This is a genomic window from Alishewanella agri BL06 (assembly GCF_000272005.1).
Lineage (GTDB): Bacteria > Pseudomonadota > Gammaproteobacteria > Enterobacterales > Alteromonadaceae > Alishewanella > Alishewanella agri.
This window is the reverse complement of sequence record NZ_AKKU01000025.1, coordinates 115343-173013: the sequence shown is the minus strand read 5'-3', so window position 1 is coordinate 173013 and position 57671 is coordinate 115343. Positions and strand designations below refer to the sequence as shown.

The window sequence follows — 57671 nt, the reverse complement described above, 5'->3', positions numbered from 1 at the left end:
TGTGGATATTGCGCAAAGAGATCGTGCAGCGCCCAGTTTAACAGCTTGGCTAAATGCTGGCCTTTACCCAGGTTATGCTGGTCAAAGGCAAATAACGCCTGTCGCACAGCTGGCAGCGGCAACGGCGGTGTCGATAAAGCGGGATAATTCGGCGCAATCGAGGCCATCACAGCGGCCGCGCTGGTCAGTTTGGGCCGGCTACTGGCCACGGCAGCCACGCGGGCAATTTGCGCCGCCAGCTGCTGCACACTTTGTAACAGTGCAGCCTGCGATAAGGTGCCGCGACTGAGTAGCATACCGCTGCTGGCTAATAACGGGTCCTGCTCCAGCTCGCTGTCAATTTGCTGTTTGCTGCGATAGGCCACTTCTGCATCGGCGCCGGCGTGACCAAATAAGCGTACCGTCGATAGATGCAGCAGTGCCGGTGCGCGTTTGCTGCGGACATAGTGTGCGGCCGCCTTGGCGACGCGCAGTGTTTCGGCTAAATCACTGCCATCAGCAGCAAAGTAGCGCAGCTCTGGCCGCTCAGCCAGGCTTTGCTCGATCCAGCCTTGCGGTGTCGGGGTGGAAATCCCCAGGCCATTGTCTTCACAGACCAGCAAAATCGGCAGCGGCACATGCTGATAGGCCGCCCAACAGGCTGAGTTAATGGCGCCCTGTGCCGTCGAGTGGTTGGCCGAAGCATCACCAAAGCTACAGACCACTATCGCATCTTCCGGCCAGTTACCGGGCTGGCCAAGCCGCTTACTAAGATCAATGGCAAAGGCCGTGCCGACCGCTTTTGGTAATTGCGAAGCAATGGTACTGGTTTGCGGCGGAATATTCAGTGCCAGGCTACCCAGCACTTTATGCCGGCCGCCTGAGATCGGATCTTCACTGGAAGCGCAGAACGACAACAACATATCGTACAGCGGCGTGCTACCGGATAACTGCTTGCTACGCTCAATAAAAAAGGCGCCGCTGCGGTAATGTAAAAATGCCGGATCGCTCAGGCGCAGCGCAGCGGCCACCGCAGCATTAGCCTCATGGCCAGCACTGCCAATGGTATAAAAACTTTGGCCCTTGGCCTGCAGTAAGCGTGACTGTAAATCCAGTAACCGGCTACAAAGCTGACTGTGCCACAGCCGGTACAGATCGCTATCGCTCAGGCTGTCCGGCCAGTGTGGTGTGGGTAAGGCGCCTTGTTCGATGCGCGCCAAAAACCCCTGCAACCAGGGGTGCAAGGCTTCGGTCATGCTGGCCTCCGGCTTAGCTAAAGGCTTGCAAGCCGGTCTGGGCACGGCCCAGGATCAGCGCATGCACATCATGGGTACCTTCGTAGGTATTCACCGCTTCCAGGTTCATCACATGGCGAATAACATGATATTCATCGGCAATACCATTACCACCGTGCATATCGCGGGCGATACGGGCAATCTCCAGTGCTTTGCCACAGGAATTACGTTTAATCAGCGAAATGGTTTCGGGTGGCAGCAAACCGGCATCCATTAAGCGGCCGGCCTGTAAGCAAGCAAGTAAGCCAATGCTAATTTCGGTTTGCATATCAGCCAGTTTCTTTTGTACCAATTGGGTTTGCGCCAGCGGCCGACCAAACTGGATCCGATCCAGCGTATATTGCCGCGCCGCATGCCAGCAGAACTCGGCCGCACCCAACGCCCCCCAGGCTATGCCGTAACGGGCTTTATTCAGACAGCCAAAGGGGCCCTTCAGGCCACTGACATTAGGTAGTAAGGCGTCTTCCGGCACGGCGACATTATCCATCACAATTTCACCGGTAATGGAGGCGCGCAGTGAGAACTTGCCGTCAATTTTTGGTGCCGACAAACCCGTCATACCTTTTTCCAGCACAAAGCCGCGAATTTCACCGTCCAGCTTAGCCCATACTACAAACACATCGGCGATCGGGCTATTAGTGATCCACATCTTGCTGCCGTTAAGCAGATAACCGCCGTCAATCCGTTTGGCGGTAGTGCGCATACTGGCCGGATCGGAGCCGGCATCCGGTTCGGTTAAACCAAAGCAGCCTACCCACTCACCGGTCGCCAGCCTGGGCAGATATTTCAGGCGCTGTGCTTCGGTACCGTATTCATGGATCGGATGCATCACCAGCGAGGATTGCACACTCATGGCGCTGCGATAACCGCTATCAACCCGCTCCACTTCGCGCGCGACCAGGCCATAGCTGACGTAGTTAACCGCTGAGCAGCCATATTTTTCCGGTAAGGTCGCGCCAAGCAAACCCAGTTCGCCGAGCTCATTCATAATTTCACGGTGAAAATGCTCTTCGCGGTTGGCCATTAACACCCGGGGTTGTAAACGCTCCTGACAATACTGATGGGCGGTATTACGGATCAGCCGCTCTTCTTCGGTTAACAGTTGGGAAAATTGAAACGGATCTTGCCAGTCAAATTGTGGACGCGCCATCTTACACCTCATTATGTCATGGGAAACGCCTGACATTCGCTGTAATAACCGACAGTTAACGCCAAAACGTCTTACTCTGTTGCTCACTCTACTGCGGCCTGATATAAAGTTAAAATATATTAATTCTGTAGATGCTATAGCTTTTAACTATGGATATTCGCCAACTCAAATACTTTGTTGCGGTCTATGAGCAGCGCAGCATCAGCGCCGCGGCGCGCCAATGCTGTGTCGCCCAACCCTCGTTATCGGCGGCCCTGTTGCAGTTAGAGCAGGAGCTGGGAGTGAGTTTATTTCTGCGCCTGCCCAAAGGGGTTACCCCAACAGAGGAAGGCGATAAGCTATATGGCCATGCCGGTAAATTACTGGCTCAGCTGGCCTCGCTAAAAGCCTCGTTTCAGGCCCCGGCTGCCAAGGTACGTTTTCGCCTCGGTTTAATTCGCGCCCTAGGCGTCGAGCGGATGAGTGCACTGCTGCGTGAGTTTAGCCAGCAAGTGCCGGGGCTGGAACTGCACCTGGTCGAGCCGGATGCGCCTTGCGATGCGCGGATTATTACCCCGGCGCAGCAACAAGGGGGGGAAGTATTACAACCGATCTGGCGGGACCGCTATTTATTGGCACTGCCACCGGCCTGGCCGCTCAGCCTGCAATCGCAGTTGACACTGGACGATTTTCAGGACCTGCCACTGATTAAACGCACGCCCTGTGATGCCTGGGATTTACTGTACCCGCAGCTAAGCCGGCGCAATATTCAGCCGGCGATCCGTGCTGATATTCAAACCATAGAATATGCCTTGGGCCTGGTATCGGCCGGGGTGGGTTGTGCGCTGGTACCGGATTTTGACAACTTGCTAGAGCGTAGTGATGTGGCGTTAAAACCCATTGCCGGCCTGCAGCTGGAGCGCACCATTGCCCTGGCCTATCGCAGTGACAACGCCCATCCGGCCTTGCCGGTACTGCAACAGCTCTGTAGCCAGAGTAGTGCGCTTTAACACTACACTTAGAAAGTTATCAGGATTTAGGCTTAGGATCTTGGAGCTCAGGATTTTACTGCCAGCGGCTTTAACCAACGCTCAGCAAACTCATCGGCCGGTACCGGCTTACCAAAATGGTAGCCCTGCGCCCGGGCACAGCCGAGCTGCAACAGATAAGCCGCCTGCTCTGCCGTTTCCACCCCTTCGGCAATGGTCAGCATATCCAGACTTTTTGCCATCGCCAGAATGGTTTTTACCACCATATTATGATGGTGATCACCGGGGATATTATTGATAAAGGCTCGGTCAATCTTTAGCGTGGAGGCACGAAAACGGGTCAGATAAGCCAGCGAAGAATAGCCGGTGCCAAAATCATCAATGGCCCAGCTGAAACCCATGGCTTCTAACTCGGCCATTTGTCGCAGCGAACGCTCCGCATTTTGCATAATCAACGATTCGGTGACTTCCAGTTCTATCTGAGTAGGTGTAATACCACTACTGCAAGTCGCAAAATCACTGACCAGTTGTTCATTATCCAATTGCCGGGCCGAAACGTTAACTGATAGGCGTCCGGGTAAACGATAACCTCTTTGCTGCCATAAATTCAGTTGCCGGCAGGCGGTTTGCATTACCCAGTTTCCCAGCTCCGGCATCAGGCCGCGTTCTTCCGCCAGCGGAATAAAGGTATCCGGCCGCACCCACCCCCATTCCTCATCATACCAGCGACACAGCGCCTCGGCGCCGGAAAGCAGACAACTGGCTAAATCGATCTGCGGCTGATAGTGCAAACTGAGTTTGCCACTGCGTAGCGCCAGCATAAAGCGCTCCAGCACGATTTGCCGCTGACTCAGTGCCTGGCTCATCGACGGCTCGAATACTTTCAGCCCACCACCACTGCTCTTCGCCTCGGCCAGCGCAATGCTGGCAAACCGCAGCAATTCCGGACCATTTAATTCATCGCTGGCAACCAGGGCACAACCCAAATTTACATGCAGCGCAAAATCCTTACCGGCACAATGAAAGGGCCACATAAACAGCTTTTGTACCTGCCGGCATAATTGCTCCAGCTCCCGCACAGAATACACCGGGCTGAGCAGCGCAAATTGATCGGCAGAATAGCGCGCCAGATAACAGCTCTCTGGTAAATCCTGGCGCAAGCGGCCGGCTACGGCCGCTAATAACTCATCGCCGACTTTAAAGCTAAACAGATCATTCAGTTCTTTAAAACGGCTGATATCAATTAACGCCAGACCCAGTGCAGCTTTCGAGACATCAGCTTTCGGCCAGTTTTGCAGTTTTTCCAGCAAATGCGCCCGGTTAGGCAGTTGTGTGACGTTATCGCGATAGGTCAATTTCCGGATAAAGCGTTCGCTCTGCGTGCGCTCGAGCTCTGCACCCACTTGGGCTGCCGCAATCCGCAGCACTTCGCGGCCGATTTCCGGCATTTGTAGTGGTTTGGTCGCCATTATGCTCAGAATACCCAGCTTCTGACCACTGGTGTTTAAAATCGGCATACCAAGATAGCTTTCGACCTTCAGGTCAACCAGCAGCACATCATCCGGAAATACCTGACAAACGCCCTGTGCATAAACACAAGGCTCGCGCTCCGGCACGGTTTCGCAGGGCGTGCCTTTTAGCGGATAGGTGATATTGTCGAGCAGTTGACCCTGGCCCCACAGCGCTATGGTGCGGGCTTCGGTTGAGGTCGCTGTGGCTTCAGCAATCAGGCAGTATTCAACGTTAAGAATTTCGGCTAATCGCTGTACCAAGGTGGGTAAAAAATCCGGATAGCCGCTCTGTGTTAACACATCGGCTAATTGCCGGAAAATTTCCTCAGTACTAAAGCGTGCTTGCATAGTTTGGCTAACTGCTGCCCTTTGGTTACAACATATTAGACAGGCCACTACATCAATGCAAGCACAGTGTTAACTGACAATTTCGATACAATCAATCGGGCAAACTTCAATACAGGTTGGTTTATCGTAAAACCCAACGCACTCGGTGCAGCGTGCCGGATCGACCTGATAGTGCAGTGGCCCCATGCTGATGGCCTCGTTTGGACACTCCGGCACACACATATCGCAATTAATGCAACTTACCTCGATAACGGCCGTCATCTCAGACAATCTCTGTTGCTAAACCGGCTGCTGCCGCACTAGTAACGGGTAGCTGTTTTAGCAACATAGCGTGCTGCAACAGCACCCGTGCCGGTAACTTTACCTTGAGCTGATAACAGGCACCGGGCGCAAGCAGCAGATCCTGATCCTGCTGATTACGCAATGCTTCCAGTCGGAAGTTCTGATTACCCCGTGGCGTCATTAAAATCAGCTGATCACCAACCGCAAACTGGTTTTTTACCTCCAGTAACGCAAAGCCCTCGCTATCCTGCTCGCCAATAAATTCACCAACCAGCAACTGCTCGCCCTCACTGTGACTGGTATCGTAATTTTGCGTCTCCTGCGGCTTATGGCGGCGTAAAAACCCTTCAGTAAAACCGCGGTTAGCCATGCCTTCCAATTCACTTAACAGCTTGCTATCAAAAGCCTTGCCGGCCACCGCATCATCAATCGCCTTGCGATACACCTGCGCAGTACGGGCAACATAATAAGGTGACTTGGTACGGCCTTCGATTTTTAACGAATGTATCCCCATCGCCGTTAATGCCGGCACATGCTCAACCGCCCGTAAGTCTTTAGAATTCAGAATATAGGTACCATGCAGATCTTCGTCGATGGTCATCAGTTCACCCGGCCGCCCCTGCTCTTCCAGCAACGCCGGAGTACTGATCGGTTTAAACTGCCCGACCTCATCTTCCACAGCAGCGTGCACCTGATAGGGCCAGCGGCAGGAATTGGTGCAGGTGCCCTGATTCGGATCCCGTTTATTAATATAACCCGATAATAAACACCGACCGGAATAGGCCATACAGAGCGCGCCATGCACAAAGACTTCCAGTTCCATCTCTGGCACTTCGCGGCGGATTTCAGCAATTTCCTCCACCGCTAACTCGCGTGACAGAATGACCCGCTGCACGCCATGCGTTTGCCAGAACTTTACCGCCGCCCAGTTAACGGTATTGGCCTGTACCGAAAGGTGCAAGACTTGCTGCGGAAAGTGCTGGCGCAATAAAAAGATTACCCCGGGGTCAGAAACAATCAGTGCATCCGGCTTTAACGCCACCACCGGCTGCATATCGCGAATAAAGGTGGTCAACTTACTGTTGTGCGGTGCGATATTGACCACCACATAAAAGCGCTTACCCAAGGCATGGGCTTCGTTGATCCCGGTTTCCAGCGCGGCTAAGTCAAACTCATTATTGCGTACCCGCAAACTATAACGTGGCTGACCGGCATAGACGGCATCGGCACCATAGGCAAAGGCCAGCCGCATTGCTTTTAAACTGCCGGCGGGCGATAAGAGTTCAGGTTTAAACATCAGTAGGGTCTCAGTCAGGATCAGGGCGCCGATTTTAACCAGCTAGCGGCCGCATGCATTGATCCAGCGCAAGCTTCACCAGCTGACTAAGTCACACTCTCTTCATATACTGGTCAGTCCGCTTTAATGCTCAGTTATTAACCGGCTTTGTTCCAGATCAATACCCCTTGAACTGATACTTTTATACTAGCCGCCATCTTACTGCTACATTGAGCATCCTATGTCTGAGCTGTTATTAGGTACTGAAAATACCGACGCCGAGCCGACCATCGCCGAGCTGATTAAAAAGCCCTTGCTAACCTGCCCGCCACAAACCAGCCTGCAACAAGCGGCAAAGCTGATGCGCAGCCATGGTGTCAGCTGTATTTTGGTAGAAGAGCAAGGTCAGATCACTGGCATCTGGTCCGAAGCTGACACCCGGAAACTCGACTTTGCCGGCAGCAAACCGTCAGAGATCAAGGTTGGCTCAGTGATGTCATCACCTGTGATCAGTGCCAGTGGTTTGACCCGGGTTAGCGGTGCAGCCAGTTTAATGCTGAATCATAATATCCGCCGCTTGCTGGTAGTGGACCCACAACAACGGCCGATAGGGTTACTGACGCAAAGCGATATTATCCGCCAGCAAAAAATTGAATTTTATCTGCGCTTTCGGGACGTTGGCAGCTGTGTTGACAAGGCACCGCTGCATTTGGCTGCCGCCTTGCCTTTGGCTGAAGCGGTGGCGGAAATGCGCCATCACCGCGCTGACGCCGCCATTATTTGCTTTGGCGCTGATGATTACGGGCTGGTCACTGAACGCGATTTGGTGCGTTTACTGGCAGAGAACTGTGACGTGTCATCAATAGGCGAGCTGGCCAGCCGACCACTACTCACGGTAGCGCCGGAATTGACGCTGCTGCAAGCGGTAGAGCAGTTAACCGAGCATGGCATTCGTCATCTTGGCGTCACCAAAGATGACAATATTTGTGGTTTACTCTCTTTTAGTGCCATTCTGCGCAACGTTGAATATGCCTATATCGAGCAGCTGAAAACGGCATTACGCGACCGCGATAACGCACTGCGTACCTCAGCCGACTATTTACGGCTGGCACATAAGGTGATTGATGCGTCGATGGACGGCATTATGATCACCGATCAACACGGCTTTATTCAGTCGGTCAATCCCAGCTTTACTAAACTAACCGGCTATAGTCAGGAAGAAGCTGTTGGGCAAACCCCGCGTTTGCTTAGTTCCGGTTTGCATACTGCCGATTTCTACCGCCGCATGTGGCAAATTCTGCTCGAACAAGGCCACTGGCAGGGCGAAATCTGGAATAAGCGTAAAAACGGCGAGCTCTATCCGCAGTGGTTAAGCATTACGGCCATTCGCGCCGAAGATGGCCAGATTACGCAATATGCGTCAATTTTTAGCGATATTACCGAGCGCAAACAGCAGGAAGAGAAAATCCATCAGTTAGCCTATATGGATGAGCTAACCGGCTTGGCGAACCGGCGGATGTTTTTCGACCGGCTGCAACTGGCGCTGGCCAATGCCCATCGTCATCAACATACGCTGGCGGTGATGTTTCTGGATTTAGATTTATTTAAACGGATTAACGATACACTGGGACATCTGGCCGGCGATCAGGCATTAAAAGAGGTGGCGCGGCGCCTTCAGGCCACGGTGCGCGAGGGCGAATCGGTGGCCCGTATTGGTGGCGATGAATTTACTATTTTGATCCCGGAAGTCAGTTGTGTGAAATCGCTGGAGCGGCTGGCGCAGCGACTGATTTCGCAGTTTGAGCGGCCGGTGCAGTTGCTGGAACAAGAATTTTTCTTAACCACCAGTATTGGCATCAGCGTTTATCCGAAAGATGGTCATAATGCCGAGCTGTTAGTCAAACATGCTGATGTTGCCATGTATCAGGCGAAAAGTGCCGGCCGTAATCAGTTTAGTTTTTATCAGGCCAGTAGCGGCTTACAAAATGAAGAAGAGCTCAAGCTGGAGCAAGCCCTGCGCCTGGCACTGCGTCAGCAACTGCTACAGGTCTATTATCAGCCCAAATTTGCGTTACAGAGTGGCGATATTATCGGCCTGGAAGCGCTGGTGCGCTGGCAGGATGCGGAGCTGGGGATGATTTCACCGGCATTGTTTATTCCGCTGGCGGAAAAGCTCGGGCTGATCCACCAATTAGGTGAACAGGTACTACGTCAGGTTTGTCATCAACTCAGACACTGGGGCAAGCGGGCGCTGCCAGTTGCCGTCAATATTTCTGCATTACAACTGGCGGAAACCGATTTTCTGCCACGGCTACGGGCGATTTTACAGCAAACTGATATTGATGCGTCATTGCTGGAGCTGGAACTAACCGAAAGCTGTTTAATCCCGGAGCACGCTGACTATACCCTGGAAGTACTGACGGAGCTAAAGGCACTGGGTTTACGCCTATCAATTGACGACTTTGGTACCGGTTACTCTTCTCTGTCTTATCTGCGCCGCCTGCCATTGGATGCGCTAAAAATTGATCGCAGCTTTATCCGCGATTTACCGCAAAGTGAAAGTGATAGTCAGATCACCCTGGCCATTATCGCCATGGCCAAGGCGCTGGGCTTAGAGGTGATCGCCGAGGGGATTGAGCAAAACACCCAGCGCGATTTTCTGTTGACTGCGGGCTGCGACACTGGCCAGGGTTTTCTGGTGTCACCTGCTGTACCAGCTGCAGACCTAACGCCATTTTTAACGCAGAGCCGCCCGACGATTGACTACTAAGCGACTACCCCCAAGGGGGTAGCCAAACGCTCCTTCATGGCAATAACAAAAGCTGCTTCACTACTTTAAGCTTACTACACAACGCCGAAGCCACCGGCTCTAACCCTGCCTGCAGGTATGAACGGTGTGCCGTGGTAATAATACCACCGGGTGTGGCGGGAAACGGCCTCACCTCCCAACCTGGAAAGGTGTCATTAGTATGCTTATTGATGCGTATCAGCGCCGTTTTACCTATTTACGGCTCTCCGTAACCGAAAGCTGTAACTTTCGCTGCACTTACTGCCTGCCCGATGGCACTGATTGCGACTCCCGGGCCGGCGAGCTGACGCTGCCGGAAATCCGCCGCCTGGTTACTGCCTTTGCCCGCCTCGGCACCCGCAAAGTGCGGATCACCGGTGGTGAACCTTCGCTGCGTAAAGATTTAACGGAAATTATCGCCACCTGTAAGGCAGTACCCGGCATCGAAAAAGTCGCCCTGACGACTAATGGCTATCGCTTACAGCGTGATGCCGCTGCCTGGCAAGCCGCAGGGCTGGATGCGGTTAATGTCAGTGTCGATAGCCTGGACGCGGCGACCTTTCATCTGGTCACAGGGCAGGACAAACTGGCCGACATCCTGGCCGGTGTCGCCACAGCCAAAGCCGTTGGCATTAAGCAAGTCAAAATCAATACGGTGCTGTTAAAGCAGCATAATGCGCTGGCGTTGCCGGATTTTCTTAGCTTTGTAAAACAGCAGGACTTGTCGCTGCGCTTTATTGAGCTGATGCGCACCAACGACAACCTCAGCTTCTATCAGCGTCAGCATTTAAGTGGCGCCAGTATTCAGCAGCAGTTGGAAACCCAAGGCTGGCAGTTACTGCCAAAAGGCATCAGTGATGGCCCGGCGTTGGAATACGCCCATCCGCACTATCAGGGCCGCATCGGCCTGATTATGCCCTACAGCAAAGATTTCTGTGCCGATTGCAATCGCCTGCGGGTTTCCAGCAAAGGGCAGCTGTATCTCTGTCTGTTTACCGACAGCTATCAGGATCTACGCAGCTTGCTACAAAGTGAGCACAGTGCACCCTTGGAGCGCTTTCTGCAGCAAGCGCTAGCCGGTAAAGCCCAGAGCCATCAACTGCAACAGCAGCACAGTGGCAGCACCCGGCATTTAGCGCAAATTGGCGGCTAAGACGCAGTCTTGTCTACAACAGCATGCTGGAGTAACCAATGTCATTTAGCGCACTGATTTTAGCTGGTGGCCAATCCCGTCGGATGGGACAGGATAAAGCCGAACTGCGCCTGGGTAAGCTAAGCTTGCTGCAACATATGCAGCAACTGGCGCAGCAAGCCGGCGCCAGCCAGATTCTGCTTAGTCGCAATCAGCCCGGCACGACTTATATTCAGGATCTCAGGCCTGGTCAGGGGCCACTGGCCGGTATCGCGGCTGCACTGCGCTATTGTACTGAGCCGGTGTTGCTGGTACTGCCGATTGATTTACCGCTGCTGAGCGCCGGCAGCCTGCAACTATTAGTGCCCGGTGACAACGAACAAGCGGTCTGTTTTCGCGATTGGCCACTGCCACTGGCACTGCGACCAGATCCCAAGCTGGCGCACCTGATCGAACAACAATTGGATGCCGGTGAACGCTCAGTTAAGGCCCTGCTGGCAAAACTGCGCTGCACAGTGCGCCCGGCGCCCGACGCTGAACTATTCAATACAAATACCCCGGCAGAATGGCAGCAGTGCCTGAGCACACTACAGCAGGCTGCCATTTTGGAGGAACCACGCCATGACTAAAATTGCGCGACAATTTTATCCGCTCCAACTGGCGGTATTGACCGTCTCCAACAGCCGTACCGCAGCAAATGACAGCAGTGGTGAGCTGCTATGCCAGTTGCTAACCCGGGCCGGTCATCAACTGGCTGAGCGCGCGCTGCTACCGAATAACCGTTATCAGCTCAGGGCGCTGCTAAGCCGCTGGATCGCCAGTACCGAGGTGCAGGTTGTCCTGATCAATGGTGGTACCGGCTATGCCGCCGATAATTGCACCGTTGCTGCTGTCACACCGTTATTGGATCAAACGGTACCGGGCTTTGGTGAGCTGTTTCGGCAATTATCCTGGCAGCAACTCGGCTCGGCGGCGATGCAATCTGGTGCTTTGGCTGGGCTGGCCAATGGCACCTTAGTGTTTGCGATGCCGGGCTCAGGCTCCGCCTGCACCCTGGCGATGCAACAACTGATTTTGCCACAGCTGGATGGCCATACCGGCCCCTGTAATTTTATTCCACACCTGAAAAATAGTCCGGCCAGCGGCTGTACTACTGCGGAGACCGGCGCATGAATACCCTAACCCATCTTGATCAACAAGGTGCGGCGGCGATGGTTGATATTAGCACTAAAGCCGACAGCCAACGCCTGGCCCGAGCCGGCGCCCTGGTGCAAACCCGCCCCGAGGTGATCCGACTGATTGAACAGGCACTGCTAAAAAAAGGCGATGTGCTGGCCACTGCGCGCATTGCCGGCATTATGGCGGCAAAAAAAACCAGCGACCTGATCCCGCTCTGTCATCCGCTGCTGTTAAGCAAAGTCAGTGTCGATTTTCAGCTGGATGCGGCCGCCGGTCAGATCCGTATCGAAGCCTGCTGTCAGCTTAGCGGCAGTACCGGTGTCGAGATGGAAGCCCTGACCGCGGCCAGTGTCGCCGCCCTGACGATTTACGATATGTGTAAAGCGGTAGATAAAGCTATGACCATTAGTGATATTCGTTTGTTGGAGAAAACCGGCGGTAAATCCGGCCATTATCAGTATCAGTCAGCATGGGAGAGCACCGATGCTTAAAATTTTATTTTTTGCCGCCCTGCGTGAACGTTTGGCTTGCGCCAATACCACACTGGATATCACTGGGCAGCACCTGACCGCGCGCGAGGTGCTGAACAAACTCGCCAGTCAATCTGCGCACTGGCAGCAACATCTAGCCAACGCCGAGCTGCTGTGTGCCGTTAACCAACAATTGGTCGACTTATCACACCCGGTTGCTGCCGGCGATGAACTGGCATTCTTTCCGCCGGTGACCGGAGGCTAGCATGACGCTGCGAATACAGGTACAACAACAGGACTTTTCGGTTGCCAGCGAATACGAGCTGCTGCGGCAGGATGCCCGCTGTGGCGCCGTCGTCACTTTTACGGGTCTGGTAAGGGAGTTGGCAGAGGCAGAGCTGCTTGGCATGACACTGGAACATTATCCGGGCATGACCGAACAGGCGTTAACCCAGATCGCAACAGAGGCGCAGCAGCGCTGGCAACTGGGCGCGGTCAGCATTATCCATCGGATCGGTACCCTGTTACCCAACGAGCAAATCGTGTTTGTCGGCGTCGCCAGTGCGCATCGGGCCGCAGGCTTTGCGGCTGGCGAATTTATTATGGATTACCTGAAAAACCGCGCACCGTTCTGGAAAAAAGAACACACGTCCAGCGGCGAATACTGGGTTGCGGCGAAAGTCAGCGATCAAGCCGCATTAAAGCGTTGGGAGTAACCGATGCTAAAAGTCCTGTGCTTGCTTTGTTTGTGTTTCGCCTTGCCACTTTATGCCAGTGAAAGGCTGACCATAGCCGCCGCCTCCGATCTGCGTTATGCACTGGACGAGATCTTAAGCCTGTATCGCCAACAACAGCCGCAGACCGAGATCCGGGTGATTTATGGCTCCAGTGGCAAGATGACCACCCAGATCCGCCATGGCGCACCCTATGATGTGTTCTTTTCTGCCGATATCCAGTTTCCGCAGCAATTGTATCAGGAAGGGCTGGCCGTACTGGCGCCGCAACTTTATGCCCAGGGGCGGATTGTGCTGTGGAGTCCACGCCAAAATATGAGCGGCATCAGCTTAACCGAGCTGCCACAACTCGCGCTACGCCGATTGGCGATTGCACAGCCCAGCCATGCCCCTTACGGTCAGCGTGCTCAGGAGGCATTAATCGCCGCCGGCGTTTGGCAGACGCTGCAAGCCAAATTAGTTTATGGCGAAAATATTGCGCAAACCGCGCAGCTGGCACAAAGCGGCGGCGCAGAGGTCGCCATTATTGCTTTATCGCTGGCGAAGTTTCCCGAGCTGGCCCGGCATGGCTATCAGCTGATCCCGGCAGAGTTGCATCAACCCCTGACCCAGGCTTACACCATCACCCGTAAAGGCGAGGCCAAAACCAGTGCCTGGCACTTTGTCGCCTTTATGCAAAGCGCCGCTGTACTGGCTATCCTGCAGCAGTATGGTTTTGAACAACCCGGGATCAGTACTACAACGGAGCCTGGCGATGCTTAACCTGGCACCAGAGGACTGGCTGGCCATTCAGGTCACCCTAAAACTGTGTTTTTATACCACGCTGATCTTACTGCTTATCGGCACGCCGTTGGCGTTCTGGCTGGCACAGGCACAAAGCCGCTGGCGCACGGCTATTCAGGCTCTGGTTGCCTTGCCGCTGGTGCTGCCGCCGACGGTACTGGGCTTTTATCTGCTGCTATTACTGGGGCCGCACGGCGCTATCGGCAGCACGCTGGAAGCGCTGGGGCTGCGCCATCTGGCCTTTAGTTTTAGCGGTATTTTAATTGGCTCAGTGATTTACTCCCTGCCTTTTACAGTACAGCCACTGTTGGAAGCCTTTCGCCGCATGGGGCAACGTCCACTGGAGGTTGCCGCTACTCTGGGTGCCAATCAATGGGATCAGTTTTTTAATGTGGTGCTGCCACTTTGCCGCGGCGGCTTTGTCGTTGCTGCGACCCTGACCTTTGCCCATACACTGGGCGAATTTGGCGTGATCCTGATGCTCGGCGGCAGTATTCCCGGTGAAACCCAGGTGTTATCGGTGTTAATTTACGATCATACCGAAGCGATGAACTACAGCCAGGCTCATCAGTTATCACTCGGTCTGTTAGTCACCGCCTTTGTGGTGCTGTTTATTGTCTATGGCCTGAACCGCCGTCTGGAACGCGAGGTCAGCCTATGATGTCGTTCTGGCCAAGCCGCTGGTGTTCCGCTGCCTCCGCCGCACCTGCCAAGGCGGAAAGCAGGCAAGATGCGGGTGTGCTGACTGTCGATTTGCTGGTGCAGCAGCAGAACTTTAGGCTGCAACTTAACGAGCAAATCCCGCTGCAAGGCGTCACTGCGCTATTTGGCCGCTCCGGCTGCGGTAAAACCACCCTGCTGCGCGCTATCGCCGGCCTGGATCACCACCCGACAGCCCGGATCCATTTTGCTGAGCAGCCCTGGCAAACCGCAGACACCTTTATGCCGGTGCATCAAAGGCGCATTGGCATGGTGTTCCAGGAAAGCAGTTTGTTGCCGCATTTAAATGTGCAGCAAAACCTGCTGTTTGGCTATCAGCGCCGAGTCAGCCGGCTGCAGGTGCAGCTGCAGCCGGCTAACGTTATCGACTTACTGGAATTAGACCCATTGCTGACGCAAGCGCCGGGCCAACTGTCCGGCGGCCAGCGCCAGCGGGTAGCATTGGGGCGGGCCTTACTCAGCCAGCCGCAGCTGCTGCTATTGGATGAACCGCTGGCGTCGCTGGACCAGCAAAGCCGGCAGGAAATCTTACCTTTTTTACAAAAAGTGGCCCGTGAGCTGAATATGCCGATGCTACTGGTAAGTCATCAATTAGAAGATGTGGTAAAACTGGCCGATCACTTGCTGTTACTGCAGGATGGGCGGGTAATCAGCCGAGGTCCGCTGGCACAGCAACTGCTGCAGCCGGAGTTCGCCGCCTGTGGTGCTATGTCGGTATTAACGGCAGTCTATCAGGGCTGTCAGCACTTTATGCTACAGCTCACTGTGGGTGGCCAATTACTGCAAGTGCCTGCACCTGTTAGCTCGCCGACTGCGAACGGCAGTTACCGGCTGCGGATCCTGGCGCGCGATGTCGCCTTAAGCCTTAAGCCACTGGCCGGCAGCTCGGTCACTAATCAGCTGGCCGTAACGATCATCGCTATTCAGGCTGCTGCGCACCCGGCAGAAGTTCTAGTGCAGCTTGAGGTGGCGGGTCAGCCGCTGCAAGCGCTGCTAACCCGACAATCGGCACAGCGGCTGGCCTTAACGCCTGGCCAGGCGCTCTATGCGCAAATTAAAGCCGTCGCACTGGATTAAACAGCGGCGACGCCACTAAAACGGTTTACTGACTAAACAGCTGCGCTGCCCGTCGATCAATTTCTTCCTGCGACAAGTCCTCAATATGGGTTGCCAGCATCCAGCCATGACCAAAGGGATCGAGTAAGGCGGCACTGCGATCACCATAAAACTGGTCTGCCACCGGCATTAATAACTTCGCCCCCGCCGCAACAGCCTGAGCCACCGTCTTATCCACATCAGGCACATAGACCATCACCGTAACCGGGGTACCACCCAGCATATCAGGGCTCTTACTGCCCCACTCATCATTTTGTTCACTTAGCATAAACAGCGCCTGGCCGATTCGCAGCTCAGCATGCATTACGCTGCCCCCTGGCATATCGAGCCGTAACACCAATTCAGCGGCAAAGGCCCGTTGATAAAATTCAATCGCCGCCGCCGCGTTCTTCACGGTTAAATAAGGAATAGCACTGGCATAACCGTCCGGGATCGCTTGCACCTTGCTCATCTCTCGCCCCTAATCTGGATTAACCGCTTCCGGCGGTAACGGACTTTTGCAGTATGCCGCGGCATACTGGCAGAAAACGCTTTAAAGCTTAGCGCAGCTGTGCACTAATGCCAGATTGGATTTACTGTAACAACTGACCAAAGGGCTGAATGGTTACGGCTTCACCGCTGGCAACACTGCCGCTGTCTTGCGGCAGCACGATATAGCAATTAGCATTGGCTATGGAGCTCAGCATGCCGGAGCTTTGGCTGCCCAAGGTTTTTACGAACAGCCCCTCGGCAGTGGTCCAATAGTAACCACGCTGATAGTCCGCGCGACCTGGCTGTTTTTTTAAGGTCACAGTCGTCACTGCCGTGAGTTGGTTGGCTGGCGAGACAGTAGCACCGGCCAGCTTTAGCAGTACAGGCTGAACCAGTTGATCCAGCGTCACCACAGCCGCCACCGGATTACCGGGCAAACCAAAAAACCAACAGTTTTCCAATTTACCAAAGGCAAAAGGTTTGCCGGGTTTAATCGCCACTTTCCAGAAATTCACCTGGCCCAGTTCAGACAGCATTTGCCGCGTATAGTCGGCATCGCCAACCGAGACGCCGGCACTGGTAATCAGCGCATCGGCATCGCGCATCGCGCTTTGAAACGCAGAACGAATTGCTGCTGGCTGATCCGGCAATAAGCCCAGATCCAAGACCTCGACCCCAAGGCGTTGCAGCATGGCGCGCAATACTACCCGGTTGCTGTCATAGATATGACCTTCCGGTAACGGCTGTCCCGGTAATACCAGTTCATCACCTGTGGAGAAGATGGCAATCTTAAGCTTACGCCTGACCGCCACATCAGCAATACCCAGCGACGCCAATAGGCCTAATTGTGGCGCGGTTAACCGGCAACCAGCACTGAGCACCTGCTGCCCATTTTTTAGATCTTCGCCAGCTTTCCGTACATGTTCACCCACTTTCGGCACAAAATCTGCGATAACTTTGCCATCTTGCAGCCGTACCTGCTCCTGCATAATGACCGTATCGGCACCCGCCGGCAGTACGGCACCGGTCATAATCCGCACGCAGCTTTGTGGCGCTAACGCAGCAGCAAAGGCATGGCCAGCCAGCGCCGAACCTTGCAGTGTTAACGCTTGTCCGGCTTTGACCTCAGCCGCCCGCACCGCATAGCCATCCATCGCTGAGTTGTCGTAGCCCGGCACATCAAAACTGGCCAGCACCGGCTCTGCCAGTACCCGGTCCAGCGCCTGCGCCAGTGGCACCTGCTCAATCTCACTGACGGGGCTGACCTGTGCCAACATCTGCGCCAGGGCATCCGCCACCGGCAGCAAAAGGCTCGCTGTCATAGCTTGCCGCCCTGCTGGTTCACCATCCAGACGGCGGCCTCAACCCGTGAGCGTAAGCCCAGCTTTTTCAGCAGATGTTTAACATGTACCTTCACGGTACCATCAGAGATATTCAGTTCGCGGGCAATCACTTTATTGCTCATACCTTTGGCAATCAGATGCAAAATCTCATATTCGCGGTTGGTCAAACTGTTTAGCTCAGCCGGCGTTTTCGCCTGTGGCCGACGCAAGGCGGTGGCCAGCACCTGGGTAATGGCTTCACTTAATACCATCTTACCTTCCAGTGCTTTTTTAATTTGATCCAGTAACACTTCCGGATCGGTATCTTTTAATAAATAGCCATCGGCGCCATTACTGATGGCTTTGACAATGTCTTCATCGGCATCTGATACTGTCAGCATCACAATGCGGGACGTCACGCCCTCATCGCGCATCCGTTTTAAGGTTTCCAGCCCATCCATGCCTTGCATATTCAGATCAAGAATAATCAGGTCCGGATCCAGTTCTGCGGCCAGTTTAATTGCATCCTGACCATTACTGGCTTCCGCTATCACCTCTAATTCATCTTCTAACGCCAGCAACTGCTTTAAGCCCTTGCGTAATAATGGATGATCATCAACCAGCATTACGCTGGATTTTTGCTCTGACATAACCTGCTCCTGACTGCCTGTCTCGTGGCTTTACCCATATTAGCTTAGATCTATGCTGCGGATACTTTGATATAAATCATGTTAGCCGCCTCTACCTATTTTGGCCGCCGGAGATCTGCGGGCAGGCAACGCAACACTAAGCAGTATTATCTTATTGAAAATATTTGATAATTGCAGCCTAAACCCTTGCAACTACCACTTTAGTGATACCTCGTCTTTGCTGGCCCACGCCTTTGGCTAACTCCTTAGATACATTGTGCCTCCTGCCAATGCCAATCAGACTTGCTGCATTAAGCACTCTGCCAAGACAACAGGAGTTACCAGATGTCTGATTTAAGAAAATGGCAGCCAGAAGACGAGAATTTCTGGCAACAAAGCGGGCGCGGTATTGCCAACCGCAATTTATGGATTTCCATTCCGAGCCTGCTCTGCGGCTTTGGGGTCTGGATGTTGTGGAGCGTGGTCACGGTGCAGATGCTGAATGTCGGCTATCCGTTTAGCACCGCCGAGCTATTCACCCTAACCGCGATCGCCGGGCTTACCGGCGCGACACTGCGGATCCCATCAAGCTTCTTTGTCAGGCTTTGCGGTGGTCGCTATACCTTGTTCCTGACCACCAGTTTATTGATGATTCCTGCGGTCGGTACCGGCTTGGCATTACAAAGTATTGATACGCCGCTGTGGGTGTTTCAATTAATGGCCTTACTGTCAGGTATCGGCGGTGGTAACTTTGCCTCATCAATGTCGAATATCAGCTTCTTTTTTCCTAAAAAACAACAAGGTTTGGCGCTGGGGCTAAATGCCGGCCTGGGCAATTTTGGTGTCACCACAGTACAAATTCTGGTGCCAATTTTTATGTCTTATGGCGTCTTTACGTTGTTGGGTGGCGGCGATCCAATGGTTCTGGCGAAAGCCAGCGGTACCGTTACCGGCACTATCCCGGCAGGCACCCAAACCTGGATCCAGAATGCTGGCTTTGCCTGGTTAATAACCCTAATTCCACTGGCCTTTCTGCTTTGGTTTGGAACCAATAATATCCATACCGACGAAGTCACACCGAAGCTGCCCGCCGCAGTGACCTCCTTTAGCATTATTCTGGCGATGTTGGGGATCGGCTTTATCACTTCGATCGCGGGTTTATGGCTGATTTTACCCGAGTCTGCTAATGGTTCAGGTTTCGGTATTCCAAAAGAAATAGTGTTAGTCGGGGTACTGTTCGCTACCGTATTTTTATTAAAGCTGTTACCTGGCGCGATCCGTACCAGCCTGGATCGGCAATACAAAATCTTTAATAACAAACACACCTGGATTATGAGTGTGTTGTATATCATGACCTTCGGTTCTTTTATTGGCTTCTCTGCAGCCTTCCCGCTGTCGATTCAGGTTATCTTCGGCTACAGCCATGTGATGGTGGATGGTGTAATGACGCATACCACACCGAATCCGAATGGCCCGAGTGCCTTGACCTACGCCTGGATCGCGCCCTTTATCGGCGCCCTGATCCGGCCCGTTGGCGGCTGGATTGCCGATAAGATTGGGGGCTCTTTGGTCACCCAACTCTGCTCTGTGGTGATGGTGCTGTGTGCACTGGGCGCCGGTTACTTTATGCAGCAGGCCTACCAAAGCGCCACACCTGAACAATACTTTGTTCCTTTCTTCCTGATCTTTCTGGGGTTATTCGCAGCCAGTGGTATCGGTAATGGTTCAACTTTCCGCACCATAGCGGTGGTGTTTCCAAAAGAACAAGCCGGACCGGTGCTAGGCTGGACTTCCGCTGTGGCGGCCTATGGCGCCTTCTATATTCCACAGGTGCTAGGCGAGCAAATCCGTGCAGCAACGCCTGAGTATGCGATGATTGGTTTTGCCATCTTCTATGCCATATGCCTGGCGGTAAACTGGTTCTTTTATCTGCGCAAAAACGGGGAATTTTATAACCCATAAACAATGGTGGTTGGCTTGGGGCGCTGTGGCGCCCCTTTTTTATCAGGCGCTTTTCGGTTGTTGTAAGTACTCCGGTAAAAACCGGAAATACACACCGGTGCCGCCTTCGGCCCGGCGCCGGATTTGGATCTCACCAGAGAGATGTTTGCTACGCTCCTGCATAATGGCTAAGCCATAGTGATGCATTTTCTCCGACTGCTCCGGGATACCGATACCATCATCTTCCACCGCCAGCAAAATATACTTGCTGCTATCTTGGTGCAAACTGATGGTCAGATTAGCACCCTGACTATGATGCACCGCATTTTGGCTTGCCTCCCGGATAATCTGCAGTAGATGAATTTCCTCATTCGGTGCCAGCGGAATATTGCTTAACTGATAGTCGAGCCGGATTTGCAGCTCCGACTGCTCAGTCAACTGCTGTACCGTCGTTTGCAGTGCACTCAGTAAACCGGCGCCATCGACCTTTAAGCGGAAGGTGGTTAACAGTTCCCGAAGTTGTCGGTACGCAGCATCCAGCCCACTTTTCAATTCAGAAGAGACATCCTGCATCACCGCCCTATCGTCTTTGGCGATAGCTTTATTTAACCGGGTAACCTGAATTTTCAGGTAGGACAGCGCCTGCGCCAGCGAATCGTGCAGCTCGCGGGCAATCACTGTCCGTTCCTGCATCAATGCCAGCCGCCGCACCTGCTCTTCTTCCGATTTTAAACTCAGCGCCAGCGCCAGCTGATCGGCAATTGCAGTAACCAGCCGCTGCTGCCACAGTAATAATGGCTGTCCGGGTACCAGCCGCACCACCAGAACGCCGTATTGAGTGCGGTCACGTTGCAACACAAAGTTATGTAGCTGACAATCTGCCCGCAGCGGCTGCTCACTGCTTAAGCATTCCGCACAATTTTCAGCAGCACAAGGGTCCTGTCCCTCTGCAGCTTGTACCTGCAGGTACGGCTGATTGCCCTGCTCCGTAAATAAACACAGTTCAATGTCGCTTAACCCGGTGATCTGACGCAGCTCGCTAATAATTTCTGAAAAATCATGATATTCAGTCGTGTGTTCACTGATCCGCTGTGCGGTATTGTAAAGAAACTTCAGGGTCGTATTGGTTTGGGTTAGCTCTGCCGTTTGTTCTTCCACCCGCTTTTCCAGATTGCCATACATATAGCCAATGGCTGTATTCATCTTATTAAAACTGGTCGCCAGCATCCCCAGTTCGTCCGGATGCTGCGGCGTAATCCGATGGGTAAAATCGCCCTGCGCAATGCGGCGGGCACCGCGGATCAGCTCCTGTAATGGCTCCTCCACCATCACTTTGAGCCAATACATCACAATAATCGACAGCAAAATAGTCGCCAGTACCGCTATCACCTGTACCGAGCGGAAGGTTTTTACCTTGGCCTCAGCATCGTGCTGAATGACCATCACCAATTCATCCAGCAAACGTACCTGCTCAGTTAGTTGCTGTTCCAACAACGGCAAGGCCGGGCTATTGCCGAGCTGTGGTGCCAGTTGCAGCCAATGTTGTTGTGCCGTCTGGTACTTCTTTAAAATCTCCGGTTGGTTTAAAAAGCGTTTAAATACCGGATGCTGCCAGCTACTGGAAAATTGCTGTAACGCCTGCTGCAGTTTTTGCTGATCCTGCTGCTGATGTAACCAGGCCAGCCGGTAGCTTTGCATCCGCAGCGAGCCCGCGACATTGATGGCATGCGCATCACTATCCGCCCGATCCGATAACCAGTAAGACACCATCATCGTGCCGAGCGCCAGCGTTACAATACAGGCCAGGGCGATATTGATCCGGGTAACAATTGAAAAGGTACGCATCTGATACTCCCGCTGCTGTCTGCTCTAAGCTTAACGCGCCTGCGTCTTTCCTGCAGCAAAATCCACTTACCGATTAGCTGGGGATACTTGGGCTACCCCCTTTTCCCCAGCCAGAGAACACCTTAAGACAAAGTGAGTAGACCCGCTCAGCCAAGGCTTGCATTTTCAAGCATTTAGCCAATAACCACACTACCACCTTTGGGGTATTTTTCTTAATTTTCAGCAATTTAGACGCATGGCAACCTTGATCTGAATCAAGCAGAATTAGGCGGTAGTTTCTATAGTGAGCTTACTGAAAAAGCAAAAACGCTGTTCATGCAGGACAGGACCAGGAGTCAAGTATGAGTCATCTGTTAGATAAACTGCGGTTTTTTAAGACCCGCAAAACGCCCTTTGCCAATGGCCACGGGGTGACCACCAATGAAGACCGGACCTGGGAACAGGGTTACCGGCAGCGCTGGCAGCACGATAAGGTGGTGCGCTCGACACACGGCGTAAACTGTACCGGCTCCTGTAGCTGGAAAATCTATGTCAAAGATGGCCTGGTTACCTGGGAAACCCAGCAAACTGACTATCCGCGCACCCGTCCGGATTTGCCAAACCACGAACCGCGTGGCTGTCCGCGTGGCGCCAGCTATTCCTGGTATATCTACAGTGCCAACCGCCTGAAGTATCCGAAAGTGCGGCAGCAGCTGATGAAGCTGTGGCGCGAAGCCCGGGTACAACATAAAGATCCGGTCAAAGCCTGGGAATCTATTGTCAGCGATCCGGTAAAAGCCAAAAGCTATAAAGAACGCCGTGGTTTAGGTGGTTTTGTGCGTGCCAGCTGGGACGAGGTCAATGAGATGATCGCCGCCTCCAACGTTTACACTACCAAAACCTATGGCCCGGATCGGGTAACCGGTTTTTCACCAATTCCGGCAATGTCGATGGTGTCCTATGCCGCCGGTGCCCGTTACCTGTCGCTGATTGGCGGTAACTGCTTAAGTTTCTACGATTGGTATTGCGATTTACCACCAGCCTCACCACAAGTTTGGGGCGAGCAGACCGACGTACCGGAGTCTGCCGACTGGTATAACTCGAACTACATTATTGTTTGGGGCTCGAACGTGCCACAAACCCGGACCCCGGATGCGCACTTCTTAACTGAAGTTCGCTACAAGGGTACCAAAACCTGTGTTATCACCTCCGACTACTCCGAAGCGTCGAAATTTGGTGATACCTGGCTCCACCCACGTCAGGGTACCGATGCAGCCCTGGCCATGGCCTTTGGTCATGTCATTCTAAAAGAATTCCACGTCAACAACCCCAGTGCCTACTTCACCGACTATGTACGCCGTACTACCGATATGCCGATGTTGGTTATGCTGGAGGAACAAAATGGGGTGCTAACCACCGGCCGTTTCCTGCGCGCGGCGGATCTGGTGAACAACCTGGGGGAAGACAATAACCCGGACTGGAAAACCATTGCCATCAACAAATATGGTCGCCTGACCAGCCCGAACGGCGCTATCGGTTATCGCTGGGGCCAGGCCGGTAAGTGGAACCTGGAGCAAAAAGATAAAGACGGTGAGCTGGAGCTGCAACTGAGCTTAAAAGACAACAGTGACGAACTGGTGGATGTTGGCTTCCCGTATTTCGGTGGCGCGCCGCACGAGTATGAATACTTCCAGCATACCGAACATGCTGATGTACAAATGCGTAAAATTCCGGCCAAGCGGGTGGAGCTGGCTAACGGTGGTACCGCACTGGTCGCCACTGTATTTGACCTGATGCTGGCACAATACGGCGTGGATAACGGTGTTAATGATCCAAACCGTGCGCAATCTTATACCGATAACGTGCCTTATACCCCAGGCTGGCAAGAAGCCATTACCGGTGTGAATCCGGATGACGTGATCCGCGTCGCCCGCGAATTTGCCCGCAATGCCGATAAAACCCGTGGCCGCTCGATGGTTATCGTTGGTGCAGCATTAAACCACTGGTACCACATGGATATGAACTACCGTGGCCTGATCAATATGCTGATGATGTGCGGCTGTATCGGTCAGAGTGGCGGCGGCTGGGCACACTATGTTGGTCAGGAAAAACTGCGGCCACAAACCGGCTGGACGCCACTGGCCTTCGCGCTGGATTGGCAACGGCCACCACGCCATATGAACGGCACCTCGTTTTTCTATAACCATTCCAGCCAGTGGCGTTATGAAAAGCTGGATATGACCGAAGTGATTTCACCGCTGGCCAACAAAGACAAATGGTCTGGCAGCATCATCGACTACAACAGCCGCGCCGAACGCATGGGCTGGTTACCCTCAGCACCACAGCTGGGCACGAACCCGCTAAAACTGGCGGCCGCAGCGAAAGCCGCCGGCAAAGAGCTGAAAGACTATGTGGTGGAACAACTAAGCTCACGCAACATTAAGTTTGCCTGTGAGCAACCGGAAAATCCGCAAAACTTCCCGCGCAATATGTTTATCTGGCGCTCTAACCTGCTGGGATCCAGCGGTAAAGGCCATGAATATATGCTGCGCCACTTGCTGGGCACCAAACACGGCTTGCTGGGTAAAGACTTAGGCGGTTTTGGCGGTAAAAAACCGGAAGATGTGGAATGGACCGATCAGCCAGCCGAAGGCAAAGTCGATCTGTGGGTGACGCTGGATTTCCGCATGTCTACCACTTGCCTGTATTCCGACATCGTACTGCCTACCGCCACCTGGTATGAAAAAGATGATATGAATACCTCGGATATGCATCCCTTTATTCACCCGTTAACCGCAGCCATTGACCCGGTGTGGGAAGCGCGCAGTGACTGGGAAATCTTTAAAGGCATCGCGCAGGCGTTCTCTAAAGCTGCCGTTGGGCACTTAGGGGTGGAAACCGATGTGGTGACTACACCGATGCACCACGACACTCCGGCCGAGCTGGCGCAGCCTTACGGCGTAAAAGCCTGGTGGAAAGGCGAATGTGAGGCCATACCGGGTCTTACCATGCCGCATATCAATATTGTGGAACGGGATTATCCTAATACTTACGCCCGTTTTACTTCCGTTGGCCCGCTGCTGGAAAAAATCGGTAATGGCGGGAAAGGCATCAGCTGGGATACTAAAGACGAAGTCGAGTTCCTGCGTAAACTGAACCGGGTACATACTGCTGACGGCGTCAATAAAGGCATGGCAAAAATTGATACTGCGATTGATGCCGCCGAAATGATCCTGACACTGGCTCCGGAGACCAATGGTCATGTTGCCGTTAAAGCCTGGGATGCGCTGGGTAAAATTACCGGCCGCGATCACAAGCACCTGGCGTTACCGAAAGAAGATGAAAAAATCCGCTTCCACGATATCGTCGCCCAACCACGGAAAATTATCAGTTCACCCACCTGGTCCGGGCTGGAAGACGAACATGTGTCTTACAACGCCGGCTATACCAACGTGCATGAGTTGATCCCCTGGCGCACCATTACCGGTCGTCAGCAGTTCTATCAGGATCATGAATGGATGCGCGACTTTGGTGAGCAGTTGTGTAGCTACAAGCCACCGATTAACCTGAAAACAGTTGAGCCGGTGCTGAACAAAAAATCGAATGGTAACAAAGAGATCGTACTGAACTGGATCACACCACACCAGAAGTGGGGTATTCACAGTACTTACTCTGACAACCTGTTAATGCTGACCTTATCACGCGGCGGGCCCATTGTCTGGCTCAGTGAAATTGATGCCAAAGCCGCCGGGATTGAAGATAACGACTGGATCGAAATCTTTAACGTTAACGGCGCTATCGCGGCCCGTGCCGTGGTGTCACAGCGGGTACCGGAAGGTATGAGCATGATGTACCACGCCCAGGAACGGATTGTGAACGTGCCCGGCAGTGAGGTAACCGGTACCCGTGGTGGTATTCATAACTCGGTAACCCGGGCCGTAATGAAGCCGACGCATATGATTGGCGGTTATGCCCAGCAAGCTTACGGTTTTAACTACTACGGTACCGTTGGCTGTAACCGGGACGAGTTTGTCATTGTGCGCAAGATGCAGAACGTTGATTGGTTAGACACTAAATAAGGTTGGAGTAAGTAAGATGAAAGTCAGAGCCCAAATTGGCATGGTGCTGAATTTAGACAAGTGCATAGGTTGCCACACTTGCTCCATCACCTGCAAAAACGTCTGGACCTCACGTGAAGGGGTCGAATATGCCTGGTTTAACAATGTCGAAACCAAACCCGGTATCGGTTTTCCGAAAGAGTGGGAAAACCAGCAAAAATGGAACGGCGGCTGGGTGCGGCAAAACGGCAAACTGCAGCTGAAAATCGGTGGCAAGCGCCGTATTCTGGCAAATATTTTCGCCAACCCGGACTTACCGGAAATTGACGATTACTACGAGCCATTCGACTTCGATTACCAGCATTTACATAATGTGGGTGATACCAAGCACCAGCCGGTGGCCCGCCCGCGTTCACTGATTAGCGGCCAGCGCATGGAGAAAATCGAATGGGGTCCAAACTGGGAAGAAATTCTCGGTACTGAGTTCGAAAAGCGCAAAAAAGATACTAACTTCAATGAAGTGGTACAAAAAGACATCTACGGTCAGTTTGAAAAGACCTTTATGATGTACTTACCACGGCTATGTGAACACTGTTTAAATCCGGCGTGCGTCGCGGCTTGCCCGTCCGGTGCGATATACAAACGCGAAGAAGACGGTATCGTCTTGATTGACCAGGACAAATGCCGCGGCTGGCGGATGTGTGTCTCGGCCTGTCCGTACAAAAAAATCTACTACAACTGGAAGTCCGGTAAGTCAGAAAAATGTACTTTCTGCTTCCCGCGGATTGAAGCCGGGCAACCGACAACCTGTTCAGAAACCTGTGTCGGCCGCATCCGTTACTTAGGCGTACTGCTGTACGATGCCGACCGCATTGAATCAGCCGCCAGTGTGGCGAATGAAAAAGATTTATATCAGGCACAGCTGGATATCTTCCTCGACCCGCACGATCCGGCAGTGATTGCCGCGGCCCGGGCCGAAGGCATCAGCGATAACTGGATTAAAGCAGCCCAGCGCTCACCGGTGTATATGATGGCGATGGACTGGAAAGTGGCGCTGCCACTGCACCCTGAGTACCGCACCCTGCCGATGGTCTGGTATGTACCACCACTGTCACCTATTCAAAGCGCAGTACAGGCCGGTCATGTCGGCATGAATGGCGAAATTCCGGATCTGAAGTCACTGCGTATTCCGTTGCGTTACCTGGCCAATATGCTGACCGCTGGTGACGAAGCGCCCGTCGTTCGAGCCTTAGAGCGGATGATTGCGATGCGCGCCTTTAAACGTTCGCAACAGGTTGATGGTGTTGAAGATTTGGACGTGCTAAAGCAAGTGGGCCTGAATGCCGTGCAGGTTGAAGAAATGTACCGCTACATGGCACTAGCCAATTACGAAGATCGCTTCGTCATTCCAACCAGTCACCGTGCCTATGCCGAAAACGCCTATGACCTGAAATCCAGCTGTGGCTTTACCTTTGGTAACGGCTGTGGCGATGGTAATAACGACGTCAACCTGTTTGGCACTAAGGCCAAGGGTGTACGCCAGGTGATTCCGGTTGAGCTGAAGGATTAAGAGGGTTTTATGCAAATTTTACAGTTAATTTCATTGCTGCTGGATTACCCCAAACCTGAGCTGTTGCCAGTGCAGGACGAATTACTGGCCGTGGTAGCGGCCAGTGACTTACCGCAAAGCAATAAACACAGCCTGAGTTCCTTTATCAAGCAGCGCTGCAGCGCTGATTTAATGGATTGGCAATCTGAATACGACGGTTTATTTGAGCGTGGTCGCTCGCTGTCCTTGCTGATCTTCGAGCATGTGCATGGTGAATCCCGTGCCCGTGGGCAGGCAATGGTCGACTTACAGGCGCAGTACAAAGAGGCGGGTCTGGATATTGGCGTAAAAGAGCTACCAGACTATCTGCCGCTGTATCTGGAATTTTTATCCACTCAGGGCGCTGACAATGCGCAACTTGGTCTGGAAGAAATTGCACCGATTCTGGCCGTACTCACCTGCCGGCTGGAGCAGCGTGAATCCAACTATGCCGCCTTATTCCAAAGCCTGCTGGTATTGTCCGCCGCTGAGGTCGATTTAGCCGATATTAAAGCGCAAATCGCCAGCGAGAAACGTGATGACACCCCCAAAGCACTGGATAAAGTCTGGGAAGAGGAAATGGTGACCTTTATGAGTGCTGAGCAATCCAACAGCGCCTGTGGCACCGGCAATAAACCGAGTGAAGCACAACGGCGGGATCAATTTGTGCCGCTGAGCACCGATTTATTGCAAACCGACGCCCTGGCACAAGAACTATTTCATGAAGCCGCCGTGAAGCGCGCTTAAGGAGCATTAAAATGGCACACTTAAATTTGTTTGCCTTTGGGATTTATCCCTACATCGCGATCGCGATTATGGTTCTGGGTAGCTGGATCCGTTATGACCGCGAACAATATACCTGGAAAACCAGTTCATCTCAGCTGTTGGAAAGCAAGCAACTGCGCAAAGGTAGTATTGCGTTTCATATCGGTATTCTGGGGATCTTTTTAGGCCACTTTGCCGGCCTGCTGATGCCAAAAGAACTCTGGTATTTGTTCGGTATTACCAGCGCCATGAAGCAGATGATTGCGATCGTTGCCGGCGGCATCTTTGGTTTAATCTGCTTCTACGGCCTGACCATACTCATCAAACGGCGGCTGTTTAACCCGCGTATTCGTGCCACCAGTAACCCAATGGATATCGCTATCCTGCTGTTACTCTACGCACAATTGATTCTGGGCTTACTGTCGATCTTTGTTTCCGTTGGACATTTGGACGGTCAGGAAATGCTGAAGTTAATGGCCTGGGCACAAAATACGGTTACGTTTAACTCCGTCGCGGCCGCAGAGTCCATCAGTAGCGTACATTGGATCTTTAAACTGCATGTGTTCCTGGGCATGACTCTGTTTGTGGTGTTTCCGTTCAGCCGACTGGTGCATATGTTAAGTGTACCAGTGCAGTATATCAGCCGGCAGCACCAGATAGTGCGCCAGCGGTTTGTGCGGTAAAGGCGGGATGGAGGTCAAAATGATTCAGGTTAACGATACCCCAATTAGCGAAGCTGCCATTATGGCGGAAATGCAATACCATCCGGCAGACAGCAAACGCACGGCGATGTTAAAAGCTGCCGAATCGCTGGTAATTGGCGAGTTACTACGCCAACGTGCTGCTGAACTGGGGCTGGAAATCAGTACCGAAAATAATGTGGTTACCGAAAATAACTATCTGGATGCGTTACTGGCACGCGAGGTAATGATCCCGACCGCCACTGACGTTGAATGTGAGCAATACTACAAACTGAATCCGCAGCGCTTTACAAGCTCGCCGCTGTTAGAAGTGCGGCATATTCTGCTGGCGGCAGCGCCGGAAGATGATGCCGCCCGGGTTGAAGCGAAAACCCTGTCGGAGATTCTGGTCCAACAACTGCAGCAAGGCACGTCCTTTGTCGAGGCAGCACGCAATTACTCCGCTTGCCCATCAAAAGAAACCGGCGGCAGTTTAGGCCAAATCAGCCGCGGCCAGACCGTACCCGAGTTTGAACGGCAGATTTTTAGCGCTGAGCCCGGTTTAATGCCGCAAGGTATCGAAAGTCGCTATGGCATACATGTGGTTGAAGTAATGCGTAAAGTGCCGGGGCAACAGCTGCCGTACAGTGCGGTGAAACAAAAAATTGCCGATTATTTAAATGAAAAAGTACGACGTAAAGCGGTGGCGCAATATATCCATCAACTGATTGTGCAGGCGAACATCGACGGCTACGATTTCCAGCTGTCTGACTCACCGCTAATGCAATAAATCGCCTTACAGGGCTTCTCAACCAGCCTCTCAGCTGGTCTCTCCGCGCCGCCACTGGTGTTCAGATGGCGGCTTTTTATTGTCCTTTCAGATAGGCGATTAAGGCTTGTCTGGCTTCAGCTGATCTCATACCGGTAAACGGCAGGCACATCTCAGGCACCAGTTGTTGCGGTTTCGCCAGCCAGGCATCTAATACCTCTTCGGTCCACACCAAATCAATCTGCTTTACGGCCTCGGTATACAGATAATCATCCAATCCAGCCAGCTTGCGGCCTATCAATTGGTGTAAATGCGGCCCAAACTCGGTATTAGAACCGGCTTCAACACTGTGACAAGCCACACAACGGATAAATTCATCTTGTCCTTGCTGCCACAAGGCATCTTGCAGCGTGTTGGCACTATTCAATTCAGCATCGTGCTGACTAGTGCTGCAGGCAGTCAGCAGCACTACGACAACAAGCAACAAACTGCGCATCAGGTCATTTCCGGTAACTGACATCTGTACCGATTAAACCAGCAATCGGCACAATGTCAATGCCGGATGTCAGTGGTCAACTAGTATCTTCTGGGCTGATAGGCATACGCATCACGCAGAATACGGTCACGTTGGCGATCAAAGCGATCATGTTCGCGTTCGACCTTGGCGGCGAACTTATCATAGGCGCGATCTACTTTACGCTGGAATTTCTCCCGCTCTTTATAATGGGGCCGCCCTTTACCTTTACGATGATCGTGGCGGTAATCCCGGGCCAGTTTATCCAGCTCCCGATCCAATTCACGCTCATAGCTGGCAAGCTTACGCTGATGATCAGCGGCTAAGCGGCGTAATTGCTGGCGGGTACGGTCGTCCACCCGCGGCGGTGCGTGGCGGATTTCATAATGCCGACTGTACCCCTGATATACCGGGTCAATGCGCGACACCCGTAAAATCTCATCTGCCGCCCGTTGCAGTGTAAACGCAAGCACATCCTGCACCACCCGCTCGGCTGGGTCGTAGCGCTCCTGATGGGCACTCAGCGGCCAGGCTGGCAGGGTTAACAGGGTCGCGATTAACAGCGTTTTGTTGATACCTGTTTTCATAGCAGGCTCCATTTCTGGCTAAACACAAGTTGATTTTGGCAAAGTGCGCTGAACCGGGGCTGAAGCAAAAAACCGCTACCACCGATGGGGTAAAGATTGCTGCAGTGGCGCGACCTGGCGCACTGATACGCGCTGCCCACTACCGAAACCTTGATCTGGATCAATCTTTTTTCGCTCTAAGCACCTAAGCTAAAACACAATATCTAGTGCCAATTTAAAATATCAACACAATATAAAGGGTTTTATGCTTCGTTATATTGCAGAACAGATTGTCTGGCAGGAAGTACCGGGAGAGGTGTCACTGGCCTACACCTTTAGTGGCTGCCAGCTGGGTTGTAAAGGCTGCCATAGTGCCGATAGCTGGGATGCCCGCCAGGGCCAGCCACTGTCGGCAGAGCATTTTGCACGGCGGCTTCAAGATTATCAGGGGCTGATTAGTTGTGTGCTGTTTTTAGGTGGCGAGTGGCAGGAGCCAGAGCTAATGCCACTGTTAAGCCTGAGCAAGGCCGCCGGTTTAAAGTGCTGTCTGTATACCGGGCTGGAGTTGTCAGATGTCAGCGGCGCGCTGCGCCGCGAGCTGACCTTTATTAAAACCGGGCGTTGGCTGCCTGAGCGTGGCGGCCTGCAGAGCCTGACGACTAACCAAAAATTTATCGATTTGCGAACAGGCCAGTGTCTGAATTCGCTGTTTCAACAACCTAACTAACAAAATGCAAGAGGGAATGGCTATGGCGGCGCTTAACACCGAACAACTGCAGAAAAAACTCCACTTTATTGAACACTACTTACAGGCAGCCAATGCAGCCGATGGCTCGAAACTGGATGCCAATGCCAATGTAACCCAGAAGAATATTGCCACCCTGGAAGCCGAGCTGATGAAAGATCAGTTTATTCAGGTTAACCGCGCTCTGGTCAGCAACAAGATCCGTCAGTTATTTGATGCTGAGCTGGCAGCAGAGTATGTACGCCAAATCGAACAACATGAAATTTATGTGCACGACGAAACCAGCCTGAAACCCTATTGTGTGTCGGTCACCATGTATCCGTTTTTACGCGATGGCTTAACCAAACTTGGAGGTGAATCGCAGGCACCGAAGCATCTGGAGTCCTTCTGTGGCTGCTTCGTTAACTTTGTATTCGCGGTTTCCAGCCAGTTTGCCGGTGCCGTGGCCACGGTCGAGTTTCTGACCTACTTCGACTACTTTGCGCGCAAAGATTATGGCGATAACTATCTGCAGACCCATCGCAAACAAATCGAAAACCACCTGCAGCATGTGGTGTATGCGCTAAACCAGCCGGCGGCGGCGCGCGGTTATCAGAGTGTATTCTGGAATATCTCGGTCTATGACCAGCACTATTTTGACAGCATGTTTGGCAACTTTGTGTTTCCGGACTTTGTAAAACCAGAGTGGTCTTCGGTGTCGGCGCTGCAACAGTTTTTCTTAAGCTGGTTTAATCAGGAGCGCGAGAAAACTATCCTCACCTTCCCGGTCGTTACCGTCGCTATGTTAACGGAAAACGGCCACTGCAAAGATCAACCATTTGCCACTGAGATCGCCCGCGAAATGGCAGCCGGGAATTCGTTCTTTATCTATCAGTCGGATAACGCCGACTCGCTGGCCAGCTGCTGCCGGCTGCGCAGTGAAATCAGCGATAATACCTTTTCTTATTCCCTGGGCGCGGGCGGCGTCGCCACCGGCTCCATCAATGTGATTACCCTTAATATGAACCGCCTGATCCAGGATGGCCGTGATTTAGCCAGCGAAGTCAGCAAAATCCATAAATATCAGGTGGCGTACCGCAAGCTTATGGAAGAGTACAAAGCAGCTGGCCTGTTAACCGTATACGACGCTGGTTTTATCAGCCTCGACAAGCAGTTTTTAACCATTGGCATTAACGGCATGGTAGAAGCGGCAGAGTCACAAGGCTTAACCGCTGGTAATAACCCGGATTATATCCGCTTTGTGCAACAGCAATTAAAAGTGATCTTTGACGCTAACAAAGCCGCTAAAGCCGAATATGGTTATCTGTTTAATACTGAGTTTGTGCCAGCGGAAAATCTGGGTGTTAAAAATGCTAAATGGGATCGTGCAGATGGCTATTTCGTGCCGCGTGATTGCTATAACTCCTATTTCTATGTGGTGGAAGACGAGCAAAGCAATGCGCTGGATAAGTTTCAGTTACATGGCCGCGAGCTATTAAATTATCTCGATGGCGGCTCAGCGCTGCACCTGAACTTGGAAGAAAAGCTGGATCTGCAGGGCTATCTGCAACTGCTAAATATCGCCGCCACCACTGGCTGCAACTACTTTTGCGTTAACGTCAAAATCACTATCTGTAACCATTGCGAAGCTATCGACAAACGCACCCTGTGCGCCTGTGCCCAATGTGGCAGTCAGGATATTGATTACGGCACTCGGGTAATAGGGTATTTAAAGCGGGTTTCGGCCTTTAGTAAGGGTCGCCGCCAGGAACATAGCCTGCGGTATTATCAGCGCCATACCCATTCCCATTTACAAAAAACTGGCTAGGTGTTGACGACAGCAAAGCCGCGCGTCAACCTTTGCAATAACCTGGTTAACTCCCGGCTCTTAGCCCACACCGCAGCTGACGCTGCGGTGTTTTTTTAGCGCGTTCCTGCTTATACTGGCCGCTTTGGCGATTTTCTCTCGGGTCTTAGTGTGCGAATTCCAGCAACTTCTCTGCTTACAACCCTGCTGGCCCGGTTAGGGCTACGCAATAGCGATAGCCAGCGCTTATCTGCCATCCCGCTGGCAGAACGGTTAAAAGTGGCACTGGCGGCCTTTGTGGCTCTTTTTATCGTGACCTACACCAGCCTGCAACTGGCCGATACCGCCAGTACTATTGTGCTGCTGGCATCGATGGGGGCATCTTCTGTACTGTTATTTGGTTTACCGAACAGCCCGCTGGCGAAACCCTGGTCCTTCGCCGCCGGCCATCTGATTTCGGCTACGGTGGGGTTAATTTGCTCCCATCTATTCACCGATTTGGCGCTGATGGCAGCAGCAACAGTGGGGCTGGTGCTGTTTGTAATGTATTTGTTTGAGTGTATGCATCCACCTGGTGGCGCCACTGCCCTGGTGCCGGTTATCGCTTCTACCGATAGCCTGCTTGGTTACGAGTTTTTGCTCTATCCGGTGGCGTTAAATGTGTTGGTGATGCTTGCTGTCGCACTTTTATTGCAGAAGTTCTGGTTAAAACGGGGTTTACAACCACCACCACAACAATTTGACCCGGTCCATTTACATCAGGATCCCTCACCACTAAAACGCCTTGGCCTACAAGCCGAAGATTTAGTGATGGCACTGAATAGCTTTGATACGGTAGTTGATATCAGCGAACAAGATCTGGAGCGGCTGTATCAGCGTGCTCAGCTAAATGCGTATCAACGCTTTAGTGGCGACATCCGCTGTCGCGATATTATGTCGCAAGACTTGATTACTGTGCGGGCCGACACACCGCTATTTATGGCCTGGCAGTTGCTGCGCAAACATAAGATCGGTAGCCTGCCAGTCGTCGATGCAGATCAGCGCTTAATCGGCATTATCGCTACTGTAGATATTCTAAAACAGCTGCAAGTGCCCAGCTATGCCGCGCTGCTAAAGCAAGTGAATGCGCTGTTGCTACAGCGCCATTATAAACAGCAGCAAAAGCTGACCGTTGCCGATCGCATGAGTACACAATTAGTTACCGTAGGACCGGATGAGCACCTTGTTACGCTGGTGCCCTTGTTATCCGATAAAGGCTTACACCATATTCCCATTATCGCAGCTGATGGCACCTTGCTGGGATTAGTGACACAGTCAGATGTGATTGCCGCGCTGTTTCAACATCAGCTGCGGCAACTCCAGACAATCTGAGCGGGCTTTTGGCCGGGGCTAAGTGGAGTACCCCGGCAGAGGCATAGCACTGTGCTACTGCAGGCGGTAAAATCTGCTCAGCCGTCGTCTCAGAGGAACACCCCATGAGTGCTAAACCCGATCTGGCTACTGCGATGCAGCTACTGATCAGCGAGGTGAAGCAAAGCCTCCCTCTATACGAACCCGCCACCTATGTCTGTGGTATCACCAACAGTGACTGTCAGGGTTGCCCGAAAAAAATGCTGGAAATGGTCGATTCTGAGCTATGTTTTTGGGAAAGCGCACTAAAGCAAGGCCGCATCCCGAAATTTGATGAGCTACGTCGCTTTGGTAAGCTATGTCAGAGTGTACGCCGCAATCTGGTGCGCAATAAGATTTTATAAGTCTTAGCGTATCTGGCACCGATGCTCGAACCTATGGCATGAGGAGAAGTCGGCTCCGACCAGTACAGCAATCGGAGCCCTTTAGCATTAGGCTAATTTAAAGCGGCCAATTAGGGATTCTAACTGCTCCGCCAATCTTGCCAGTTCGCGACTGGTCACCGCGGTTTGTTCGGCGCCGGCGCTGGTTTGTACCGCCACATCGCTGATACTCAGCACTTTCTGATTGATTTCATCAGCCACTGTGGTCTGTTCTTCAGCAGCAGAGGCAATCTGGATATTTTTATCATTAATACCACTGATCCCTTCCAGTACTTCACGCAGAATACGGCCGGTTTCATTGACATTACTGGTACCCTCTTCGGCTTGCTGCAAGCTTAAACGCATGGCTTCAGACGCCTTGACTGACCCTTGTTGTAAGCCCTCAATCATGCGCTGAATTTCGCCGGTTGATTTGGCGGTGCGCTGCGCCAGGGTACGAACTTCATCTGCCACTACGGCAAAGCCCCGACCTTGTTCGCCGGCACGGGCCGCCTCAATCGCCGCATTTAACGCGAGCAAGTTGGTTTGTTCAGCGATGCCGCGGATCACATCCAGCACTGAGCTAATGGCATTGCTATCCTGTTTTACCTGTTCAATCACCTGCGCGGTACCACTGACTTGCTGTGCCAGGCGCTCAATCAGTGCGATCGTCTGCTGTAGTTTTTGCTGACCACTACCGGCATTTTTTTGTACTTGCTCTGACAGGGCCGCCGCTTCAGCCGTACTGCTGGCGACATCACGCACCGTAGCACTCATTTCATGCATCGCGGTGGCGACCAGTTCCGTGTCCTGCTGCTGTTGCTGCACGCCTTTACTGGTTTGCAGTGTCACGGCCGAAGATTCCTCTGCTGCAGTGGCGACCTGCGCGGTGGCCGAACCAATTTCCTGCATCACGCCTTGCAGCTCATCGGCCATATTGTTGGCATACAGGGCGATACGGCCAAACTCATCCCGCCCCTGATATTGGCTGCGTTGTGTCAAATCCCGCTTCGCCAGTGCCGTCATAACCCGCTCAATTTCCTGTACCGCCAAACGGATATTCCGGGCAATCAGCACGGTCAATATGCCTACAGCCGTCAAGGCCAACAAAATGACCAGCGCCAGCATCACCAGGCTCTGCCGGGCTTGTGCGGCCAGCACCTTGGCTTGGGCTGCAATCTCAGCACTTAACTCCCGCTCATAGGTCGTAAGTTGGTTGATCCGGCGGCTGGCTATATCAAACCAGGCACCATCATCAACACCCAATGCCTCGCCAAGCGGCACGGTAAAAGCCAACTGCTGTAACCGGCTGACCTCGGCAAAGCTCGGATCCTGCTGTATGGCTTGCACCCGTTGCAGCTGTGCTGGTGCCAGTGCTTTTAAGAAGTTCTCTTCGTAAGCATTAAAGGCGCCGAGGTTATTGGTAAAGCGGGTTAATAATTCAGGGGTAAAGCTATTACGACTAAATGCCAAACCGAGGATCGCTCGTTCACGCCCGGCGCGCTCTTTCATTTCAATAAACTGGTTAAGTAAATTCAGTTGTCTGGCCATCGCCAGATGGGTCAGGCCGGCTTCTAACTGTTGGTTAAAATCCATTAATGCCCGGATCAGACTGGTGTAACGCTCTGCCGATTGGTTGGCGCTAATGCCAAAGCTATCCACTTGCTGGCGCAGTGCAGTTAATTCGCTAAAACGTTGCTGTAGCTGTAATACCTCCGGCTGGCGGTGCTGTTGAAAGCGAGCCAGCTGCTGGTCACTGCTTTGCCGTAACTGACGCAACCGGTCAGTAAAGCGTTGCCCCTGACTATTGATCACCACGCCACTGGCGCCACGCTCCGCTTGCAACGCGCCAATTAGCTCGCCCATCGCCACACTGACCTCTATTGCTTCGCCTACCTGCTGTGCCACCTGCACCTCCTGCAGCCGGTTCATTAGTTGGCTACTGGCCAGCCACAGTAATAACAGCACCGGTAAACTGAGTAACAGCATTAACTTACGACCGATGGATAAATCGCGGATAACTTGCTGCATAGTGGCCTCTTAGGTAAAAAACACCTACGCAGTATAGGTTAATTTGACCCTAAAGCCTTAAGCGCAAAATAGGCTACCCCCTCAGAGGTAACCCAGACTCACCTTTGCCGGATAGTCGTTACGCTCCGTTGTTGTTAGCATAGGACGAAATTTCCCAGCGTACTGCAGGTTATTGCGATGAATATTGAAAGTTATCAGGATCTAATCCAAGCCGCCCAAGCACAAACAGAACCGCAGCGCTTGTTGTTTGTGTTTGCCAGAGCAGAACTCCCCAACGGCTATACCGAAAACCAAAAGCAGCATTTTGAGCAAGGACAGGGTGGTGCACTGGAACCCGTGTTATGTGTCGATAAACTACCGCAGGATGTAGCGAACTTTCAGCAACTCGTCGAAGAATCCAGGCATACCGGCTTTAATTGGGATATTGCTTTTGTTTCAGCTTTAGGCGGCCGTGGTGGTTTTCCACCGAATAGTGATGAAGCGGTGCAACCACTGCAAATGATGATGCAAAAAATTCAGGGCGGCATGATTGCCGACTTTCTGACCTTTGACAAAAACGGCGAGCTGGTCGCGCTCTATTAGGGCTCGTTCTGCTCTGTGCCGGTTAGCCTAACGTTTAGACGGCCTGTAAGCAGGTTGGCGAAAGCTACACAACAACGAATCAGGCCCCATCAGTTTAGCCTGCAACAGTAAGGCCTGCAGCTCCTCCAGCGCCAATTGCACCTGTGACAGCTGCTCGTAAAAACTCACCGCAAAGCTGCACGTCAATGCCCGGCTTTGAATAGAAAGCAATTCCGAATCAGCTAACTGCCAGCGCAACTGCTCGGCAAATTCTCTGGCTGCAGCGAGTGGCCGCAAGGTGATCACTAACCATTCTTCCTGATCCGGGTTAAACAGCAACTTCTCTCCTACCTCCAGCTGCTGTTGTAAAAACTGCTGAAAGCGCTCAGTAATCAGCCCCGAAATAGGTAGTTCATTGAAGTGGTGCGCCTGATCTAAGCGGTCTGGGCTAAATAAGATTAAACTGGCCCGGGCCGGCCAGAGCTCTGATGTATTTTTTTGTGGACCTAACGTTAACCAGGATAGCGTTTCCGTTTGTATACACAGGTTCATCCTTGATGTTTCCCCTAAACGATTAAAGTCTAAACAAACTTAGTTCAGAGTCGTCTTTTTTACTACTAAAGAGGTAGAAAAGTGGCAAGCTTATGGACTTGTAACAGTACGTGGGATCTTGACGGTAAAACAGCTGCCAACGCCAGGCGTACTCTGTACCTCTAATAACCCTTTATGTTTTTCCACAATGCTGCGCGATAACGCCAAGCCGAGGCCAGTGCCCTGACCTTTTGGCTTGGTGGTATAAAAAGGCTGAAAGATTTGCTCTAATTGCTCTGCTGCTATGCCCGGTCCGGTATCGGCAACACTAAACCACACCCACTGCGCGTCGCAGCCGGTACTGATGGTAATAATGCCACGATCGACAATTGCCTGGGCGGCATTCACCAGTAAATTCAGCAATACCTGATTCAGCTGCGACGGAATACAAAATACCGGCGGCAATTCGGCAAACTGCTTCACCACTTCAGCTTTATATTTAATTTCATTGGCAACAATATTCAGGGTGCTCAGGATCCCCTGCTGCAGATCGGCCATGACAAACTCGGCCTGATCGATATGCGAAAAGTCTTTTAAATCGCGGATAATTTCAATCACCCGTTGCAAGCCCTGCTCAGATTGCTGCAATAAATTGGGTAAATCCTCGCAGATATAATCAAAGTCAAACTGGCTTTTTAGCAACTGACTTTGCGCCGGCGGTAGCTGCTCGCTTAAGCGCTGCACCAACAGCGTCAGGCTATTGGTATAGTCTTTTAGTACTGCCAGATTAGACGCGACATAGCCGATAGGATTATTAATTTCATGCGCGACGCCTGCCGCCAGCTGGCCAATTGAGGCCAATTTTTCTGAGCGTACTAATTGCTCGGTAAGCTCAGCCAGCTGCTGCTTTAATACCCTGATGTCCTGATCTGCCACCTTGTCTGCTCCGTTACTCGCCAGCACTCTGCAGATGCTGCTCGCGATAGCGCCGGAACGCCGCAGCAATCTCCGTTTTTAACTCATCATCCTGCCAGGGTTTGGTCATAAACTTATAGATAGCACCGCGGTTAATTGCTTCGGTAACCGAACGTAAATCAGTATAACCAGACAGCACGATCCGCACGGTATCCGGATACATTTCTTTGACCCGGCTTAAAAACTCAGTGCCATTCATCTCCGGCATCCGCTGGTCCGAAATAATCACCTGCACCTGATGTATTGCCAGCAATTCCAGGGCTTCTGCGGCACTGCTGCAACTGAGTACCTGATACGGCTCTTTGCGCAGCAACCGTTTTAGCGAGTGCAAAATATTTTCTTCATCATCAACCAGCAACAAGGTTTGCTGTGTTGCCGCAGTATTATGACTCACCGGGGCATAGCGGATCAGAAACTGCTCCAGCTGTGCCCCCGGCATTGGCCGGGCAAAGTAGTAGCCTTGTAACTCGTCGCATAAACTTTTGGCCAGGAAGCTGGCCTGGGCTTCGGTTTCAACGCCTTCCGCTACTACCCTGACCCCGAGCTGATGCGCCATTGCAATAATGGCGCGGCTGATGGCGGCATCGCGCTGATCAGTCACTAACTCACGGATAAAGCTGCGGTCAATCTTCAGTTTATTAATCGGTAACCGTTTTAGATAACTGAGGCTGGAATAGCCGGTACCAAAGTCGTCAATGGCAATACTTACCGCCAGTTTCTTTAGTTGCTGTAACTTGGTCACCACCTGCTCAATATTTTGTAGTAACAATGACTCGGTTAACTCTAGCTCAAACCAACGCGGTGCCAACTGCTGCTGTTGCAGTGTTTGCTGTAACTGTTCGACAAAGCCAGGGCGCTGGAATTGCAGTGAGGACAGATTCACCGCCATCACCAGATGCGCAATACCACGTTGTTGCAATGACGCATTAAAGGCCGCCGCTTGCTCAATCACCCACTGCCCGATCTCCACTATTAGTCCGGTTTCTTCAGCCACCGGAATAAATTCATCCGGACCTATCATGCCATGCTCTGGGTGTGGCCAACGCAGCAGGGCTTCTAAACCAATTAAGCGGCCGCTACCCGCTTCAACCTGCGGTTGGTAATACAGTACAAACTCCTGATTAGCGACCGCCTTTTTCAACATAGCGCGTAAATTCAGGCGCTTGTTCAGACTGGTTTCCATTTCCGCCTGATACCACTGATAGTTATTACGGCCTTGCAATTTAGCCTGATACATCGCTAGGTCGGCCTGTTGCACCAGCTGCATGGGTTCGTCAAAGGCATTATCGGTCAGGCTGATACCAATACTGGCAGTGATTTGTAATTCCTGTTCCTCGACGAGGATCGGCCGTGCGATAATAGTCAGTAAGTGCTGCGCTAAGGCATTTAAGGCCTCAGTTTCCCGCAGATCAGGAACCATTAATACAAATTCATCACCACCCAACCGCGCCAGCGTATCACCAGCGCGCAGTTCGGCCTTTAAACGATAACTGATTTGCCGTAACACCTCATCGCCTACGGCGTGGCCTTTACTATCGTTAATCAGTTTAAAGCCATCTAAATCAATAAACAGCACTGCCACCTTTTCCTGATGCCGGGCACTGATTTTACAACTTTGGGTCAGACGATCTTTAAGCAGACTGCGATTGGGCAAACCAGTCAGTAAATCGTAGGAGGCATTATAGGCAAGTTCCTGCTCATAATTTTTTTGCGCGGTAATATCGGTTTGAATGCCAATATAGTGCGTGATGACCCCTTGCTCATCCGGCACAGGCGCCAGGAACAGGTTATTCCAGAAAATACTGCCATCTTTACGGTAGTTTTTTAGTACTACACTGCATTCCTGGCGTGCGGCTATCGCATGGCGAATTTGTTTAATGGCTAATTCATCACGCTCAGTGCCTTGCAAGAAACGGCAGTTGTGACCAATGGCCTCATCACTGCTATAACCGGTCAGGCGCTCAAAGGCATAATTAACGTAGGTTACCGGCATATCCGGCCAGGTAATGTCTGCAATCACTACGCCGCTGGAGCTGGCATCCACCGCCCGCTTATATAACCGTAATTGCTTCTCGGTTTGTAGTCGCTGCGTCACGTCCTTGGCCATGCCAATCACCCCGGCAATCCGGCCATCAATATGGGTTGGTACGATGGTGATCTGTAATTCCAGCTGCTGGCCGCTGTGATTCAGAATACTGGCTTCAAAGCTTACCGCTTCACCCGCCAACGCCCGGGCGAAATAGCCGGCCACTTCCGACAACTGCTCCGGTAAAATTACCCGGCTAAAATGCATTTGCTTCAGCTCCGCCTCAGTCCACTCTAGCAACCGGCAACCGGCAGCATTAATCTGACTAAAGAATCCGCTCTCGCTCAACACATAGACCGGGTCTGGATTATATTGATACAACGAGCGAAAACGCTGCTCACTCTCAGTCAGTAGCCGCTTTTGCTGGGCGCGCTCAATCGCCATCGCCGCAAAACGGCTACAGCTGAGCAATAACTCCAACTCCTCACCCGACGGCGCTCTGGCTTCCGTACAATAGACGGCAAAGGTGCCCAGCACCTCATCCTGTAGTGAGACCATCGGAATGGCCCAACATGCCTTTACCTGCTCGGCCAGTGCTACCGCAGCACCGCGCTGCCATTTGGGATCGGTAGCGATATTTTCGACAATGACCAGACTCTTTTGAAAGGCCGCAGTACCGCAAGACCCGGTGTTGTCGGCAATCGGTAAGGTGGCAAAAAATTCGCGGTAGGCTTCGCTAAACGACGGTGCCGCAATCATTTCTAACTGCTCCCCGACTTTAAGCATCATGCTGGCCCGAAAAACAGGATTTTGCCGCTCCGCCAGCAAACAAATCTGTTGGATAATCTCTGCCAGCGGTTGTTCATTAGAGATTAACCGCAGGACTTGCTGTTGGGCTTGCTGCAACTGCTCTGCTTTTACCAGTCCGGTAACATCCCGCGCCACCGCGTACATAATGCCAAGACTGGGCACATAACGCGCCGACCACATCAGGTAGACAATTTTGCCATCTTTACGCAGATAACGATTACGGAAATACTCGGTACGCTGGCCATTGATAATATTGTTGGCTTCCTGCTCGGTAAGCACATGATCGTCGGGATGCACAAAATCCATAAAGGCGCGGCCGGTCAGCTCTGCTGGGGTATACCCCAACACCCACTCACAGGATCGACTTAACTCCAGAAAGTGACCTTGCTGGTCGACCATACAGAGAATATCGCCGGAGTTATCCATAATCTGTTGATGCTGTAACTGCAAACGGCGTTGGATGCCAAGACTATGCTGAGTGCGACGGTTTGACGTTAATAAACGGCTTTGCTGGCGTTGCAATAAACGCTGATACTGTTGACTGAGCAGGGCCAGCACCACCACCAGCCAACCGGCCAGCAGCACGACTTCGGCAATCTGCCGCACAAAATCCAGTTCACTGTCTAGATCACGATAAAGCTGCAACCGCCATTCTAAGTCGCCGAATAACACTACCGGATATTCGCCGAGTAAAAAATATTGCCGCTCAGCCTGACGCTGGTCGATTAACGGCTCGGGCAAGTCCTGATACGCCACCTGCACCGCGTAGCCCGGTGCGACCATCACCGGCAATAGTTTGGTGATCACGTCACGAAAATTCAGACTGGCCACTACCTCACGCAGCGCCGAGGCATTGGGCTGTGGCAGCAACGCCCGCACAAAAGTATGGTCAACCCGGCTATCATAATAAAAACCAACCTCCGGACGGCGGCTGTTGCTTGCTAATACTGAGGGTACTGGCTTAGCAACACTTAGGTATTGATCAAACCAGCGCCGATCTTCATCACTGTCGCTAATCGATAATTGTAATTCATTGTTGGTATTGATGATTGCCAGATAATCGAGATAGGCAAAATCTCGCAGATAACTGCTTAGCTCCAACTCGAGTTGTTTGGCACTGTAAGGGGTTTCTGAACTGGCCAGGCGATCGGCTAAGCGATAGATCAAGCCTTGTTGCTCATTAAAAACCTGATTTAGTTGCTGTTGAAAGGCGGACAAGGTGTTATCAATCACATCTCTTTTTACTTGCCCTAACTGGTGCATAAAATTCAGCCAGAGCAAGACCGCAAAACTGGCTAATAGCAGTGCCAACCAACTGCCCGGATTACCACGCTGTTCCTGCCAGCGAAAGCGACCACTAAAGCGCGCACTTAAGCCAGCAATAGCCGCAAATAGTAATAAAATAGCCGAATTCATCGCGACAGAGGGGGAAACACCGAAGGCGTAACCAAACAAGGTACCGGTGTCTTGCCAAATCACGGCAACCACCAGTATCAGTAATAGCAGATGACACAGCAGTGCCAGATAAGCACTCCAGCGTTGCTTTTTACCCAGCCAGCCCAGCCAACCCAGAAGTAATAAGCCCCAAGCCAGGTATTGTAAGGGCGGAGTTTCTAACTGCTGTGTCGGCTCAGCAATCAGGCTCTGACTCAGCAGATAACCCAGTAACAGTAGCCAGCACACCGCAACCAATTGCCATTTTCTGGTAATAACCGCCACTAGCAATAAGACCAAATAGGAAAACAGCAGCAGTGAAGAAAAAGGTAAAATCACGGTGTAGTTGTCGGCATCAGCATGAAATAGCTGATCGAGAATAGCCGTCAACGCGCTGAGTAATAATACTGCGGTACTGGCATAAAATAAGCTGTAACCCAGCATGGGGCCAAAAAAGCGGGCAGACCGATTTTGCATTAATCCTCTCATGCTGGCTCCATTAACGCCTGTAATGTTGAGAGTAATACTGCCTTACTACAGGGTTTCTCCAGCAAACTGTGGGCTGCCACCCTGGCAGCCGGCTCTACCAAGTTAAGGTTGCCACTGATTAATACCCGCTTAATCGCCGGATGTTTTTTAACCAACTGCTGTAACAGCTCGCCTCCGGTCAGGGCCGGCATTAACTGATCAGCGACGACAATATCTACCGACTGCTGGCTTAAAAAATCCATTACCTGAGCACTGTCGGTCAGGGTATGACACTGAAAAGGACTCTGGCGCAACATACGGCGATAGGCCTCCAGCAATAACAGCTCGTCATCAACAAAGAGTACGTTAAACACCAGCTACTCCTAATTGCTTAAGTTGTTGCCGCAGCTGTTGCTGTAATTGTTGCCAGCAGTCCGAAAAAGTGACCAACAACGGGGCCAGCGCGTGTTCGTCAGCATTCCGGGCGGCCAGCTCCAGCTGCCGGCAAAGTGCAGCCAACTGCGTGGCGCCGGTAAGGGCGGCGATCCCTTTCAGGCTATGGGCGGCAGCGGACAAGGCCGGAAGATCTCGTCTTGCACTCGCTTCTTTGATCGATTGAATATAGGGCGGTGCGGCTGCCAAAAAACCGCTTAGAGCACTCTCTAACGTCTCCCGACTATCGTCACCGTACATCTCGATCAGGATGGCAAGATCGAGAATTGCCAGCTCAGTGCAGGCTTGGCTCATCTTCTGCTTCCGTCTTATTAATCAAGGGTCGGTTACAGGTTTGCATCCACCAATAGGCCAGCTTCTTTAGTAATGCCAGCACCTGCTTGTGATGCTTTACATTCACTTCTGCCAGCTCCGCCATCAACGCCTGCAGCTTTTGTAGTCGCTGCTGTAACATACTCCAGAACTCCGGGCGTTGCTCACGTTGCTGCATGGTTTTAGCGATATGAATCAAATAGTCAGCGGCGGCGCAGGCGCGCTTACGTTCGGCATCAATGGCTACCGTTTTGCAATTATTGATAAACACATTATGAAAACAGCTCAGGTTATAGGCTAAATTTCTTAAACGCCGATCCAGCTGAAAATAGCCAGTGGTCGCATCCTCTGGCCAGTGCAGAAAATCGCGTTTTTCGACTTTATTACCCTGCTCATCCAGCTCCTGCTCTTCTTGCTCGGCTTTTTGCTCCAGCTCCCGCACTATTGCTACCCGAAAACGATGCTGCCCTTCTTCATCATTAGGTTCTTTCGGCGCCTCCAACCGTTGTTTCATTTCAGCATAATGGGTAGCTGGCTGGATTAGCTTTTCATGCTGCAAATGATGTTGAATTTTTTTGCTGAGCTGCACCGCCGAAACCGGCTTCGCCAGAAAGTCGTTGACGTCAAACAAAATACATTGCTGAATCAGCTCCCGATAGGCATTGCCTGAGAACACAATAATCGGGATATCGTGGGCCGTGGTGGTAAAAGCACCGGAGCGGACCCGAGACAGCAAGTCGAGCCCACTCGGCCCTTTTAGCTCTATATCGGTGATTAATAAATCGATGGTTTCATGTTCCAGGATCTCGCTGGCGGTTTTGGCATCCAGCGCTTTAAAAGCTTTGCAGCCCGGCACTTTATTGGCCACGCCATAGAGAAAATCGCACATTAGAATAACGTCATCTAACACCAGGACGTTAAAGTTTTTTAGTAGCATAAAAGGGTGTCTATCCTTGTCCGGATCATACAACGAAGCGTGTCAGACCATAGCACTGCACCAGGCAGCTATCCTTGCTGTACAGTATATACGCAATAGCGGATCTCTGCCGACGCATTTCCGGGCTGCTGATTAGCTTGGATGCAGAATCAGGAAATTATTAAGCTTAAACGAAATTATGCTCGTCTAAACACCACCTTAGCAACCACTGAATAGTAATAAAGTATTACACAACTTTGGAGTACCTTTGCTGCCCTTGCTGCAGATAGGCATCAAAACAGGCACAGATACTGCGCACCCAGAGCCGGCCGGCGTCCGTTACCCCGATCCGCTCGGCATAGACCTCTACCAGACCATCCTCCATAAAGGGCTTAAGCAAACTCAGCGCGCTGTCGAAATACTGCCAGAAGCTCGGCAACTGCCACTGCTGGCTAAAGGCGGCAATATCCAGCTCAAAATGGCAGATTAACTGGCTAATTAGCGCCGCACGTAGCCGATCATCTGCCGATAACACAAAGCCGCGCTCAACCGCCAGCTGCTGCTGGTTTATCGCGGCATAATAGGCCGGCAAGTCTTTGCTATTTTGCCACAGCACGCCGTTTACCTGGCTGATACTGGATACGCCCAGACCGAGCAACGCATCCTGCCCTGCCGTGGTATAGCCCTGAAAGTTACGCTGTAAATTACCGGCTTGCTGGGCTTTGGCCAGCGCATCATCTGGCTTGGCGAAGTGATCCATACCAATAAACTGATAACCGGCTGCCACCAGCTGTGTGATCGCCAGTTGCATCAGCGCCAGCTTGGCTGGCGCATCCGGCAAACTGCTACCCGGAATTTTGCGCTGCGCGGCGAAGCGTTCCGGTAAATGGGCATAGCTAAATAATGAAATACGATCCGGATCAAGCCGAATAATTTCAGCGACTGTCTCGGCAAAGCTGGCTGGCTGTTGATAGGGTAAACCATAGATCAGATCCAGATTGACCGAACTAAACCCCAGCTCGCGACATAATGCCACCTGATGCCGGATCAACTCAGTGTCCTGCACCCGGTTAATCGCAATCTGGACTTTTTCGTCCAGATCCTGCACGCCAAAGCTAACGCGGTTAAAACCCAGTTGTTTTAAATGCCGCAGTTTGTCGTCGCTGCAACTGCGTGGGTCAATTTCAATACTGATTTCGGCAGCCGGCAAAATCGTAAAGTGCTGGCGTAACAAAGCCATTAAGCGACTAAGCTGCGCTTCGGTTAAAAAGGTCGGGGTACCACCGCCTAAATGCAGCTGATTAATCACTTTTTGCTGCAGATGCGGGCGATACAGCGCCATTTCTGCCGCCAGCGCATCGAGATAGGTATCGGCTTTATGCTCATGACGGGTAATCACTTTATTGCAGCCGCAGTAGTAACACAGCTTATGGCAGAACGGGATATGCAGATACAGGCTTAACTCTGAGCCACTGCTGGCCAGCGCCTGAAACAATGCCGCCTGCGGAAAGGCCGTGTTAAGCGCCAGCGCGGTTGGATAAGAGGTATAACGCGGCCCGTTAATATTGTATTTGGCGATTAACGCCGCGTCCCACTGAAGTGTCTGCATCTGCTGTCTCCGGAAAACTCAGGACAATTATAAGCTGCCAGGTACTGTAGCAGTTTGATCTGCCGCAACCTCTGCCGTTGCCAACAGACTTTGCCAGCTTAGCAGCAAGGCCGGCAGTGGCGGCGGCAAGCGGCTTAACTCAATAGTATCGAGCAGATTCTTGCAGTACAGTCCCAGCTCGGTATCCCCTAACATACTGAGGCGACGTCGGAAAAATAAGGTATCCGGATCGACTTTGCCGCAGATCAGATCCAGAAAATCCTGACTGCTGGCTTTAATCAGCAGATCCTGCTGCACAGATGCAAGTTCAACCTGTAATTTGTTGTTTTTTAAAGTTATGGCAAAGCTCAGTTGCCAGTCGCTTACCTGTAACACTAAGTATCGCTGTGCCAGAAAATCCAGACTGCCGGCAGTTAGCTCTGGCTGAAAAAACTTATTTAGCAGCAGCGTTAAGCCCTGCTGCTGCACACGCTTGGGCGTCAGCTGTTGCACCCGCTGCGCCAAAGTAGGTAGCAGCGCTACCAATTTATGACTAACCCTTTTAATATCAAACATATAGAAGCCACCCACCAGCTAAATTCCCTATAATAAAAGCATAGTTCTACGGCGCTGCCTATAGCCTTTCCGGGGTACAGCAGGCAGGGTCACAGTAATGAGGCTGATATGGAGTTACTCTGTCCGGCTGGCAGTATGCCGGCAGTCAAAGCAGCAATTAGTCAGGGGGCCGATGCGATCTATGTCGGCTTAAAAGATGACACCAATGCCCGGCACTTTGCCGGCTTAAACTTTACTGAGTCGCAACTGACTGAGGTTGCCCGCTATGTGCATCAGGCGGGGCGTAAATTGCATGTGGCCATTAATACCTTTGCTCACCCCGCGGCTTGGTCGCGCTGGCAGCAGGCGGTCGACAGTGCAGTACGGGCTGGCACCGATGTACTGATTCTGGCCGATATGGCAGTGCTGGCCTATGCCGCCGAACGCTATCCGCAGGTTGAATTACATCTGTCGGTGCAGGCTTCGGCCACCAATGTCGCCGCCATTGAGTTTTACCGGCAATTTAATATCCGCCGGGTAGTATTACCACGGGTGCTTTCGATGCAACAGGTGCGCGCGCTGGCCCGCAGCTGTGATATCGATTTGGAAGTCTTTGCCTTTGGCAGCCTGTGCATTATGGCTGAGGGGCGTTGCTATCTGAGCTCTTACTTAACCGGGCAGTCACCGAATACCGCCGGCGCCTGCTCACCGGCGGCCTTTGTTCGCTGGCAAGAGCAAGACGGCGTACTGGAGTCGCGCTTAAATGAAGTATTGATTGACCGCTTCGCCGCGGATGAAACCGCCGGCTACCCGACCCTCTGTAAAGGACGTTTCAGAGTCGATGCCGATACCTACCATGTGCTGGAAGAGCCAACCAGCCTGAACACTCTGGATTTACTGCCACAGCTCTATGCCGAGGGCATTAGCTCACTGAAAATTGAAGGCCGGCAGCGCAGCCCGGCTTATGTTACCCAGATCACCCAGGTTTGGCGGGCGGCTATTGATGCGGTAATGCAGGATCCAGCGCATTTTCTGGTGCAACAACACTGGCAGCAGGTGCTGAATAATCTGGCCGAGGGCAACCAAACCACCCTCGGTGCCTATCATCGGAAATGGAAATAACCTATGCAATTTTCACTTGGCCCGGTACTGTATTTCTGGCCCAAAGCACAGATGCTGGAGTTTTACCGCCAGGCCGCCGACTCAGCCGTGGATATTGTTTATCTGGGCGAAACCGTTTGCAGCAAAAGACGCGAGCTAAAACTGGAAGACTATCTTAAGCTGGCGCATATGCTGCGCGAAGCCGGCAAACAGGTGTGTTTATCTGGCATGACGCTGTTGGAGTCACCGTCTGAACTGCGCGAGCTGCGCAAGTACGTCGATAACGGTGACTTTATGCTGGAAGCTAATGATGTTGGCGCTATTGCTATGCTGTACGAACAGGGTCTGCCCTTTGTCGCCGGCGCCGCCATTAACTGCTATAACCAGCATAGCCTGCGCCGCTTAGTGGGTATGGGTTTATTACGCTGGGTAATGCCGGTTGAACTATCCGGCGACTGGCTACAACAGGTGTTAGACGAGGGCATTATTCAGGATATCCGCGATTGCTTTGAAACCGAGGTATTTGCCTTTGGCCATTTACCACTGGCCTGGAGTGGTCGCTGCTTTACCGCCCGCTCCGAGAATCGCGCTAAAGATCAGTGCGAACTCTGTTGCATTAAATATCCGCAGGGGCGCACTGTGCATAGCCAGGATGGTGCTCAGGTGTTTGTGCTAAACGGTATTCAAACCCAATCTGGCTATCGGTATAACCTGATTAATCAGCTACCGACTATGCAGGGGTTGGTTGATGTAGTACGGTTAAGCCCTGAGCCCGAGGGGACCTTTGCCTGGTTGAATAGATTTAAGGCGAACCAGCATGGCGCCGCGCCACAACAACTGAGTGATACCGACAGTAATGGTTATTGGCTAAAGCTTGCAGGGATGGCGACGGGCTGATGTTGAATGATGAGTGTTGAATGTTGAATGTTGAATTTTAATCCGGAGCGCAGATGACGCAGCAACAGGCAAAAATTGGCATTGTTACGGTAAGCGACCGCGCCAGTGCCGGTATATATGAAGATTTATCCGGCAAGGCGATAATCGATACCTTAACAGAGTATCTAAGCAGCGACTGGCACGCCGAGTACCGTTTGATCCCGGATGAACAACCACTGATTGAACAAACCCTGATAGAACTGGCCGAGCAACAGGGTTGCTGTTTAATTGTCACCACCGGCGGTACCGGGCCGGCCAAACGCGATGTCACGCCAGAAGCCACTGAAGCCGTCTGTGACAGGTTGATGCCGGGCTTTGGTGAGCTGATGCGTCAGGAGTCGTTAAAGTATGTGCCAACCGCTATTTTATCACGGCAAACGGCGGGCTTACGTGGCAACTGCCTGATTATTAACTTACCGGGCAAACCCAAGGCAATCCGCCAGTGTCTGGATGCGGTGTTCCCGGCGGTGCCTTACTGCATCGATCTGATGGACGGCCCTTATCTGCAGTGTAACGAAGCGGTGATACAGGCGTTTCGGCCTAAAGGCTAGCAGTTGGCAATATCAGCAGCCCCCCAAGCACGATCAGCCTTAAATTCTTTACTTCTTACTACTTTCATTCATCTTCTCCGCAAATGGCCGCTAAGCCAATCGTATGACACCTGAATGAAACATCGCCACGAAGCTGCTATGTCTGGCTTGAATTGTTCGGCCATCGCAACGTTAAAACTTACATCAACTTATGGATACAACGGGTATAGGTGAAAAAAACAGATTACAGCCGACCAATCCAGAATATCCGCTTTTGGTCTAGACTAAAATTCTAAGCTAGCTGAGCGCGCCATTAAAAACATGACAAACAATGATCTTTACGCAATAAAACCCGTAAACGCTAGCGTATAGATAAGTTGGCATTTTGCTAAATTGGCATAGGAAAGCATGTTATGAAGACATTACTCGTGTTAGGTACCGCCCTTGTTATGCATAGCCTGCTGTTGCCGGCAGCGGGCGCACAAGAAACAAAAACCGCTTTGGTGCCTCTGCCGTCTATTGATGATTTTAGTCGGGGTAAAGATGGCTGGAGTTTTGGCTTAGGTGCAGGTATTGAATACGAAACCGCCTACGAAGGCTCGGACGAATTTGGTTTGGAGGTTGAACCGGCAGGGGGCCTGCAATGGCGGCGCGGTAATGATGTGTTCTTTTGGGTCGGTGAGGCCATAGGCTGGCGTGGGTTGCGTGCGGATACCTGGCTGTTTGAAGCCCTTATTGGCTTTGATGAAGGTCGTGCGGAAAGTGATTCTAAAAAAGGCTACCTGGATGGGCTAGGTGAAAGTGACGAGGGCTTTGAATTAGTGCTGCAAACCCGTCGCGCCTTTGATCGGGATTGGCGCTATTGGCTGGTTGGCCGGCTTGTCACCGGCGGTGATGGCAATTTGGGTTTGTTTGGTGTGGGTCGTCGCTTTGGCGAGAAGTTTGATGGCTCGGGCTCTGAGGTGAATATTGTTGCGGTATTTCACGACAGTGAATATGCCAATAAAGATTTCGGTATCACCGCTGAACAGTCGGCAGCATCGGGCCTAGCTGCAACCAATATGAGCGGCGGTTATCGCTCTATCGGTATCAATTACAATTATCGTCACTACGTAAACGATAACTGGCAGATTTACGGCGAAGCACTGTATGAACATTTTAGCAGTGCTGTCCGCAAAAGCCCGATTGCCCGTGGTGACTTTGAAGCTGAGGTAGGTATCGGCTTTATTTACGTGTTCTAAGTGCTATTGGCTTAGAGCAGTCTCAGCTCGCGACTCCGCTACGTTAAGCGTAGCGGAGTCACAGAGCAGAGTAACAGTTGGGATTACGCTTAACGTTGTTGCTCGCCAGCGCGCTCTGGTTGGAATAATACTTCCAGAATTTCTACGGTGCGGCTTTGTCCATGCGGCATTGGCCATTCCAGCGACTGGCCCACAGCCAGACCGAGCAACGCACTGCCAACCGGTGCGAAGATCGAAATTTGCTCGTCATGTTTCAGTTCATGCGGGTAGACCAGGGTTTTCTGAAATACCTTGTCATCCCCGGCAAACTTAAAGCGCACCGTTGAATTCATGCTAACCACATCGGCAGGCAAGTCGGCCGGCTCCACCACATTTGCCCGATCCAGCTCGTCTTCTAACTTTTCCAACTCCGGGGTAAGCCGGGGCATTTTTTCTAACAGCGCCTCAATCCGATCCATATCTAAACTGGAAACGACGATAGGTGTAGCTGACATATGACACTCCCAAGTAAAAAAGAAAAAAGCCCGCCGGCTAACGCCGTCGGACTTTTCAGAATTTAGGCAGTTATACCCCTGCCACTGCGAAAAAGCAAGCACACTAACGCCTGAGTAAAAATAACCAAATCACCAGTAGCAAGGTAATAAACCAGAAACCGGATAAGAGCTGCCAGAACAACAGCGGGTTAGATTTACTCTGCTGTTTCACTTCTTCATGCAAAAACGCCGGATTCGGTTGCTGTAAGTCGGTCAGTAACTGACTGATAGTTTGATAACGGTAACTCAGATCCAAACTAACCCCCTTTTGCAGCGCCCGGTCGAACCAGGTTGGGATCAGCGGGTTAAACTGGTTAGCGCTGCGATAACGCAGCCGGTCATAGTCGCTTGCCACCCGACACTCTTCTACTGCCGGCCCATAGGGCAGCTGCCCACCGCTAAACAACTCATAAGCGATGGTCGCCAGCGCATAGACATCGCCCTGCACACCGGAATTATGCCCCAGTAAATAATGCGGATCAGAGTAAGTCGCCGTACCCAGCGCACCTTCATGGTGTAGCGGGCTGTATATTTCGGCCAGGCCAGCAACATACACCGAGCCAAAATCTACCAGCTTTAAGTTGCCATCAGCCAGCCGCATAATATTGCCGGGTTTTAAATCCTGATGGATAGCGCCCATACGGTGAAACGCCTGCAAGCCTTCGGCGATTTGTTTGACCAGCTTAATTGCTAAGGAGGGTTTCAGCGGTTGCGGCTGGGCGGCAAACCAAATTTCCAGGCTTTGCCCCTGCAGATGCTCCATTAAATAATATAAAAAAGTCCGCGGCCGGCTTTGCCGGATCACCTGCACTACGCGCGGCGACTGGATCCGCAGGCCAATCCACTCTTCGCGGATAAAGCGGTCGATATAAAGCACATCATCAGCAAAGTTTTGCGACGGGCTTTTTAATACCAACTGTTCGGCTGTGGCTTCATCTTCCACCAGATACAAGTGGCTGCGACTACTGGCATAGAGCTCGCGCAGCACCTTATAGCCATCCAGCTTCATGCCCGGACTTAATGCCGGCGGAAAGGGTAAGCGGGTCAACTCTGAGCTAAGGTCATCCAGACTTTGCCCCGGCAACTGCGTGATGTCGACCACTATGGCACTGACATTATCATCACTACCATTGGCCAGAGCCCGGTCAAGCAACTGCCGGCTACATTGCCCGGGATCTGCAACCGTCGCTAACAGCTGTGTTAGTTCGGCTGGCTGTAAAAAATCGTGAATGCCATCAGAGGTCAGTAGAAAACGATCACCAGCCTGCAGCGCCAGCGAGCCCTGCTGCGCTTCAACCTTGGCGTCCATCCCCAGCGCCCGGCCTAAGAACTGCCGCTGCTCTGATAACACTGTAATATGATCCTGGGTTAATTGTTGCAGCGCACCGTCACGATACAGATAAATGCGGCTATCACCGATATGAAAAAAATGCGCGGTACGTGATTTCAGTACCAGCGCGCTAAAGGTACATAAATAGCCCTTTTGTTCATGAGCAAACTTATGGCTGAACTGATACAACTGATTATTGATGGTCGCCAGTAATTGCCCGGCACTGTAGGCGACCGACCAGCTATCCGGGGTTTGCGGATATTCCTGACAAAATCGCTCGGTGGCGAGTTTACTCGCCTGAGCGCCCGCTTCAGCAGTACTGACACCATCGGCCAGAACAAAGCAGGCGCCTTTGTGTTGCAGTATGTAAGCGGCGGCGGGCAGCTGGCAAGCCACTGCATCCTCATTGGCCGCTTTAATACCGGCCTCGGACAAGGCGCCAAACTGAAGTTGCAGTGCTAACTCTGCCACCTGGGTACGACCTTAATTAACCGACATTGATTTTATGTACTGTACCATCTTCCGCGACCTCGACAATATGACCCTTCGGATCGTCCAGGAACATCACCGCCACTAAGCCTACCAGTGCCGACGCCGCAATCACATAAAAGAAGGTGCTGTAATCGACATAGCTTAATACCGTCAGATACACCACTGCCCCCACATTGCCATAAGCCCCTGCCATGCCGGCGATCTGGCCAGTCATACTACGTTTAATCAATGGCACTATGGCAAAGACCGCGCCTTCACCGGCCTGCACAAAGAAGGAACAGGCCATTACCGCCAACACCGCCAGCGGGATCCACCAATGGCTGTCCATCAGGCCCATCAGGAAGTAACCGGCGGCTAAGCCACCAATCAGAATTACCATACTCTTGCGCCGGCCGAACTTATCAGAGAACCAGCCACCCATCGGCCGTGATACCAGATTCATAAAAGCAAAGGCAGATGCCAGTAAACCGGCTTTTACCGCACTCATGCCCTCAAAGGTTTCCAGGAAATACAGCGGTAACATCGACACTACCGCCAGCTCTGAACCAAAGGTGGCAAAGTAGGCAATATTTAAAATCCCTACCTGCTTAAAGCTGTATTTGTCATGCTCCGGCACCCCTTCCCGTAAGTGTTCAGCGTTGACTTTCCAGGTTTGCTGAGTTTGGAAAATAAACAGCGCCACCAACGCGATCCAGATGCCATACATCGCAGTTTGGGAAAATAACTCAACCCCAGCCGGTGATAAACGCCAGGCCAGCATCCCCAACGCCAGATGCATCGGGATATTCATCAGGATCAACGTCCACAACGCGCCCCAGCTGGTCACCACCATGGCACCGGTTTTTTTCGGTTTAAAGTAGGTTGAGCCTTTGGGGGTATTACGGGCAAATTTATAGAAGATCAGTGAGTAGATGGCGCTAACTACACCTACTGAGGCGATAGCATAACGCCAGCCATTTTCACCACCGAACATCAGTGCAATAGTTGGCAGCGTCATCGCCGCCGCTGCAGAGCCAAAATTACCCCAGCCCCCGTAGATCCCCTCGGCAGTTCCCACCTGATGATGCGGGAACCATTCGCCCACCAGCCGGATCCCAACCACAAAGCCCGCGCCAACAAAGCCTAACAAAAACCGGAACAGCGCTAAGGCATCATAAGTATTGGCAAAGGCAAAACCGATACATAACAAGGCTGAGATAAACAGCAGTACCGAGTACATGATCCGCGGGCCATATTTATCCACCAGGATCCCGACCACAATTCGCGCCGGGATGGTCAGCGCTACGTTTAAAATCAGCAACGCCCGGATCTGAGCATCGGTTAATGCCAGTGCTTCTTTGATATGAACCAGCAAGGGCGCATGGGCAAACCAGATAACGAAGGTAAGGAAAAACGCAAACCAGGTCAGGTGTAACATTTTTATTTTTTGTTCAGCAAAATTCAGCAGATTGAGTTTACTGCCGTGCCCTGCCGCAGACGCCGCGCCAGCCATAGAGACCTCCAGAAAGAGTCAATCAATTAATTCCAGTACAAGTCTAGGGGTTTTTAACTGAGAAAAGTTGATCTGGCACAACAGCGCTCGAGGCAACTGACCGGCGAAACCAGCCTCTCTACCTCTTATGGATAGAGCTGCAACGGGCGGCAAAACGCTACCATTCAGCACCGGCTACCTACTTGGGAGTAAGCCGCAATACCTGGCCCCGACTAACGGAACTTAGGGGGTACTGCTTTTTGGCTGAGCAGGTTGCAAGCATTTTCGTTATGCTTAAGCTGCTTAGTTTTTCGGAGTCTTAGATGCAGGCAACCCACCCGCAAGCTGGCCGGGCACTGCTGCTGGCCACACTGGCTTTTGCCGGCTGCTTTTCAGTCTGGACGCTGTATGCGGTAATGGGGCTGGATATTCAACAGCAACTGGCCTTGTCGGCAACCGAATACGGTATTTTGCTGGCAGCACCGATATTTAGCGGGGCGTTGTTGCGCATTCCACTTGGCATTCTGGCCGATCGCTATCCGGCGCGTAACCTCTGGCTGCTATTGATGCTCAGCTGTATTCCGGCGTTGGCCTTATTACCCTGGGTTGAAAGCTACATTAGCTATCTGGTTACCGGCCTGTGGTTTGGCCTCAGTGGTGTCTCTTTTACCTTTGGCATTCGCTATGTTACCGATTGGTTTGCTTCGCGCCAGCAAGGATTGGCGATGGGCTTATTTGGTGTCGGTAATGCCGGCGTTGCCATTACCTTTGTGCTGGTACCGGTGATTGTCAACTTCTGGGGCTGGCAGTGGGTAGGGCCGGTGTATGCTTTAGGGCTGGCGTTAATGCTGGTGTTGTTCTGGTTATTATCGCCACCAGCCCCAACTACCAGCAGCGGGCCGGCGGCGGCAGTAATGACGCTACGGCAACTCTTGGGCGACGCCAGGGTGTGGCGTTTTTCGCTGTATTACTATTTTGTATTTGGTGGCTTTCTGGCGTTACTGCTGTGGCTGCCGCAATATTATATACAGGCCTATCAGATGAATGCGCAACAGGCGATGGCTTTTACGCTGTTTTTTGTCGCTACCTCTAGTATGGTCCGCGCACTGGGTGGCTGGTTTGCCGATCGTTATGGCGGCCGTGCCGTTAACTGGAGCGTATTTTGGGTTTGTCTGGTCTGTTTGTTTTTCCTCAGTTATCCACCCACCACGCTGGTGATTCATGGCCTGGAAAAAGACGTGACGCTGGAGATCGCCGTAAACGTCTGGTGGTTTACCCTGCTGATTTTTATTATCGGCGTGGCGCAGGGTTTTGGCCGCGCCAGCGTCTATAAAGTGATTCATGACTACTATCCGCAACATATGGGCGCGGTTGGTGGCTTTGTTGCCGCGATCGGCGGCCTCGGCGGCTGCACTCTGCCGGTGTTATTTGGTCTGGCACAGGATGCGCTCGGCATCGTGACCGGCTGCTTTATGATTCTGTATGGGGTGTTGGCACTGTGCATGATCACGATGTTTTTTGCCAATCAGGCGGCGCAATATCAACAACGCCTGACTGACGCCCGCAGTAATAATTTTTTATTGGATGAAGACGAATGATGCAAATAACCGATCTGGCAACGGAACAAAAAATGCTGCCGCTGTTACGCCAGGCCTTTCGGCCCATGTTTTTATTTGGTGCGGCCTTTAGCGCCATTGCCATGCTGCTGTGGGGTTTGATTCTTGGTGGTCAGCTTAAAATTCAGCCGGTGGGCCAGGTCTTATTCTGGCATAGCCACGAGATGCTGTTTGGCTTTGCCTGCACCATTGTCATTGGTTTTTTACTTACTGCAGTACAAAACTGGACGTCAATGCGCGCGCCCCACGGCAAAAGCTTGTTGTTGCTAACTTTGCTCTGGCTCAGTGCCCGGCTTTTGCTGCTGTTTGGCCAGGGTTTGCCATTATGGCTGGTGGCGGCGGTGGATCTCAGCTTTCTGCCATTGGCGGCCTGGCTACTGGCCAAGCCTTTACTGGCAGTTAAACAGTATCGTAATTTGTTTTTTGTCCCGGTCTTGTTGCTCCTCACTACCTGCAACCTGATCATGTATCTGGGGCTTTTTCTTGGCCGTTATGACTTACAGCAACTCGGTAGTTTAAATGCCATCTGGCTAATCACCCTGTTAATGGCCATTGTCGGTGGCCGGGTGATCCCGATGTTTACTGCTAATGGCACCAAAA

The 57671-nt window shown here is 52.2% G+C and carries 51 protein-coding genes and 1 riboswitch (2 of these 52 running past the window's edge); of the genes, 28 read left to right on the top strand and 23 right to left on the bottom strand.

Annotated features, from left to right (window positions below; all coding sequences use genetic code 11):
* Window positions 1-1235, bottom strand: the 5' portion of a protein-coding gene (locus AGRI_RS13075) for a thiamine pyrophosphate-dependent enzyme (RefSeq protein ID WP_008985380.1). The gene continues 967 nt to the left of window position 1, outside the view; only the first 1235 of its 2202 coding nucleotides appear in the window; it begins with the start codon at window positions 1233-1235; its stop codon lies off the left edge, out of view.
* A gap of 13 nt (window positions 1236-1248) precedes the next feature.
* On the bottom strand, window positions 1249-2424 hold the full coding sequence (locus tag AGRI_RS13070) for an acyl-CoA dehydrogenase (RefSeq protein WP_008985379.1): 1176 nt from the start codon (window positions 2422-2424) through the stop codon (window positions 1249-1251).
* 149 nt (window positions 2425-2573) lie between these two features.
* Here AGRI_RS13070 and AGRI_RS13065 point away from each other — a divergent pair, with 149 nt between their 5' ends.
* Window positions 2574-3413, top strand: coding sequence for a LysR family transcriptional regulator (locus AGRI_RS13065; RefSeq protein WP_008985378.1), 840 nt, complete (start codon window positions 2574-2576; stop codon window positions 3411-3413).
* A gap of 47 nt (window positions 3414-3460) precedes the next feature.
* On the opposite strand, the gene AGRI_RS13060 is transcribed toward AGRI_RS13065, so the two are convergent.
* The 3 genes from AGRI_RS13060 to trhP form a co-directional block, all read right to left on the bottom strand.
* Window positions 3461-5251: a sensor domain-containing phosphodiesterase gene (locus AGRI_RS13060; RefSeq protein ID WP_008985377.1), complete on the bottom strand. Its 1791-nt coding sequence runs from the start codon at window positions 5249-5251 to the stop codon at window positions 3461-3463.
* Between the two features lie 69 nt (window positions 5252-5320).
* On the bottom strand, window positions 5321-5512 hold the full coding sequence (locus tag AGRI_RS13055) for a YfhL family 4Fe-4S dicluster ferredoxin (RefSeq protein WP_040291969.1): 192 nt from the start codon (window positions 5510-5512) through the stop codon (window positions 5321-5323).
* A 1-nt stretch (window position 5513) separates the two neighbouring features.
* Window positions 5514-6830, bottom strand: coding sequence for a prephenate-dependent tRNA uridine(34) hydroxylase TrhP (trhP, locus tag AGRI_RS13050; RefSeq protein WP_008985375.1), 1317 nt, complete (start codon window positions 6828-6830; stop codon window positions 5514-5516).
* A gap of 220 nt (window positions 6831-7050) precedes the next feature.
* Here trhP and AGRI_RS13045 point away from each other — a divergent pair, with 220 nt between their 5' ends.
* The 10 genes from AGRI_RS13045 (at window position 7051) to modC (ending at window position 15692) form a co-directional block, all read left to right on the top strand.
* Complete coding sequence (locus AGRI_RS13045) at window positions 7051-9579, top strand: EAL domain-containing protein (protein WP_008985374.1); 2529 nt, start codon at window positions 7051-7053, stop codon at window positions 9577-9579.
* A gap of 70 nt (window positions 9580-9649) precedes the next feature.
* Window positions 9650-9786, top strand: a riboswitch (molybdenum cofactor riboswitch).
* Window positions 9779-10750 carry a GTP 3',8-cyclase MoaA gene (moaA, locus tag AGRI_RS13040; RefSeq protein WP_008985373.1) on the top strand — a complete coding sequence of 324 codons (972 nt, stop codon included), beginning with the start codon at window positions 9779-9781 and terminating at the stop codon, window positions 10748-10750. (Overlaps the previous riboswitch by 8 nt.)
* A gap of 38 nt (window positions 10751-10788) precedes the next feature.
* On the top strand, window positions 10789-11358 hold the full coding sequence (gene mobA / locus AGRI_RS13035) for a molybdenum cofactor guanylyltransferase (protein WP_008985372.1): 570 nt from the start codon (window positions 10789-10791) through the stop codon (window positions 11356-11358).
* On the top strand, window positions 11351-11902 hold the full coding sequence (locus AGRI_RS13030; protein WP_008985371.1) for a molybdenum cofactor synthesis domain-containing protein: 552 nt from the start codon (window positions 11351-11353) through the stop codon (window positions 11900-11902). Before mobA ends, AGRI_RS13030 begins: the two co-directional genes overlap by 8 nt.
* Window positions 11899-12399, top strand: a complete 501-nt coding sequence (gene moaC / locus AGRI_RS13025) for a cyclic pyranopterin monophosphate synthase MoaC (protein ID WP_008985370.1) — start codon at window positions 11899-11901, stop codon at window positions 12397-12399. The genes AGRI_RS13030 and moaC overlap by 4 nt, the downstream gene beginning before the upstream one ends.
* On the top strand, window positions 12392-12643 hold the full coding sequence (locus AGRI_RS13020) for a MoaD/ThiS family protein (protein WP_008985369.1): 252 nt from the start codon (window positions 12392-12394) through the stop codon (window positions 12641-12643). Before moaC ends, AGRI_RS13020 begins: the two co-directional genes overlap by 8 nt.
* A gap of 1 nt (window position 12644) precedes the next feature.
* Window positions 12645-13094, top strand: a complete 450-nt coding sequence (moaE, locus tag AGRI_RS16555; protein WP_008985368.1) for a molybdopterin synthase catalytic subunit MoaE — start codon at window positions 12645-12647, stop codon at window positions 13092-13094.
* Between the two features lie 3 nt (window positions 13095-13097).
* A complete protein-coding gene (modA, locus tag AGRI_RS16550) occupies window positions 13098-13874 on the top strand; it encodes a molybdate ABC transporter substrate-binding protein (RefSeq protein ID WP_008985367.1) in 777 nt (258 codons plus the stop codon).
* Complete coding sequence (modB, locus tag AGRI_RS13005; RefSeq protein WP_008985366.1) at window positions 13867-14556, top strand: molybdate ABC transporter permease subunit; 690 nt, start codon at window positions 13867-13869, stop codon at window positions 14554-14556. Before modA ends, modB begins: the two co-directional genes overlap by 8 nt.
* Complete coding sequence (gene modC, locus AGRI_RS13000) at window positions 14553-15692, top strand: molybdenum ABC transporter ATP-binding protein (protein WP_008985365.1); 1140 nt, start codon at window positions 14553-14555, stop codon at window positions 15690-15692. Before modB ends, modC begins: the two co-directional genes overlap by 4 nt.
* A 25-nt stretch (window positions 15693-15717) precedes the next feature.
* On the opposite strand, the gene AGRI_RS12995 is transcribed toward modC, so the two are convergent.
* From AGRI_RS12995 to narL, 3 genes are all read right to left on the bottom strand, one after another.
* A complete protein-coding gene (locus tag AGRI_RS12995; RefSeq protein ID WP_008985364.1) occupies window positions 15718-16182 on the bottom strand; it encodes a VOC family protein in 465 nt (154 codons plus the stop codon).
* Window positions 16183-16303: 121 nt separating this feature from the next.
* Window positions 16304-17524, bottom strand: a complete 1221-nt coding sequence (moeA, locus tag AGRI_RS12990) for a molybdopterin molybdotransferase MoeA (RefSeq protein ID WP_008985363.1) — start codon at window positions 17522-17524, stop codon at window positions 16304-16306.
* Complete coding sequence (gene narL, locus AGRI_RS12985) at window positions 17521-18174, bottom strand: two-component system response regulator NarL (RefSeq protein WP_008609382.1); 654 nt, start codon at window positions 18172-18174, stop codon at window positions 17521-17523. The genes moeA and narL overlap by 4 nt, the downstream gene beginning before the upstream one ends.
* Before the next feature lie 324 nt (window positions 18175-18498).
* On the opposite strand from narL, the gene AGRI_RS12980 reads away from it, so the two are divergent.
* Window positions 18499-20115 (top strand): MFS transporter, encoded by a 1617-nt coding sequence (locus AGRI_RS12980; RefSeq protein WP_008985362.1) that lies wholly within the window; start codon window positions 18499-18501, stop codon window positions 20113-20115.
* A 42-nt stretch (window positions 20116-20157) separates the two neighbouring features.
* On the opposite strand, the gene AGRI_RS12975 is transcribed toward AGRI_RS12980, so the two are convergent.
* Window positions 20158-21939, bottom strand: a complete 1782-nt coding sequence (locus tag AGRI_RS12975) for an ATP-binding protein (protein ID WP_008985361.1) — start codon at window positions 21937-21939, stop codon at window positions 20158-20160.
* 341 nt (window positions 21940-22280) lie between these two features.
* Here AGRI_RS12975 and AGRI_RS12970 point away from each other — a divergent pair, with 341 nt between their 5' ends.
* From AGRI_RS12970 to AGRI_RS12950, 5 genes are read left to right on the top strand one after another with little or no spacing between them, the layout of a single operon-like run.
* A complete protein-coding gene (locus AGRI_RS12970; RefSeq protein WP_008985360.1) occupies window positions 22281-25997 on the top strand; it encodes a nitrate reductase subunit alpha in 3717 nt (1238 codons plus the stop codon).
* A gap of 16 nt (window positions 25998-26013) precedes the next feature.
* The gene (gene narH, locus AGRI_RS12965) at window positions 26014-27546 is read left to right on the top strand and encodes a nitrate reductase subunit beta (RefSeq protein ID WP_008985359.1); all 1533 of its coding nucleotides are present in this window, start codon (window positions 26014-26016) and stop codon (window positions 27544-27546) included.
* Between the two features lie 9 nt (window positions 27547-27555).
* A complete protein-coding gene (gene narJ, locus AGRI_RS12960) occupies window positions 27556-28311 on the top strand; it encodes a nitrate reductase molybdenum cofactor assembly chaperone (protein WP_008985358.1) in 756 nt (251 codons plus the stop codon).
* An 11-nt stretch (window positions 28312-28322) separates the two neighbouring features.
* A complete protein-coding gene (gene narI / locus AGRI_RS12955) occupies window positions 28323-29012 on the top strand; it encodes a respiratory nitrate reductase subunit gamma (RefSeq protein ID WP_008985357.1) in 690 nt (229 codons plus the stop codon).
* A gap of 19 nt (window positions 29013-29031) precedes the next feature.
* Window positions 29032-29799, top strand: a complete 768-nt coding sequence (locus AGRI_RS12950; protein ID WP_008985356.1) for a peptidylprolyl isomerase — start codon at window positions 29032-29034, stop codon at window positions 29797-29799.
* A gap of 76 nt (window positions 29800-29875) precedes the next feature.
* Here the strand turns inward: AGRI_RS12950 and AGRI_RS12945 are convergent, their stop codons facing one another.
* Both AGRI_RS12945 and AGRI_RS12940 read right to left on the bottom strand, forming a co-directional pair.
* Window positions 29876-30274, bottom strand: a complete 399-nt coding sequence (locus AGRI_RS12945; RefSeq protein WP_008985355.1) for a c-type cytochrome — start codon at window positions 30272-30274, stop codon at window positions 29876-29878.
* Window positions 30275-30354: 80 nt separating this feature from the next.
* Window positions 30355-30879, bottom strand: coding sequence for a hypothetical protein (locus AGRI_RS12940; protein ID WP_008985354.1), 525 nt, complete (start codon window positions 30877-30879; stop codon window positions 30355-30357).
* Between the two features lie 244 nt (window positions 30880-31123).
* Between AGRI_RS12940 and nrdG the strand changes: the two genes are divergently transcribed.
* The 4 genes from nrdG (at window position 31124) to AGRI_RS12920 (ending at window position 35143) form a co-directional block, all read left to right on the top strand.
* Window positions 31124-31585: an anaerobic ribonucleoside-triphosphate reductase activating protein gene (gene nrdG, locus AGRI_RS12935; protein ID WP_008985353.1), complete on the top strand. Its 462-nt coding sequence runs from the start codon at window positions 31124-31126 to the stop codon at window positions 31583-31585.
* A 16-nt stretch (window positions 31586-31601) separates the two neighbouring features.
* Window positions 31602-33410, top strand: coding sequence for an anaerobic ribonucleoside-triphosphate reductase (gene nrdD, locus AGRI_RS12930; RefSeq protein ID WP_272942279.1), 1809 nt, complete (start codon window positions 31602-31604; stop codon window positions 33408-33410).
* 150 nt (window positions 33411-33560) lie between these two features.
* Window positions 33561-34760: an HPP family protein gene (locus AGRI_RS12925; RefSeq protein ID WP_008985351.1), complete on the top strand. Its 1200-nt coding sequence runs from the start codon at window positions 33561-33563 to the stop codon at window positions 34758-34760.
* Window positions 34761-34864: 104 nt separating this feature from the next.
* A complete protein-coding gene (locus tag AGRI_RS12920; protein ID WP_008985350.1) occupies window positions 34865-35143 on the top strand; it encodes a hypothetical protein in 279 nt (92 codons plus the stop codon).
* An 87-nt stretch (window positions 35144-35230) separates the two neighbouring features.
* On the opposite strand, the gene AGRI_RS12915 is transcribed toward AGRI_RS12920, so the two are convergent.
* Complete coding sequence (locus AGRI_RS12915; protein ID WP_008985349.1) at window positions 35231-37192, bottom strand: methyl-accepting chemotaxis protein; 1962 nt, start codon at window positions 37190-37192, stop codon at window positions 35231-35233.
* A gap of 177 nt (window positions 37193-37369) precedes the next feature.
* Between AGRI_RS12915 and AGRI_RS12910 the strand changes: the two genes are divergently transcribed.
* Window positions 37370-37774: a hypothetical protein gene (locus AGRI_RS12910; protein ID WP_008985348.1), complete on the top strand. Its 405-nt coding sequence runs from the start codon at window positions 37370-37372 to the stop codon at window positions 37772-37774.
* A gap of 27 nt (window positions 37775-37801) precedes the next feature.
* On the opposite strand, the gene AGRI_RS12905 is transcribed toward AGRI_RS12910, so the two are convergent.
* The 8 genes from AGRI_RS12905 to ubiT form a co-directional block, all read right to left on the bottom strand.
* The gene (locus AGRI_RS12905) at window positions 37802-38305 is read right to left on the bottom strand and encodes a hypothetical protein (RefSeq protein ID WP_008985347.1); all 504 of its coding nucleotides are present in this window, start codon (window positions 38303-38305) and stop codon (window positions 37802-37804) included.
* Window positions 38306-38395: 90 nt separating this feature from the next.
* Complete coding sequence (locus AGRI_RS12900) at window positions 38396-39220, bottom strand: ATP-binding protein (protein ID WP_008985346.1); 825 nt, start codon at window positions 39218-39220, stop codon at window positions 38396-38398.
* A 13-nt stretch (window positions 39221-39233) separates the two neighbouring features.
* Window positions 39234-44006, bottom strand: a complete 4773-nt coding sequence (locus AGRI_RS12895; protein ID WP_008985345.1) for an EAL domain-containing protein — start codon at window positions 44004-44006, stop codon at window positions 39234-39236.
* A gap of 8 nt (window positions 44007-44014) precedes the next feature.
* A complete protein-coding gene (locus tag AGRI_RS12890) occupies window positions 44015-44371 on the bottom strand; it encodes a response regulator (RefSeq protein WP_008985344.1) in 357 nt (118 codons plus the stop codon).
* Window positions 44364-44744, bottom strand: a complete 381-nt coding sequence (locus tag AGRI_RS12885; RefSeq protein WP_008985343.1) for an Hpt domain-containing protein — start codon at window positions 44742-44744, stop codon at window positions 44364-44366. Before AGRI_RS12885 ends, AGRI_RS12890 begins: the two co-directional genes overlap by 8 nt.
* Window positions 44725-45699 carry a response regulator gene (locus AGRI_RS12880; protein ID WP_008985342.1) on the bottom strand — a complete coding sequence of 325 codons (975 nt, stop codon included), beginning with the start codon at window positions 45697-45699 and terminating at the stop codon, window positions 44725-44727. The genes AGRI_RS12885 and AGRI_RS12880 overlap by 20 nt, the downstream gene beginning before the upstream one ends.
* Before the next feature lie 226 nt (window positions 45700-45925).
* A complete protein-coding gene (gene hemN / locus AGRI_RS12875; protein ID WP_008985341.1) occupies window positions 45926-47287 on the bottom strand; it encodes an oxygen-independent coproporphyrinogen III oxidase in 1362 nt (453 codons plus the stop codon).
* Between the two features lie 27 nt (window positions 47288-47314).
* Window positions 47315-47842, bottom strand: coding sequence for a ubiquinone anaerobic biosynthesis accessory factor UbiT (gene ubiT, locus AGRI_RS12870; protein WP_193353438.1), 528 nt, complete (start codon window positions 47840-47842; stop codon window positions 47315-47317).
* 108 nt (window positions 47843-47950) lie between these two features.
* On the opposite strand from ubiT, the gene ubiU reads away from it, so the two are divergent.
* From ubiU to AGRI_RS12850, 4 genes are all read left to right on the top strand, one after another.
* The gene (gene ubiU / locus AGRI_RS12865; RefSeq protein ID WP_008985340.1) at window positions 47951-48943 is read left to right on the top strand and encodes a ubiquinone anaerobic biosynthesis protein UbiU; all 993 of its coding nucleotides are present in this window, start codon (window positions 47951-47953) and stop codon (window positions 48941-48943) included.
* Window positions 48944-48946: 3 nt separating this feature from the next.
* A complete protein-coding gene (locus tag AGRI_RS12860; RefSeq protein WP_008985339.1) occupies window positions 48947-49819 on the top strand; it encodes a U32 family peptidase in 873 nt (290 codons plus the stop codon).
* Window positions 49820-49872: 53 nt separating this feature from the next.
* The gene (mog, locus tag AGRI_RS12855) at window positions 49873-50409 is read left to right on the top strand and encodes a molybdopterin adenylyltransferase (RefSeq protein ID WP_008985338.1); all 537 of its coding nucleotides are present in this window, start codon (window positions 49873-49875) and stop codon (window positions 50407-50409) included.
* A 392-nt stretch (window positions 50410-50801) separates the two neighbouring features.
* Window positions 50802-51629, top strand: coding sequence for a MipA/OmpV family protein (locus AGRI_RS12850; protein ID WP_008985337.1), 828 nt, complete (start codon window positions 50802-50804; stop codon window positions 51627-51629).
* An 89-nt stretch (window positions 51630-51718) separates the two neighbouring features.
* Here AGRI_RS12850 and rnk read toward each other — a convergent pair whose 3' ends face one another.
* The 3 genes from rnk to AGRI_RS12835 form a co-directional block, all read right to left on the bottom strand.
* Complete coding sequence (rnk, locus tag AGRI_RS12845) at window positions 51719-52123, bottom strand: nucleoside diphosphate kinase regulator (protein ID WP_008985336.1); 405 nt, start codon at window positions 52121-52123, stop codon at window positions 51719-51721.
* 103 nt (window positions 52124-52226) lie between these two features.
* Window positions 52227-53963 (bottom strand): bifunctional protein-serine/threonine kinase/phosphatase, encoded by a 1737-nt coding sequence (locus AGRI_RS12840; RefSeq protein ID WP_008985335.1) that lies wholly within the window; start codon window positions 53961-53963, stop codon window positions 52227-52229.
* 16 nt (window positions 53964-53979) lie between these two features.
* Window positions 53980-55476 carry a NarK family nitrate/nitrite MFS transporter gene (locus AGRI_RS12835; RefSeq protein ID WP_008985334.1) on the bottom strand — a complete coding sequence of 499 codons (1497 nt, stop codon included), beginning with the start codon at window positions 55474-55476 and terminating at the stop codon, window positions 53980-53982.
* A 302-nt stretch (window positions 55477-55778) separates the two neighbouring features.
* On the opposite strand from AGRI_RS12835, the gene AGRI_RS12830 reads away from it, so the two are divergent.
* A complete protein-coding gene (locus tag AGRI_RS12830) occupies window positions 55779-57053 on the top strand; it encodes an MFS transporter (RefSeq protein ID WP_008985333.1) in 1275 nt (424 codons plus the stop codon).
* On the top strand, window positions 57050-57671 hold the 5' portion of the coding sequence (locus AGRI_RS12825; RefSeq protein ID WP_202800798.1) for an NnrS family protein. Its footprint extends 584 nt past the window's final position; the window shows 622 of its 1206 coding nt (coding positions 1-622); the start codon lies at window positions 57050-57052; the stop codon falls past the right edge of the window. Before AGRI_RS12830 ends, AGRI_RS12825 begins: the two co-directional genes overlap by 4 nt.

Bases quoted from the DNA above. Each gene is read 5' to 3' on its own strand.
- AGRI_RS13070 (WP_008985379.1), bottom strand. From the start codon at position 2,424: ATGGCGCGTCCACAATTTGACTGGCAAGATCCGTTTCAATTTTCCCAA.
- AGRI_RS13065 (WP_008985378.1), top strand. From the start codon at position 2,574: ATGGATATTCGCCAACTCAAATACTTTGTTGCGGTCTATGAGCAGCGC.
- AGRI_RS13060 (WP_008985377.1), bottom strand. From the start codon at position 5,251: ATGCAAGCACGCTTTAGTACTGAGGAAATTTTCCGGCAATTAGCCGAT.
- AGRI_RS13055 (WP_040291969.1), bottom strand. From the start codon at position 5,512: ATGACGGCCGTTATCGAGGTAAGTTGCATTAATTGCGATATGTGTGTG.
- trhP (WP_008985375.1), bottom strand. From the start codon at position 6,830: ATGTTTAAACCTGAACTCTTATCGCCCGCCGGCAGTTTAAAAGCAATG.
- AGRI_RS13045 (WP_008985374.1), top strand. From the start codon at position 7,051: ATGTCTGAGCTGTTATTAGGTACTGAAAATACCGACGCCGAGCCGACC.
- moaA (WP_008985373.1), top strand. From the start codon at position 9,779: ATGCTTATTGATGCGTATCAGCGCCGTTTTACCTATTTACGGCTCTCC.
- mobA (WP_008985372.1), top strand. From the start codon at position 10,789: ATGTCATTTAGCGCACTGATTTTAGCTGGTGGCCAATCCCGTCGGATG.
- AGRI_RS13030 (WP_008985371.1), top strand. From the start codon at position 11,351: ATGACTAAAATTGCGCGACAATTTTATCCGCTCCAACTGGCGGTATTG.
- moaC (WP_008985370.1), top strand. From the start codon at position 11,899: ATGAATACCCTAACCCATCTTGATCAACAAGGTGCGGCGGCGATGGTT.
- AGRI_RS13020 (WP_008985369.1), top strand. From the start codon at position 12,392: ATGCTTAAAATTTTATTTTTTGCCGCCCTGCGTGAACGTTTGGCTTGC.
- moaE (WP_008985368.1), top strand. From the start codon at position 12,645: ATGACGCTGCGAATACAGGTACAACAACAGGACTTTTCGGTTGCCAGC.
- modA (WP_008985367.1), top strand. From the start codon at position 13,098: ATGCTAAAAGTCCTGTGCTTGCTTTGTTTGTGTTTCGCCTTGCCACTT.
- modB (WP_008985366.1), top strand. From the start codon at position 13,867: ATGCTTAACCTGGCACCAGAGGACTGGCTGGCCATTCAGGTCACCCTA.
- modC (WP_008985365.1), top strand. From the start codon at position 14,553: ATGATGTCGTTCTGGCCAAGCCGCTGGTGTTCCGCTGCCTCCGCCGCA.
- AGRI_RS12995 (WP_008985364.1), bottom strand. From the start codon at position 16,182: ATGAGCAAGGTGCAAGCGATCCCGGACGGTTATGCCAGTGCTATTCCT.
- moeA (WP_008985363.1), bottom strand. From the start codon at position 17,524: ATGACAGCGAGCCTTTTGCTGCCGGTGGCGGATGCCCTGGCGCAGATG.
- narL (WP_008609382.1), bottom strand. From the start codon at position 18,174: ATGTCAGAGCAAAAATCCAGCGTAATGCTGGTTGATGATCATCCATTA.
- AGRI_RS12980 (WP_008985362.1), top strand. From the start codon at position 18,499: ATGTCTGATTTAAGAAAATGGCAGCCAGAAGACGAGAATTTCTGGCAA.
- AGRI_RS12975 (WP_008985361.1), bottom strand. From the start codon at position 21,939: ATGCGTACCTTTTCAATTGTTACCCGGATCAATATCGCCCTGGCCTGT.
- AGRI_RS12970 (WP_008985360.1), top strand. From the start codon at position 22,281: ATGAGTCATCTGTTAGATAAACTGCGGTTTTTTAAGACCCGCAAAACG.
- narH (WP_008985359.1), top strand. From the start codon at position 26,014: ATGAAAGTCAGAGCCCAAATTGGCATGGTGCTGAATTTAGACAAGTGC.
- narJ (WP_008985358.1), top strand. From the start codon at position 27,556: ATGCAAATTTTACAGTTAATTTCATTGCTGCTGGATTACCCCAAACCT.
- narI (WP_008985357.1), top strand. From the start codon at position 28,323: ATGGCACACTTAAATTTGTTTGCCTTTGGGATTTATCCCTACATCGCG.
- AGRI_RS12950 (WP_008985356.1), top strand. From the start codon at position 29,032: ATGATTCAGGTTAACGATACCCCAATTAGCGAAGCTGCCATTATGGCG.
- AGRI_RS12945 (WP_008985355.1), bottom strand. From the start codon at position 30,274: ATGCGCAGTTTGTTGCTTGTTGTCGTAGTGCTGCTGACTGCCTGCAGC.
- AGRI_RS12940 (WP_008985354.1), bottom strand. From the start codon at position 30,879: ATGAAAACAGGTATCAACAAAACGCTGTTAATCGCGACCCTGTTAACC.
- nrdG (WP_008985353.1), top strand. From the start codon at position 31,124: ATGCTTCGTTATATTGCAGAACAGATTGTCTGGCAGGAAGTACCGGGA.
- nrdD (WP_272942279.1), top strand. From the start codon at position 31,602: ATGGCTATGGCGGCGCTTAACACCGAACAACTGCAGAAAAAACTCCAC.
- AGRI_RS12920 (WP_008985350.1), top strand. From the start codon at position 34,865: ATGAGTGCTAAACCCGATCTGGCTACTGCGATGCAGCTACTGATCAGC.
- AGRI_RS12915 (WP_008985349.1), bottom strand. From the start codon at position 37,192: ATGCAGCAAGTTATCCGCGATTTATCCATCGGTCGTAAGTTAATGCTG.
- AGRI_RS12910 (WP_008985348.1), top strand. From the start codon at position 37,370: ATGAATATTGAAAGTTATCAGGATCTAATCCAAGCCGCCCAAGCACAA.
- AGRI_RS12905 (WP_008985347.1), bottom strand. From the start codon at position 38,305: ATGAACCTGTGTATACAAACGGAAACGCTATCCTGGTTAACGTTAGGT.
- AGRI_RS12895 (WP_008985345.1), bottom strand. From the start codon at position 44,006: ATGCAAAATCGGTCTGCCCGCTTTTTTGGCCCCATGCTGGGTTACAGC.
- AGRI_RS12885 (WP_008985343.1), bottom strand. From the start codon at position 44,744: ATGAGCCAAGCCTGCACTGAGCTGGCAATTCTCGATCTTGCCATCCTG.
- AGRI_RS12880 (WP_008985342.1), bottom strand. From the start codon at position 45,699: ATGCTACTAAAAAACTTTAACGTCCTGGTGTTAGATGACGTTATTCTA.
- hemN (WP_008985341.1), bottom strand. From the start codon at position 47,287: ATGCAGACACTTCAGTGGGACGCGGCGTTAATCGCCAAATACAATATT.
- ubiT (WP_193353438.1), bottom strand. From the start codon at position 47,842: ATGTTTGATATTAAAAGGGTTAGTCATAAATTGGTAGCGCTGCTACCT.
- ubiU (WP_008985340.1), top strand. From the start codon at position 47,951: ATGGAGTTACTCTGTCCGGCTGGCAGTATGCCGGCAGTCAAAGCAGCA.
- AGRI_RS12860 (WP_008985339.1), top strand. From the start codon at position 48,947: ATGCAATTTTCACTTGGCCCGGTACTGTATTTCTGGCCCAAAGCACAG.
- mog (WP_008985338.1), top strand. From the start codon at position 49,873: ATGACGCAGCAACAGGCAAAAATTGGCATTGTTACGGTAAGCGACCGC.
- AGRI_RS12850 (WP_008985337.1), top strand. From the start codon at position 50,802: ATGAAGACATTACTCGTGTTAGGTACCGCCCTTGTTATGCATAGCCTG.
- rnk (WP_008985336.1), bottom strand. From the start codon at position 52,123: ATGTCAGCTACACCTATCGTCGTTTCCAGTTTAGATATGGATCGGATT.
- AGRI_RS12835 (WP_008985334.1), bottom strand. From the start codon at position 55,476: ATGGCTGGCGCGGCGTCTGCGGCAGGGCACGGCAGTAAACTCAATCTG.
- AGRI_RS12830 (WP_008985333.1), top strand. From the start codon at position 55,779: ATGCAGGCAACCCACCCGCAAGCTGGCCGGGCACTGCTGCTGGCCACA.